Source organism: Stenotrophomonas sp. STEN240 (assembly GCF_056756175.1).
Window position 1 is genome coordinate 1 of the sequence record NZ_JBRRBO010000012.1, and the last position, 56,349, is coordinate 56,349.

Genomic DNA, 56,349 nt, shown 5'->3' on the forward strand with positions numbered 1-56,349 from the left:
TTTGAGCCCCTCTCCCGTTTGCGGGAGAGGGGTTGGGGTGAGGGCGGCTTTTGCGGCTGTACTGGTAAAGCCTTTGCCGAGCATGGCTCGGCACTACGGGCTCTACCGGGAAGGCCTCTGCCGAGCATGGCTCGGCACTACAGCCCCCCTGAGCTCAGGCCGACAGCTCCAGCAGCAGCTTGTTCAAGCGTCGTACGTAGCCGGCCGGGTCCTTCAGGCTGTCGCCGGCGGCCAGTGCGGCCTGGTCGAACAGCACATGGGCCAGGTCGTTGAAGCGGTCCATGTCGGGTTCCGCATCCAGCTTCTCGATCAGCGGATGGCTCGGGTTGAACTCGAATACCGGCTTGCTGTCCGGCACCTTCTGGCCGCTGGCTTCCAGGATCTGGCGCATCTGCAGGCCCAGGTCCTGTTCGCCGATGGCCAGGATCGCCGGGGAGTCGGTCAAACGGTGCGAAACACGCACTTCGGCCACTTCCTCGCCCAACGCAGTCTTCAGGCGCGTGGCCAGGCCTTCCTTGGTCTTGGCAACTTCTTCCTGCGCCTTCTTGTCTTCTTCGCTTTCCAGCTTGCCCAGGTCCAGATCGCCACGGGCGATGTCGGCGAAGGACTTGCCGTCGAACTCGGTGAGGTAGCTCATCAGCCACTCATCGATGCGATCGGTCATCAGCAGTACTTCAATGCCCTTCTTGCGGAACACCTCAAGATGCGGGCTGTCCTTGACCTGCTGGAAGCTCTCGCCGGTCAGGTAATAGATCTTGTCCTGGCCTTCGATCATGCGGCCGATATAGTCGGCCAAGGCAACGCTCTGCTCGCCGCTGCCGTCATGGGTGGAGGCGAAACGCAGCAGGCCGGCGACCTTTTCACGGTTGCCGTAGTCCTCGGCCGGGCCTTCCTTCAGCACCTGGCCGAAGTTCTTCCAGAAGCCTGCGTAGTCTTCCGGCTTGTCCTTGGCCAGCTTCTCCAGCATGTCCAGCGAACGCTTGGTCAGTGCCGACTTCATCGAGTCGATCACCGGGCCGGACTGCAGGATTTCACGCGACACGTTCAACGGCAGGTCGTTGGAATCGACCACGCCCTTGATGAAACGCAGGTACAGCGGCAGGAACTGCTCGGCCTGGTCCATGATGAAAACGCGCTGCACATAGAGCTTCAGGCCCTTGGGTGCGTCGCGGTGGTACAGGTCGAACGGCGCGCGGCCCGGCGTGTACAGCAGCGAGGTGTATTCCAGCTTGCCCTCGACCTTGTTGTGGGTCCAGGCCAGCGGGTCGGTCGGGTCATGCGCGATGTGCTTGTAGAACTCCTTGTACTCCTCGTCCTTGACCTCGGACTTGGGGCGGGTCCACAGCGCATTGGCGCGGTTGACGGTTTCCCACTCCGGGGTGGCCGGCTTGTCGGCTTCTTCGCCGTGATGTTCCTTCTGCAGCTCTATCGGCAGGCCGATATGGTCGGAATACTTTTTGATCAGGCTGCGCAGCTGCCAGCCATCGGTATAGCTGTCTTCGCCTTCCTTCAGGTGCAGCACGATGCGGGTGCCGCGCTCGGGCTTGTCGATGGTTTCAACTTCGAACTCGCCTTCGCCCTTCGATGACCAATGCACGCCTTCGCTGGCCGGCAGGCCGGCGCGGCGGCTGTAGACGTCGACCTGGTCGGCAACGATGAAGGCCGAGTAGAAGCCGACGCCGAACTGGCCGATCAGGTTGGAGTCCTTCTTCTGGTCACCGGACAGGTTCTTCAGGAACTCGGCGGTGCCGGATTTGGCGATGGTGCCCAGGTGCGCGATGGCCTCATCGCGGCTCAGGCCAATGCCGTTGTCGTCGATGGTCAGGGTGCGTGCGACCGGGTCGGCTTCGATGCGGATGCGCAGTGGTGCGCCGCCTTCAAGCAGCTCGGGCTGGGTCAGCGCTTCGAAACGCAGCTTGTCGGCGGCGTCGGCGGCATTGGACACCAGCTCGCGCAGGAAGATCTCCTTGTTCGAGTACAGCGAATGGATCATCAGGTGCAGCAGCTGCTTCACCTCGGTCTGGAAACCGCGGGTTTCCTTGTGATTCTGGTCAGTCATCGGTCGGGGTGCTCCGTTGCAGAGGGGCCGCGCAGCTGCGCGGCGGCTGCAACTGGGGTAAGGGTGAATGGGCCGATTTCAAGGTGGGAGCGGCCGGGGCGGGTGCTGGTCTATCATCTGCACACCCCAGAGTTGATCGATGTAGGCCGCCGATGTATTTGATTTGCCGCGTTTTGTCATTGGCTTTGCCGGTGTGGGCCGGATGAGCGCGCCGCACGGCAAGCTCGCCGCCGGCAGCGGCCAGGTGCGCATCGTGGGTGGGCGCTGGCGCAACACCCGCCTGCAGGTTCCTGAATTGCCGGGTTTGCGGCCGACCAGCGACCGCGTCCGCGAAACCCTGTTCAACTGGCTGATGCCCAAACTGCCGGGCGCGCGGGTGCTGGATCTGTTCGCCGGCAGCGGTGCGCTGGGGCTGGAGGCGGTGTCGCGCGGTGCCGCCCAGGCGCAGTTGGTGGAGCGCGATCCACGCCTGGTGGCCGCCCTGCGTGGGGTGGTGGAGCGGCTGGATGCAGCCGCCCAGGTCGAGGTGATTGCCGCCGATGCGGTGCAATGGCTGGACAGCGCGGCTGCCGCGCAGGCAGATGTGGTGTTTCTGGACCCTCCTTTTGCAGCCGGTTTGTGGGAACAGGTGATTGCGCGGCTGCCCCGGCATGTGGCTGCGGACGCATGGCTGTATGTGGAAGCGCCGGTGGGTGCGGCCCCGCTGTTGCCGGCGGAATGGCAGCTGCGACGCGAAGGCAGTACCCGCGAAGTGGGCTATGCCCTCTATCGACGAGCCGCTGCTACACTTCGCGGCGACATGAACGCGACCGAACCCGCATGACCTCAGCCAACCGCCGCATCGCTGTATACCCGGGCACTTTCGACCCGATCACCAACGGTCACATCGATCTGGTGAATCGCGCCGCGCCGCTGTTCGAGAAAGTAGTGGTGGGCGTGGCGCAGAGCCCAGCCAAGGGCCCGACGCTGTCGCTGGACCTGCGCGTAGCGCTGGCGGTGGAGGCCTTGCAGCACCACGACAATGTGGAAGTAGTGGGCTTCGATACCCTGCTGGCCCATTTCGTGCGCTCGGTGCATGGCGGGGTGCTGCTGCGCGGCCTGCGTGCGGTGTCCGATTTCGAATACGAATTCCAGATGGCCAGCATGAACCGCCATCTGATCCCGGAGGTGGAAACCCTGTTCCTCACCCCCTCCGAACAGCACAGCTTCATTTCCTCCTCACTGGTGCGCGAAATCGCCCGGTTGGGCGGGGATGTGTCCGGCTTCGTGCCGGCAACCGTGCTTGAAGCGTTGCGCAAGGCCCGCGAAGCTCGCGGGCAGTAAACCTCTTTCAGTAACACCACTTTCAACGGGAGAACGATCATGAAGAACACGATGCGCGTGCTGCTTGCCGCCTCGATGGTGCTGGCTGTAACCGCCTGCAAAAAAGAAGAAGCGCCGGTAGTTGAAGCGCAGCAGGCACTGGTCGCCCCGGCCAAGGACGACGATGCAGGCTGGAAGAAGTACCTGCAGGCCGTTGCCGTGCAGAACATGGGCAACATCACCGCCAGCCCGTTCCTGTACTACCTGCCGCCGGCTTCGGACCCGGAGTTCGCTGCCAAGTACGACCGTCAGGTCGAGAGCGCCACCACCGCCATTGGCCGTGGCATCCAGCCGGGCAACATGCTGGCCTTCGGTTCGTCGAACTCGGCCAAGATGGCTGACCTGATCGAAAGCGGCTTCAAGGACGTGCAGGCCGACTCGATGAAGGGTGTGCGCGTGGTGTTCATCGGCGACGCCGCTGACAACGCCCGCGTGCAGACCATCGTCAAGCCGACCGGCGCCGACTACATCTTCGTCGAAGCCAAGTAATTCAATGGCGGGGCTGCCTTGCGGCCCCGCTGTTGCCACGGCGTGACCCCCGCAGCGGTGGGGGTTGCTCCGCTTGCAGGTTGGCTCGGCCCCGGCCCGATGCGGCTGCGGCCAGGTTCAACAAGTCCTGCACATTGCCGATGCCGCCCAAGCCGGTCTCCACATCAGCGGAACGCTGCGGGACTGCGGCGCTGCCGCCAGCCCGGCCCCGGCAAAAGCAGGATCCGGTAAGCTTGCTGTCGGCGCTGCCCCTGGCAGGCCACGAACAGCAGGTCCGATGAACCGGCATGCGCCGGTTGCAAGCCCCGCTCTGACGGGAACACCGCAACAATGTCTCTGAAAATCAATGAGCTCTGCGTCAACTGCGACGTCTGCGAGCCGGCCTGTCCCAATCAGGCAATCGCCATGGGCGAGACGATCTATGTGATCGATCCAGCCCGTTGCACCGAATGTGTCGGTCATTTCGATGAACCGCAATGCGTGGTGGTGTGCCCGGTCGAATGCATCGACCCGGACCCGGATATCGTCGAGACCGAAGATCAGCTGCTGGCCAAACTGGCCGGCCTGCAACGCGACCACCCTGAGCTCTACCCATAGGAGAAACCAACGGCATGAAACACGTTGCTCGTTCGCTGCTGCTGTTCGCGCTGGTGCTGGCACCGGTTGCGTGGGCCGCTGATACCGCACCGGCCCGCGCCACGCACCCTGACGGCGCTGCGATTGCCAGCGGTCATTCGCTGGCAACCCAGGCCGGCATGGAAATCCTCGGCAAGGGCGGCAATGCGTTCGATGCTGCCGTTGCCGTGTCGTCCACCCTGGCGGTGGTTGAGCCGATCAGCTCGGGGCTGGGTGGCGGTGGGTTTTTCCTGCTGCATGATGCCAAGACCGGCAAGGACGTGATGCTGGACGCGCGCGAAACCTCGCCCGAATCCGCCACGCCGGACCGGTTCCTGGACAAGAACGGCGAGCTGGACCGCGACCGCTCGGTCAATGGCCCGTGGTCGGCTGGCATCCCAGGCCTGCCTGCGGCGCTGGTGAAGCTGGCCCGCGAGCACGGCAAGCTGCCGCTCAGCGATTCGCTGGCACCGGCGATCCGCGTGGCTACCGATGGTTTTCCGGTTTACGCACGCATGGCGCGTGGCTACGCCAGCCGCCGTGAGGTGATGGACCGTTATCCGGGTACCCGCGAGGTTTACCTGCGCAACGGCAAGCCGATCGCCGAGGGTGACATCTTCAAGCAGCCGGAGCTGGCACACACCCTGCAGCTGCTCGCCGCCAACGGATTTGACGGCTTCTACCGGGGTGAAACCGGGCGCAAGCTGCTGGCTGGCGTAAAGCAGGCCGGTGGCCGCTGGACCGCCGAGGAACTGGCCGGCTACACGGTCAAGACCCGCGAGCCTATCGTGTTCGATTACCGCGGCTGGAAGATCACCACTGCCTCGCCGCCGTCTTCCGGTGGCATTGCGCTGGCCTCGATGCTGCAGATCCTGGAACCCTGGGATCTGAACAAGATGGACCAGGCACACAGCACCCATCTGGTGGTGGAAGCGATGCGTCGCGCCTATCGTGACCGCACCTTCTTCCTCGGTGACCCGGACTTCGTCGACATCCCGCAGAAGGTGCTGACCAGCCGCGATTACGCACAGGGCCTGCGTGCCACCATCCATCCGGAAAAGGCCACGCCCAGCGACCTGCTGTCGGGCAACCCGACGCCGCTGGAAGACGACGAGACCACCCACTTCTCGATCATCGACAGCGAAGGCAACCGCGTTGGTGGCACCCAGACGGTGAACCTGTTGTACGGCTCGGGTTTGATCCCGGCCGGCACCGGCGTGCTGTTGAACAACGAGATGGACGATTTCGCGCTCAAGCCGGGCACGCCGAACGCGTTCGGGGTGATGGGCTACGCGGCCAATGCGCCGGCCAAGGGCAAGCGCATGCTCAGCTCGATGACGCCGACCTTCATGGAAAATGACGACAAGGTGGTGGTGATTGGCACGCCGGGTGGCAGCCGCATCATCACCATGGTGCTGCTCGGCATCCTCGGCTATGACGCAGGCCTGGATGCGCAGCAGGTCGCGGCCTTGCCGCGCTACCACCACCAGTGGTTGCCGGATGAGATTTCGGCCGAAACTGGTGCGTTCTCGCCGGAAGTAGCCCGGCAGCTGCAGGCGATGGGCCACAAGGTTGAACTGCCGGGTGACTCGGCAGCGGGTGGCCGTGGTTCCAGCCATGTGTGGGGCAACCTGCAGACGGTGGAGTGGGACCGGCGCAGCAATGTTCTCAGCGGCGGCAGTGATCCGCGCAACCCGGTGGGCAGTGCCGAGGTTCGCAAGTTCGGCAAGGCCGACTGAGTCAAACAGAAAACCCCGCTACGGCGGGGTTTTTCTTTGCCGGGTAACGCGCAGGTGCCGCGAGATCTGCTGGCACTGCATTGTCTGCGCCTTTTCGCTGTCGCAGGAATGAAAGCGAGGGCCGGAGGAGCACATGCGCAATGCCCAAGCCAGGCATCAATACCCCGACATAATCCGCAACACAGCCGTTGCCATCAACCCAGAAACAAGATGCAATGTTGCGCTGTTGATCTATAGCGGCCCGCGTCAATTATCCGTCAGCATTTACTTGCGAATATTTAACGCGCGGCGGGTAGAATTTTCATATGAAACTATGGTCGATTCGCGGTAACTCGCAAAAACTCGATGGCGGCGCAATGTTCGGCAACGCGCCCAAGGCCTTGTGGGAACGCTGGGCGCCAGCCGATGACGCCAACCGCATCGAACTGGCATGCCGGGCGTTGCTGGCCAGTCCTTTGGGCGGCAAGACAGTGCTGTTCGAAACCGGTATTGGTGCCTTCTTCGAGCCCAAGCTGCGTGAGCGCTACGGCGTGCAGGAGCCGCGACACGTGCTGATCGATTCGCTGCGTGAAGCGGGCTTTGAGCATGAAGACATTGACGTGGTGGTGCTGAGCCACCTGCATTTCGACCATGCCGGTGGCCTGCTGGCGCCGTGGTCGGAAGGTCGCGAGCCCGAGCTGCTGTTTCCCAATGCGACCTTCGTCATTGGTGCCGAACATTGGGAACGTGCCCGCCATCCGCACCCGCGTGATCGTGCCAGCTTCATTCCCGAATTGGCGGGTTTACTGGAAGCCAGCGGGCGCCTGGAGATCGTAAACGGTCCCCATTCGAAGGTGCTGGGCGAGTCGGTGCGTTTCAGCTTCAGCGATGGTCATACGCCGGGGCTGATGCTGGCCGAGATCATCGGGCCGGAGCAGGTCAATGGCCAGTCGCGCGGTGGCGTGGTGTTCTGTGCCGATCTTATTCCGGGGCGTTCGTGGGTACATGTGCCGATCACCATGGGCTACGACCGCAACGCCGAATTGTTGATCGACGAGAAGCGTGCGTTTCTGGAAGACAAGCTGGCGCGCAACGTGCATCTGTTTTTCACCCACGATCCGCAGTGCGCGATGGCGCAGGTGGTACGCGATGACAAGGGCCGCTTCGGCACCGCTCATGAAGTGAGCGAGTTGAAGGCACGTACGTTGGCGGCATGAGCTGACCAACGGCATGAAAGAAACTGACTTCCGGCACTGATTCCCGGCGCTGCCAAAGCCGACATTGCTCCCATCATTCTCAGATCGGGGCAATGTCTTGAAATTATCTTCTCTGTTGCGACGTGCCGGGCTGGCCATGCTGCTCTTGCTGGGACCGGTAACGCTCGCGCTGGCCGCGCCCACGCATGTGCTGCCGTTGCAGGTCAGTGCCGATCGCGCCACCACCATGGCGGTATGGGAGCCGGCGCAGGTGCGCGGCGTGGTGCTGTTCTCCTCGGGGCACGGTGCGTGGCCCGAGCGCTACGAGCGCTTGCTGCAATCCTGGGCAGATGCCGGCTTCGTGGTGCTGGCGCCGCTGCATGTGGATTCGATGAAGTATCCCCAGCGGGAGCAGTTTTCGTTGCAGCAGGGCTTGACCGAACGCTTCGCCGACATGCGCGCTGCCAGCGCCTACGCGGAAAAACACTGGCGTGGAATGCCGGTTGCGGCCACGGGCCACAGCTTGGGTACGCTGATCTCCGCAGCGCTTGGCGGCGCGTTTTCCGGGCTTGGCCCATTGCGTGACCCATCGGTGGTCGCGGTACTGGGCTTTTCTTCGCCTGGGCGGATTCCGGGCCTGGTGGATGCGCAGTCCTATGCTTCGTTGGCGGTGCCGCTGCTGCTGGTCACCGGCGATGAGGACAGGGTGCCGGGATTCGTGACGGACCCGGCCGATCACCTGTATGCGGTGGAAACCGCGCCTGCGGGCAACAACACCGGGGTGGTGCTTGCCGGCGGTGACCACAACCTTGTTGGCGGTGAGCCGGAAGCATTGTTCGAGCGGGCCCGCGAGCTGGGCACCGCGTTCCTGCGGTTGCAATTGCTCCAGGATGCGCATGCCGGAGAAGTACTGGCAGCTCCTGCGGCTGCAAACGAACGCTGGTTGCGGCGCTGACACACCGCGCTTGCTGCTGCAGCAAGCCCCGCCATGCCGATGCGCATGGCGGGGGTACCGTCAATGAATGGCGAAGCTGATGCCGTAAGCCGCTTGCTGGCCACGCCGGGCGGCCGCCCGCACCTGATATACCTGCACGGTATAGGTGCCTGAGTCCGGCAAAACGCCGTTCCACTCCTGTCCAACGCTGCCGTTGCCAAGCGCCGTGGCCACGCCGGGCACATCGCCTGGGGCATAGATGTTGAAGCCGACATTGCTGCTGCCGGTCAGGCTCACCCGCATGGATTGGCTGGCCTTGGCATTCAGTGTGTAGTTCACGCTGTCGTAGCCACGCAGGTTGTGGGTGGTACTGAAGCTGCTTGTCCCTTTGGCGAACTGGACGGGCACGGCGCTGACCTTGTCGGCGGCATCCGCAAGCGGGATGCCGAGGGCGAATGCCGCAGTCAGGATCAGGGTGATGGCAGGTTTCATCGTATTCACCATTTGATTGGGGTGAGGCTTGCGGCACCAACGCTGCAGGTTCCGGCCCTCAGGCGATGCGGGTGCCGAAGATGCGGTCGCCCGCATCACCCAGGCCCGGCATGATGTAACCCTTCTCATTGAGTCGCTCGTCGATGGCGGCGGTATAGATCTCCACGTCCGGGTGTACGGCTTCCAGTGCCTTCAGGCCCTCCGGTGCGGCGACCAGGAAGATGCCCTTGATGCGGCGTGCGCCGGCCCGCTTGAGCATGTCGATGGTGGCGATCAAGGTGCCGCCGGTAGCCAGCATCGGGTCCAGGATCAACGCATCGCGTTCTTCCAGGCGGCCGGTCAGGCGCTCGAAGTAAGGCACGGGCTGCAGGGTTTCCTCATCGCGCTGCAGGCCGACCACGCTGACACGTGCGGCCGGAATCAGCGACAACACACCGCTCAGCATGCCCAGGCCTGCACGCAGGATCGGCACCACGGTGATCTTGGCACCGGCAATGCGCTGCACCTGCACCGGCCCGGCCCAGCCGGCCTGGGTGTGGCTTTCCGTCTCCAGGTTGGCAGTGGCCTCATAGGCGAGCAGGGTGCCCAGCTCGTTGACCACCTCGCGGAAATCCTTGGTGCTCATGGACGCATCGCGCAGCAGGCCAATCTTGTGCTGGACCAGGGGGTGGCGGACTTCGACGATTTTCATGGGGAGGGGGCGCTGGAAGGGGAGGACGCCATTTTAGCGCTTCTGCGCGCCGGCCTCTGCCGTGGCAGCACGCCACGCGCAGCTGCCGGGCCGGGGCTTCGGGCGATGCGGCTCGGATAGCCGGCTATTGGCTGGACGCTGCCTGCCGCCTCGTCCAGGCAGGTTCAAGCAGGCAGCCGTGATCAATCCGGCCGGTGGCCCGGAACCGGGATTGCGGAGATGATGTCTGCAGCCGAGTGGGCGGCTCAGGGAGCTGATGAAATGCGGGTGAGTGCGGGTTTGTTGGTGTTGGCAGCGTGCACCGGTAGTGCCGGGTACGTATCAGCTCGGCCGCCGCTTGAGCGGGAAGTCGTGAATCCAAGTGAGGTGGTGTTTCGTTCCGGGGCGCCCTACATCGACCTGGGGCGGGGCCGGCTCGAGCCGCTGCAGCTGCGACGACACAACGGCGAGCCGGTCTACTACCGGCTGGTCCGCTACGACGCGGAATCTGGTTACGTGAACGAACCGGATACTGAGCCGGTGATACCTGCTCCTGCCGCCATGTCGGCTCGAAGGGCCGCGCCTGCGCCTGCGCCGACCGCAGTGCATGTCATCGAAAGCCGGATAGAGGGGCGTTTCGAAGGCTGGAGCGGTGCCAGCGTTTTCCATCTGGGGAACGGGCAGGTCTGGCAACAGGTTGATGGGCGCAGGCAGGCAGCGGACCGGCATTCTCCAAAGGTCACGCTGACCCGCTGGGACACAGGCTACGAGTATGAGATGCAGGTTGAAGGCGTGTCCGGCACGGTACGGGTGCGGCGTCGCTGACCCCGGCAGGGCAATCGAAGGCGCTGCGTGATCGATGGCGTGTTTCTGTGGCTGTACCCATGCCATGACAGACTGAAATATTCCCGCTTTGCCACTGTAACTGTCGCGTAACTGTACGGACATACCGTGCACACCCATCCTTTACACAGATTGGGGGCGGTAGTGCGCAAGAGCGTCTTGGTGGTAGCGGTGACGACCGCGGTGGCCTGCATGGCTGTCGCGCCTGCCTATGCACAACAGGCTACGGCCGATGCTGCATCCACTGTTGCCGGCGGTGCTGCGGCAGCCATCGACCTGGAACGCATCGAAGTGCGTGCCCAGCGCGAAGCACAGATCCGTGCGGTGGAACTCAAGCGCGACGCCAATGGCGTACAGGACGCGGTTGCTTCCGACTCGATGGGTGACTACCCGGACATGAACGTTGCCGAGTCGCTGCAGCGCCTGCCGGGCGTCAGCGTCACCCGTGATCAGGGCGAGGGTCGCTTTGTGGTGATCCGTGGCCTGGACGCGGCCTTGAACAGCGTCAGCATCGACGGCATCGCCATCGGTACGCCAGAGGATTCCTCACGCGCGGCACCGCTGGATGTGATTCCCTCCGAGTCCACCGAGCGGCTGCGGGTGATCAAGTCGGCAACCCCGGATATGCCCGGTGATGCCATCGGTGGCGCGGTGGTGGTTGAATCGGCCTCGGCCTTCGATCGCGATGGACGCTCCTTGAAGGGCAAGCTGGAAGCCAGCCACCAGGAGTTGTCCGGCGAGACCAGCCCGAAGGCGGCGTTCAATTACAGCGACGTATTCGGCGGCACCTTTGGCGTGGCGGTGGGCGTGAACTACCAGAAGCGCAAGTTCGAATCGGACAATACCGAAGTCGAGTACGACAACTTCGATGGTGGCGCCGACGATGATCTGGTCGCCGTCGATCTGCAGCACCGCAAGTACACCATCGAGCGCGAGCGCACCGGCGCCAACGTGAACCTGGACTGGCGCCCGGACGATGCCAACCGTTACTACCTGCGCACGCTGTACAGCCAGTTCGACGATGCCGAAACCCGCCAGCGCACCATCTTCGGCCTGGGCGATGGCGAAATCAGCGCGCTGGGTGGTGGTCGCTACCAGGTGGATGCGCTGCCGGCCGATGCCATCAGCAAGCGCATGCGCTACCGCACCAAGGAAGAGAATACCTTTGCGCTCAGCCTCGGCGGTGAGAACCGTTTGACCGACGCAGTGCTGGATTACCGCATCGGCTACACCAAGACCCGCGAGCGGGTGAACGATGAAATGGAGGCGCGTTTTGACTACGACGGCGATGACATGTCGGCCACGCTCAACCAGAACAGCGGCATCCCCGGCCTGAGTCTCAGCGACAGTGGCTGGATGGACAACGCCAACTACGCCTTCGACCGCGTGGTGATCTCGCCCAAGCAGATCGACGACAGCGAGCGCAGTGCTCAGGTCAACATCCGCTTCGACGGTGACAACGCCAGTTACAAGTTCGGCGTGCTCGGCCGTTGGCGCGAACGCGACGTCAATGTGGACGAAGCCGAGCTGCGCAGCGGTCCGGCGGTGGATCTGTCCAGCTGGAACGGCAAGACCCTGGATCACCGTGGTGGCAGCCTTGGCCAGGGCATGAGCTCGGCGGCGATGCGCGCCTGGTGGGCTGCCAACGGCAGCAAGTACAGCGCGAAGTCCGGCGATGTGGCTGGCAACCTGATGACCTCGCTGGAAGAGGACTATGTAGCCAACGAAGACATCCTTGCGGCCTATGCGATGGGCACCTGGGATATCGGCGCGCTGCGCGTGATTGGCGGCGTGCGTGTGGAGAACACGCAGTTCAATGCCACCGGCAACGACGTGGATGTTGCTGCCGATGGCAAGACCGTCAGCGTCACCCCGCGTACTGCCAACAGCAGCTATAGCAGCGTGCTGCCGGGCCTGCACCTGCGTTATGACACCAACAACAACTGGGTGCTGCGTGGTTCGGTCAACAAGACCGTGGCGCGCCCTGCGTTTGGTGATGTGTCGCCGCGCCTGGCGGTCAACCGCGACGATGAAGAAGCGCGTATCGGCAATCCGAACCTGGACCCGTACGAGTCCACCAACCTGGATTTCTCGTTCGAGCGTTATCTGGGCGACAGCGGCATCGTCTCGCTGGGGCTGTTCCACAAATCCATTGATGGCTATATCGTGCAGACGGTGACCGACAATGACCCGCAATATCCGGGCTTCGACGTCACCCGCTCGATCAATGGCGACAAGGCCAGGGTGTTTGGTGCCGAGTTCAACTGGCAGCAGCAGCTGAGCTTCCTGCCGGGTGCATGGGCGGGCTTGTTGCTCGGCGCCAGCGGCACCTGGCTGGATACCGATTTCGATCCGGGCATTGCTGGCCGCGAGCGTGATGACTTCAACCTGCCGCGTGCCTCCAAGAACATCTACAGCGCGCATATCGGTTATGAGTGGGGCGGCCTGAGCACGCGCCTGGCCGGTGTGTACCGCAGCGAATACCTGGATACCATCGGCGACAGCCGTGCCTTTGATATTTATGTCGCCCCGCACACCCAGCTTGATTTCAGCTTCGACTACAAGCTCAGCAAGAACGTGAGCCTGTACCTGGAGGCCTCCAACCTGCTGGATGAGCCGCTGGAGCTGTACCAGGGCGTGCGCTCGCGCACCCTGCAGAACGAGGAATACGGCCGCACCTACGCCGTCGGCGTGAAGGTGGCACTGTGAGGGCCGCGCTGCTCTGCACGGCAATGGCGCTGGTGCTCGGTGCCTGTCACCCGGCACCGCGGTCGGCGACGCCGCCGACCGCCGCCGATCTTGCCGAAGGCGCCACCGCCGCGCCGCCGAAGTTGGTGGCGGAAGCCTTCCTGACCCCGATGACGCCGGCCGACAACATCGATTCGCCGGCCAGCTGGCGCGGCGCCGACGGCCAGCTGTGGCTGATCGCCACCGCCAAGGCCACCGACAAGCTGGTGGTCTATGACGGCCAGACCGGCAAACACCTGCGTGACATCGGCAGCACCGGCACGGCATTGGGCCAGTTCGATCGCCCCAACGGCATCGCCGTGCAGGACGATCTGCTGTTCATCGTCGAGCGCGACAACCACCGCGTGCAGGTGCTGCAGTTGCCGGACTTCAAGCCGCTGGGTGTGTTCGCGGGCAACGATCTGCGCAAGCCTTATGGCCTGTGGGTGAACCCTGTGCAGGGCGGCTATGACCTGTATGTCACCGATTCCTACGACGATGGCGAGGATGCGGCCGGCAACGACATCCTGCCGGCGCTGGAGCGCTTGAACGAGCGCGTGCGCCGCTATCACGTCAGCATTGAGGGCGGCACGGTGCAGGCAAAGCTGGTGCGCAGCATCGGCGACAGCTCGCCCAAGGGCGCATTGCGCGTGGTTGAGTCGATCTGGGGCGATCCGGCCAACGACCGTCTGCTGATTGCCGAGGAAGATGAAACCTACGCCAGCGAGTTCAAGGTCTACAACCTGGCCGGTGATTTCAGCGGTCAGACCTTTGGCCGTGGCCTGTTCCAGGCGCAGGCCGAAGGCGTGATGTTGCGCACCTGCGGCGATGGCGGCTGGTGGATCACCACCGAGCAGGGGAAGCAGCGCAGCACCTTCCATCTGTTCGATCGAAAGACGTTGGCGCCGGTGGGCTCGTTCCATGGCAATACCGTGGCCAACACCGACGGTATCTGGAACAGCCAGCAGGTCTCGGCGCGCTTCCCGCAGGGCGCCTTGTACGCGGTGCATGACGATCAGGGCGTGGTGGCCTTCGATTGGCGTGACATCGCCACGGCGTTGTCGCTGCCGCAGGACTGCAGCAAGTGAGGGCCCAGCGTGTGAGCCAGCGGCTGTTATTGGCTGCCCTGATCGGCGCAGCTTTGAGCGGCGCGGCTGGAGCGGTGGGGGCAGCTCCAGCCGCCGAGCCCAATACGCAGGTGCCGGCGGGTAGCCAGCACTATGCGGCCAGTGGCTTCCCGGATCGCATCGTCGCCTCCCCGGCACAGGACGCAAGCAGCGGTTTTGCGGTGGCATGGCGTACCGCACCGCTGGCGCAGCCGCCGGTGCTGGAGCTGGCCGTGGCCGGTGATTCGCCGGACATGGGTCAAGTGCGGCAGCTGCGCGCAAGCAGCCAGGCCTTGCAGACCGAGAACGGCAACAGCCAGCATCATCGTGCCGTCATCGATGGTCTGCAGGCCGACACCCTGTATGCCTATCGCGTGCAGGGGCAGGGCACCTGGAGCGCGTGGCAGCACTTCCGCACGGCCGCTGCGGCGGGCGAGCCGCTGACCGTGCTGTACTTCGGCGATACCCAGAACAAGAACCTCAGTCATGTCAGCCGGGTCATTCGCCAAGGCTGGCAGACCGCGCCGGATGCGCGGCTGACCCTGTTTGCCGGCGATCTGGTCAGCGGTGGCGATGGCGAGGATGACAACGAGTGGGGCGAGTGGTTCGCCGCCGGCGGCTGGCTGTTGCCGGGTATGGCGATCGCCCCGGCGGCCGGCAACCACGAGTACTTCGAGGAATTCGAAGACACGCCGCAGGAGCGGCGGGTGCTCGGCAAGCACTGGCCGGTGACCTTCGCACTGCCGGCCAATGGCGCTGCCGCCACCGCCAGCACGACCTACTGGTTCGACTATCAGGGCCTGCGCGTGGTGGTGTTGGATGGCACCTCGGCGCTGGATCTGGGCACCGCCAAGGCGCAGGCAAGCTGGCTGCAGAAGGTATTGGAGGACAGCGCGCAGGTGTGGAATATCGTGGTCGTGCACCAGCCGCTGTATCCGCTGCGTGCAGAACGCGATACCTCGGTACTTGCCAGCGAGATCCGTCCGGTCCTGCAGCAGCACAAGGTGGATCTGGTGCTGCAGGGCCACGACCACACCTACGGCCGCCGCGCCGACGACGGAGCCGCCTTGCCGCAGTACATCTCATCGGTGGCCGGCCCCAAGCAGTACCGGCTGTCGCCGCAGGCGCGTGCGACGATGAAGCCCACTGCCGAGGACACGCAGTTGTTCCAGGTATTGCGGCTGGACGACAAGGGCCTACGCTACGAAGCGCGTACCGCTACCGGCCGCCTGTATGACGCGTTCCAGATCAGCCGTGACGCACAGGGCGGCAAGCACTTCAGCGAGATCACCGACGGGCGCATTCCACAACGCGATTGCCCGCGGCCGCTCTCGCCGAAGGGCCGCGATGACCGGTGTTGGGAATGAACCGATGAGCCGCGTGCTGATGCGTGTGGGTGCGATGTTGCTGGCCACGGTTTCGCCGCTGTTGGCCGGCGCGCAGGTGCTGCATCCGTTTGCATTGCCGCAAGCGGAGAACGCCCCGCAGGAAGTGCTGCTGGCGGTGGAAATCCCCGCCGGTGGCGCGATCAAGTATGAGTTCGGCGCGCATGGCGAACTGCAGGTGGACCGTTTCCTGTCGATGCCGGTGGCTTACCCGGCCAATTACGGGGCAATGCCACAGACCCTGGCCGGCGATGGAGATCCGCTGGATGCGCTGGTGCTGACCCGCTTTCCGGTCCAGGCCGGTGCGGTGCTGCGATTCCGGCCGGTGGCGGTGCTGCGGATGCGCGACAAGGGCCAGGCCGATGAGAAAATCCTCGGGGTGCCGGTAGATGCCGTTGATCCAACCTATGCCAAGGTCCACGACCTGGATGACCTGCCGGCGATGGAAGTCCAACGCATCGAGGCGTTCTTCCGCAGCTACAAGCAGTTGCCGGGTGGGGCGGACATCCAGCTCAACGGCTGGGGCGATGCGGCGCAGGCGCGGCAGGTGATCGATCAGGCGATGGCCGGCTATCGCGCCCAGGGCAGGCCCTGAGTATCGACCTGCTTCACGGCTGTGCCTTTGGCTTGCCCCTATAATGAACGCGGATTTGTCCCGATGTGTCATCGCGCGCGTGCCGCAGTTGCGGGCGTTGGGTGATGGCAACTGGAAGCAATGACGGCCCGGCCACGGGGTTGGCTGGGCGATCACGGCGGGCTGTCGTCAGAGGCAGGTGCCCAATCAAGGAGGGTGGTCATGCGCATTATGGGTAAGGCTTGGAGCAAGGTGGCCGTAGCGGCCATGTTGGTTGCATTGTCAGCGGGAGCCGCGGCGGCACCGCCGTTGGAGGAAGAATTCGTCAACCCCAGCGAAGTGCTGTTCGAGGGCGGCAAGGCTTACGCCGATGCTGGCGGTGGGCGCATGGAGCAGCTGCACAGCCGCAAGCAGGGTGGCGAGACGGTGTATTACCGTCTGGTTCGCTATGACAACGAAAACGGCTATGTGGACAACGACGGTACGCCGGCGTTGGCGCAGAACTTCCAGAGCGAATCCAGTATCGGCGCCACGCCATACCGCTATTTTGGCTCCGGCCATTTTTCGCGTCCGGATTTCTACAACAGCCCGTACAACCGCGACGCCCGCCAGCGTTATTCGGGCCCGGGTTACTTCGGCAGCTGCAGCCGCTATGACGGCTGCAAGGAAGTACAGATCGTACCGTTGTGGCCGTATTACCGCGGTTACTGAGTTTGCCGGCAGCGCATCGCCGGCAGGCGGCCTGATCGATGGATGTCACAACAGCAACGGCGCCTTCATTGGCGCCGTTGCTGTTTATTGGGGCGCAACTCAGGCGCTGAGCGCTTCGACGATGCGCAGCTTGGGGTGGGCCTTGGAACGCTGCTGGTATTCCTGCTCGATATCGGCCAGGCGCTTGGCGTTTGGGCATTGCAGCAGCATGTAGTTGGCGTCGAAGTTGAGCTTGGCGACCAGGAAGTCGATGAAAACACGCACCTTCGGCGACACCAGGCGGCCACCGGCAAAGACCGCGTTGAAGTCGTAGTTCGGGCCGGTCCAGCCCGGCAGCACGCGCCGCACCAGGCCGGCTTCGACAAAGGGCTTGGCCATCACGTCGCTGCTCAGCACCAGGCCTTCGCCGGCGACCATGGGTGCGTTCAGTGCTGAAGGGTCGTTGGCCAGCAGCAGGGGATTGACGGTGAACTCACGCATGTCACCGCCGTGCTCGGCCAAGGCCCAGGTGAAACGCTGGTTCTGGCCGTGTTGCGGCTTGCGCACTGCCAAGGTGCGGTGGAATTGCAGTTCATCCGGGTGCTGCGGTTCACCGTGCAGGTCGATGTAGGCCGGGCTGGCGAATACCTGGGTGCGCAGGCTGCCCAGCTTGCGCGCGATCAGGTTGGAGTCGGGCAGCGGGCCGACCCGTAGCGCCATATCCACTTCACCGCTGATCAGGTCCATGGCTTCGTTGCCCAGGTGCATGTCCACGCGGATGTCCGGGTAGGCACTCTGGAACTGGCCCAGCAGTGGCGCAATCCAGCTTGTGCCAATCGAATACGGAACGGTGAAACGCAACCATCCGCGCGGCCCCGACTGCAGCTGGCTGACGGCACTCTCGGCCTGGTCCAGCTCGCGGGCGATACGTTGGCAATGCTCGTAGTAGACGGTGCCGGCTTCGGTCAGGCCGAGGCGGCGCGTGGTCCGGTGCAGCAGGCGCGCACCCAGGCGGGTTTCCAACTCCTGCACCTTGCGGCTGACCGTGGTCTTGGGCTGGCCGAGCAGGCGCGCGGCAGCGGTGAAGCTGCCCTGTTCGACAACTTTGACGAAGATCAGGGTGTCGTTGAGATCATTGGCCATGGGAGAACCCTAGCGGCAGCGGAATTGTGCCGGCGACGGGATGATTATTCCCTTGAATTCGTACTAATCAAGTATGGATTTGAGGCCTACCTTGTACGCCTGTGTTCACGACGGACAAGTTGCCATGCGTATGCGCTCCCCATTGACCCTGCCTACGCCCCGCCGCGAACCCAGGTACAGCAATGTTCTGCGTGCAGGGATGACAGGCAATCGCTTGAATCCACTGCAGTTTGAAGCCCTGTCGGATGTCGCCACGGGGCTGCCTTCGGCGCACTCGAAAGGACCAGTAGCCGGCCTCCTGCGCACGCTGCTGCGCGCCGTTGTCCCATGGATGGTCCAAAAATTTCCGCGGGCGGGACAGTGATGCGCACTTTCCGCACAAGGTTTTCGCAACTTCCCGCAGTGCAGCGCAAACGCCCGCGCGATCCGGCGCCGGCGCTGCGATGTCGAAGCTGACGCTGTTGTCCTTCTGTCCCCTGATTACCTCCCCCCTTGGAGAATGAAATGAAAGGTATTTCGCAATCACCAGTGCTTCGACGTGCCGCGCTGGCCAGCATGTCGGCATTGACCCTGGCCGTGCTTGCCGCCTGCAGTGGCGGCCACGCAGAAAACGCCGCACCGCCGCCGCCCGAAGTCAGCGTCGCGCCGGTGCTGATCAAGCAGATCTCCCAGTGGGACGAATTCAGCGGCCGCGTGGAGGCGGTGCAGAGCGTGGAACTGCGCCCACGCGTCTCCGGCTATATCGACAAGGTCAACTATGTCGAAGGCGAGGAGGTGAAGAAGGGCGACGTGCTGTTCACCATCGACGCGCGCAGCTACCAGGCCGAATTCAACCGCGCCCAGGCCGAGTTGAACCGCGCACGCACCCAGGCCACGCTGGCCCGCAGTGAATCCGAACGCGCGCGTCGCCTGGCCGAACAGCAGGCCATCGCCACGGAAACCGCCGAGCAGCGCCGGGCCAGCGCCGATCAGGCCGGTGCGCAGGTGCAGGCGGCGCAGGCCGCTTTGGATGCCGCGCGGCTCAACTTGGAGTTCACCCAGGTGCGCGCGCCGATCAACGGCCGCGCCGGGCGCGCGATGGTCACCGCCGGTAACCTGGTCACCGCAGGCGACGCCGCCAGTGTGCTGACCACGCTGGTGTCGCTGGATACGGTGCACGTCTATTTCGACGCCGACGAATCCACCTACCTGCGTTACGCGCAGATGGCACGCGACGGCGAGCGCCCGAGCGAGCGCGACCAGGCCCTGCCGGTAAAGGTTGGCCTGAGCGGTGAGGACGGCTTCCCGCACGAAGGCAAGGTCGACTTCCTCGACAACCAGGTGACCCGCAGCACCGGCACCATCCGCGTGCGTGCGCTGCTGGAAAACAGCAACCGCGAGTTCACCCCCGGCCTGTTCGCACGCGTGCGGCTGCTGGGCAGCGGGCAGTTCCAGGCTGTGCTGGTGGACGACAAGGCAGTGCTGACCGACCAGGACCGCAAGTACGTCTACGTGCTGGACAAGGACGGCAAATCGGAACGGCGTGACGTGCAGCTTGGCCGCAACGCCGAAGGCCTGCGCATCGTCGAACACGGCCTTGCCGCTGGCGACAAGGTCATCGTCGACGGCGTGCAGAAGGTGTTCATGCCCGGCATGCCGGTGCAGGCCAAGCCGGTGCCCATGCAACGGGCCGCCGCCGCACCTCCGCAGGCCGTGAGCAGCATCAACTAAGCCGCCAACCACGTTTGCCGGCGCGGCTGCCGGCCGTCGCTGTCTGCGCCCTTGCGGGTGCGGGCAGGGCGACTGCAGCCCGGCGCCGGCTCTCCAAGGAATTCCCCATGGACTTTTCCAAGTTTTTCATCGACAGACCGATCTTCGCGGCGGTGTTGTCGATCATGATTTTCGCTGCCGGGCTGGTCAGCATTCCGTTCCTGCCCATCGGTGAATTTCCCGACGTGGTGCCGCCATCGGTGGTGGTGCGCACCGTCTACCCGGGTGCCAACCCGAAGGTGATTGCCGAGACCGTGGCCACGCCACTGGAAGAAGCCATCAACGGCGTCGAAGGCATGATGTACTTCAAGTCGGTGGCCGGCTCCGACGGCGTGCTGCAGATGACCATCACCTTCCGTCCCGGCACCGATCCGGACGAGGCTGCGGTGAAGGTGCAGAACCGCGTAGCGCAGGCGCTGGCGCGTCTGCCTGAGGATGTGCGGCGCCAGGGTGTGACCACCCAGAAGCAGTCGCCGACCTTCCTGATGGTCGTGCACCTGACCTCGCCAAAGGGTACCTACGACACCTTGTACCTGCGCAACTACGCACGCCTGCACGTCAAGGATGGGCTGGCCCGCATTCCCGGCGTCGGCGATGCACAGATCTTCGGTGGCGGTGACTACGCCATGCGTGCCTGGCTGGATCCGGAAAAGGTGGCCTCACGCGGCTTGACCGCCAGCGATGTGGTGCGGGCGATGCGCGAGCAGAACGTGCAGGTCTCGGCTGGCCAGCTCGGTGCCGAGCCGATGCCCAACAGCCAGTTCCTTACCCTGATCAATGCACAGGGGCGCCTGCGCAGCGAGCAGGAGTTCAGTGACATCGTGCTCAAGAGCGGTGCCGACGGCGAAGTGGTGCGGCTGTCGGATGTGGCACGCATCGAGCTGGGTGCGGGCGACTACACCATGCGTTCGCAGCTGGATGGCAAGAACGCCGTCGGCATCGGCATCTTCCAGTCGCCCGGTGCCAATGCGCTGGATATCCGCGACGCGGTGATCGGCCAGATGGACGAGCTGCAGAAGAGCTTCCCGGCCGACGTGAAGTACGAAGCGGTTTACGACACCACCATCTTCGTGCGTGATTCGGTCAAGGCTGTGATAAGCACGCTGCTGGAGGCAATCGCGCTGGTGGTGCTGGTGGTGATCCTGTTCCTGCAGACCTGGCGCGCATCGATCATTCCGCTGATCGCGGTGCCGGTGTCGGTGGTGGGCACGTTCGCGGCGTTGTACCTGCTGGGCTTCTCGATCAATACGCTGAGCCTGTTCGGGCTGGTGCTCGCCATCGGCATCGTGGTCGATGACGCGATCGTGGTGGTGGAAAACGTCGAACGCAACATCGAGGAAGGCCTGTCGCCAACCGCCGCCGCGCACCAGGCAATGAAGGAAGTTTCCGGTCCGATCGTGGCGATCGCGCTGGTGCTGTGTGCGGTGTTCGTGCCGATGGCCTTCCTGTCGGGCGTCACCGGCCAGTTCTACAAGCAGTTCGCGGTAACCATTGCCATCTCCACGGTGATCTCGGCGATCAACTCGCTGACCCTGTCGCCGGCGCTGGCAGCACGTCTGCTCAAGCCGCACGGTGCGGCCAAGGATGCACCGAGCCGGGTGATCGACAAGCTGTTCGGCTGGATATTCCGTCCGTTCAACCGCTTCTTCAAGACCAGCTCGGAGAAGTATGAGCGCAGCGTCGCGTCGATTCTTGGCCGTCGCGGTGCAGTGTTCGTGGTCTATGCGGTGTTGCTGGTGGGTACCGGGCTGATCTTCAAGCTGGTGCCGCCGGGCTTCATTCCCACCCAGGACAAGCTGTACCTGATCGCCGGTGTGAAGCTGCCGGAAGGTTCCTCGGTTGCGCGTACCGATGCAATGTTGCGCAAGGTGGCAAAGATCGCCCAGGAAACCGAGGGTGTCGCCCACACCATTTCCTTCCCCGGCTTGAATGCCCTGCAGTTCACCAATACGCCGAACACCGGTGTGGCCTTCATTCCGCTCAAGCCTTTCAGTGAACGCCACGGCCGTACCGCCGCGCAGATCAATGCCGAGATCAACCAGAAGATCGCCGGCCTCAAGGAGGGCTTCTCCTTCTCGATGATGCCGCCGCCGATCCTGGGCCTGGGCAACGGCAACGGCTACCAGATGTTCATCGAGGACCGTGGCAACCTGGGTTACGGCGCATTGCAGAATGCGTTGCAGGGCATGCAGGGTGCAGTGTCGCAGACCCCGGGCATGGCCTATCCGATCACCAGCTACCAGGCCAACGTGCCGCAGCTGGACGCGGAGGTTGACCGGGTCAAGGCCAAGGCGCAGGGCGTGCAGCTGACCGAGTTGTTCGACACGCTGCAGACCTACCTGGGTTCGGCGTACATCAACGACTTCAACCAGTTCGGGCGTACCTGGCAGGTGATCGCGCAGGCCGATGGCCAGTTCCGTGACAGCGTGGAAGACATCGGCAGGCTGCGTACCCGCAACGACCGCGGCGAGATGGTGCCGATTGGCTCGATGGTCACCATCAAGGAAACCTATGGCCCGGACCCGGTGCTGCGCTTCAATGGTTACCCGGCGGCCGATCTGGCCGGTGAAGCGGACCCGCGCATGCTGTCCTCGGCGCAGGCCATGACCAAGCTCACCGAAATCGCAGGGCAGGTGTTGCCGGCCGGCATGGTGACCGAATGGACCGACCTGAGCTACCAGCAGGCCACCCAGGGCAAGGCTGCCTTCATCGTGTTCCCGGTGTCGATCCTGCTGGCCTTCCTGGTATTGGCGGCGCTGTACGAGAGCTGGTCGTTGCCACTGGCGGTGATCCTGATCGTACCGATGACCTTGCTGTCGGCCTTGTTCGGCGTATGGATGACCGGCGGTGACAACAATGTGTTCGTGCAGGTGGGCTTGGTGGTGCTGATGGGTCTGGCATGTAAGAACGCCATCCTGATTGTCGAGTTCGCCCGCGAGCTGGAGATGGGCGGCAAGGGCATCGTCGAGGCCGCACTTGAAGCCTGTCGCCTGCGCTTGCGGCCGATCGTGATGACCTCCATCGCCTTCATCGCCGGCACCGTGCCGCTGGTGTTCTCGCATGGCGCAGGTGCCGAGGTGCGCTCGGTAACGGGTATCACGGTGTTCGCCGGCATGTTGGGCGTGACCTTGTTCGGCCTGTTCCTGACCCCGGTGTTCTATGTGGCATTGCGCAAGTTCATGTCGCGCCATGGCCATAGCAAGCTGGTCCAGCACGGTGAATCAACCCTGCATCACTGAGGCCGGATAAGCGGCAGCGGGAGGCGGTAGTTATCTGCCTCCCGCGCCATTCGGCCACGACTGGAATGCTGCTGCGGCATGACCCAGTTCCGCGCGGCATCAACTCATTCCCCAAGGGACAAGCAATGAACAACCCAAGCACAAAAATCGCACTGGTCACCGGCGCCACCCGAGGCATCGGGCTTGAGACCGTGCGCCAGCTGGCCAGCGCAGGCGTGCATACGCTGCTGGCCGGGCGCAACTATCAGGCTGCCGTTGCACGCACGCTGGAACTGCAGGCCGAAGGCCTGCCGGTGGAGGCAATACAGCTCGACGTAAATGATCCGGACAGCATCGCGGTGGCGTTTGAACATGTGCAGCAGCGGCATGGTCGCCTGGATATCCTGGTCAACAATGCCGGCGTGTTGATCGATGACCTGAAGCAAGGCGCCAGCGGGCAGTCGCAGGCGGTCTGGCGCAGTACCTTCGATACCAACCTGTTCGCCGTGGTTGAAGTAACCGTGTCCTTGCTGCCACTGCTGCGCCAGGCACCGGCCGGCCGCATCGTCAATGTGTCCAGCATCCTGGCTTCGCTGACCCTGCATGCGCAGCCGGGCTCAGCGATCTACGGTTTCCTGGCGCCGGCCTACAACGCTTCCAAGAGCGCGCTCAATGCTTGGACGTTGCAGTTGGCACATGAACTGCGCCACAGCCCGATCAAGGTCAACGCGGTGCACCCGGGTTACGTCAAGACCGACATGAACGCTGGTCAGGGTGAAATGGACGTGGCCGAGGGTGCACGTACCAGCGTAGCCATGGCGCTGATCGGCGCTGATGGCCCGACCGGAAGTTTCAGCTACCTGGGTGAGGTGCTGCCATGGTAACGCGCATTCTGGTAACCGCGATGGCGAGCGCTCTGCTGGCCGGCTGCATGACCGTTGGCCCGGATTACAAGGCACCGCCCATGCAGCCGGTAAGCCTGCACGGCGCAAGCGACGCTGCATTCTCTGTCGAAACGCCGGTGGCGAGCTGGTGGGCGCAGTTTGGTGACCCGGTATTGGAGCAGCTGGTGCACGACGCGCTAGGCGACAATCTGGACCTGCAGATTGGTTTGGCACGGGTACGTGCGGCGCGTTCAGTCTTCGTCGAGAAGCGTCTGGACCAGCTGCCGCACGTCACCGCAGGCGGCAGTCAGGATCGACGCATGCAGCCCGATCCATTGGTCGGCGGCGAGCGCGTCTTTACCGAAACCTACCAGCTCGGCTTCGATGCAGGCTGGGAACTGGATCTGTTCGGCAGGCAGCGGCGTGCGGCCGAAGCGGCACGCGCCGATCTGGGCGCCGAGCGTGACAGTCTGGCCGATGCGCAGGTGATGGTGGCTGCCGAGGTGGCGCGCAATTACTTCGAGCTGCGTGGCTCGCAGAAGCGGATTGCGGTCGCCCGCGACACCCTGGTCAATCTGCACGAGACCCAGCGCTTGACCGAAACCCGGCTCGAGCTCGGCGCAGGCAGCGAACTGGATGTGCAGAGCAGCCGCGCGCGCTTGAAGGCGATCGAAGCAAATATTCCACTGCTTGAAGTTGCCGAAGTGCAGTCGCGTCACCGTCTGGCAGTGTTGCTGGGGCAGCGTCCGGGCACGTTGGATGCACTGCTGCAGCCGCGCGAGATACCCGCGTTCGCCAAGGCCTTGCCCTTGGGTGATACCAGTGACCTGCTGCGCCAGCGTGCCGATGTACGGATGGCCGAGCGCCGCCTGGCTGCCGCAACCGCGCGGGTGGGCGTGGCCACCGCGGATCTGTTTCCCCGCATCAGCCTGAGTGGCTTCGTCGGCTTTCTCGGTGGCAATGCCAATGGTCTGGTCAACGGCAACAACAAGGCGTGGTCGTTGACGCCATCGATCAGCTGGGCAGCGTTCGATTTCGGCACGGTACGTGCGCGCCTGCGCGCCAGCAAGGCGCAGGCCGATGGTGCCGCTGCCGAGTATGAGAAGGCGGTGCTGCTGGCGCTGGAGGATACCGAGAATGCGTTGACGCGCTACGCCAAGGAGCAGGCGCGCCTGCGCATCGTGGTGGACCAGGCCGAAGCTGCCGGCCGCGCGGCAGCACTGGCCGAGTTGCAATACCGCGAGGGCTCGGAGGATTTCCTGGCCTTGCTGGATGCACAGCGCAACAAGCTGCAGGCCGACGACGCACTGGCGCAGGCGCAGGCCTCGGTCAATGTTGGCGTGGTCGGGATTTACAAGGCGCTGGGCGGCGACAGCCGGCCCTCGTCTGCAGTGGCAACCGCCAGCGTGGGCGCGACCAAGGGCTAGTGCTCGCGCTCGGCGGTGATGGGCGGCTGCCTGCGGCACCATGGGGCAGGCAGCCGCAGGCGCGCTAGGCGTGCGCGCTTGCTTGTGGTTGATGCTTTGAGAGTTCTGGCGCTTGCCGGTAGTTAAGAGGCGCTATTCGCCAAACCGGCGCCGATTGGCAACACCATCATTGTTCCGCGCCGCTGAGCGAAGGCGCGCCGGCGCTGTGTTGCTTGAGAAACAAAAAGGCGGCCGTGGCCGCCTTTTTGCTTTTACTCTTGCTTTGCTTTTGCTCGTGCGCAGATCAGGCAGCGTTGGCCTGTTCGCGGCGCGGGCCTTCGCGTAGTGCGCGGCCGACCATGTCGACCAGCACGTCCAGCTCTTCTTCATCCATGCCGAAATGCGGGGTGAAGCGCAGCGAGTTCTCGCCGCCGTGGATGACATTGACGCCGTGCATGCGCAGCCACTCTTCGGTGGAGCCGGCGCCGTAGCACTTGAACTGCGGTGCCAGTTCGCAGGAGAACAGCAGGCCGGTGCCTTGCACCTTGGTGATCAGGCCGCCGAGCTTGTCCTTGAGTGCTTCCAGTTTCTGCACGGCCTGCTCGCCGCGCAGGCGGATGTTCTGGCGCACTTCCGGCGACAACCGGGCGAGGGTGGCGCAGGCCACGTCCAGCGCACGCGGGTTGGTGGTCATGGTGTTGCCGTACACGCCCTTGCGGTAGAGCTTGGCGGCGTGTTCGGTCACGGCCAATACCGACAGCGGGAACTGCGCGCCGTTCAAGGCCTTGGAATAGGTCTCCATGTCCGGCGGGTCCAGCGTTTTGTAGCCCGGGTAGTCGACGAAGGACAACGTGCCGTGCGCGCGCAGTGCGGCCTGGATGGAGTCGATCAGCAACAGACTGCCGTGCTCGCGGGTCAGCTCGCGGACCAGCTTGTAGAAGCTGGCCGGCACCGCGCGGCCCGGGTCGCCTTCGCCCATGACCGGCTCCAGGAATACCGCCTCGATGAACCAGTTGTTGCTCTTGGCATCGGCGAACACCTTGCGCATCGCCGCTTCGTCGTACGGTGCAACGGTGATGACGCTGTTTTCGCCGCGGTAGCTGGCCAGGTGCTGGTCATAGGCCTTGCGGCTGGAATCGGAGTACAGCGCCGGCCGATCGGTGCGGCCATGGAAGCTGCCCTTGATCACCACGCGCTTGATGGTTGCGCCGGCATGTGGAGCACCCGGGTCGGTCTGCAGCTTGGCATTGATATCGGCAATACGTGCAGCCAGGCCGACGGCCTCGGAACCGGAGTTCAAACACATGAAGTGCGAGAACGGGCAGCCGCCACGGCTGTGCCCGATTTCCTTGCGCATGGCCTGCACGAAGCGGCGCTGGGCAAGGCTGGGCGTCATGATGTTGGCCATCACCTGCGGCTTGGCCGCTGCGGCCATCACATCGGCCGGGGTGTGGCCGAAGCCGAGCATGCCGTAGCCGCCGGCGTCGTACAGCACCGCGCCCTTGAGCGAGATCACCCACGGGCCGCTGGCGGCCAGGGCGATGTAGGGGACGATGGCGTCGTCGGCATAGAAATTGACGAAGCCGGCCTGCATGGCGTCGATCTGGTCTTTCTCGTCCAGATCCAGCAGATCGGCGGCTTCGGCCTTGATCCGGGTGTATTCGCTGGCAGCGGCCTGGATGGCGGCTGCCAGGTCGGGATGAGCAGCGGCCAGGCGTTCAACGCTGGCGTCGTCCAGGCCTGTGGTCAGGCGGCTGCCGGCGTGCGCGCGAAGCGGGGCGAGGGGGCCGAGTACGGTCATGCTCATCTCCAGAAGTTTCTTGTATATACCCATTATGTGGAGATTCTGGTCATATGGCAGCTATGATCTCGACATATTTTCGGGTAATTTCGTCGAATCGACGAAGTTGGTGAGCAATGTGAATATTTCCCCCGCCGACGAGCGCCTGTTATCCGTATTGCGCGAGGACGCCCGCGCCTCCACCGCGCAGATCGCCCGCCGGCTGGGGCTGTCGCGCACAACGGTACAGAGCCGCATCGACAGGCTGGAACAGCTGGGGGTGATTGCCGGTTACACGGTGCGTACCCATGAGGACTACGAACAAGGCCAGGTGCGCTCACACGTATTGATCACGGTGCTGCCGAAGAAGATGCCGGCCGTGGTCAAGGCGCTGCGGGACATCGCCGAGGTGCGTTCGCTGCATTCGGTCAGCGGCAACCACGATCTGATCGCGATGGTGGTGGTGGGCGGAGTCAGTGAGATGGATGTGGTGACTGACGCCATCGGTGCGATTGACGGGGTGGAGCGGACCAACAGCGCGATCATTCTTTCGACCAAGTTTGAGCGCTGAACGGACGCGGCATGGGCGGCGGTTGTTGGTGGCAATGAACACACCACCGTCCAAATACCGGGCTGCTGGCCGCCGGGAGCTACAATAGCCGGCTCCCCGTACGAAGTTCCGGCCTTGAAGAAGTCCGATTTCACCTATGACCTGCCTGAGGAATTGATCGCCCAGGCACCATTGGCCGAGCGTTCGGCCAGCCGTCTGTTGCTGGTGCCGCCAGCACCAGGCGCTTTCGACGACCGCCATATCAGTGATCTGCCGGATCTGCTGCAGCCCGGTGACCTGCTGGTGTTCAACGACACCCGTGTCATCCCGGCGCGCCTGTTCGGGCAGAAGGCCAGTGGCGGCCGCGTCGAAATCCTGATCGAGCGCCTGTTGGGCGGCCAGCAGGCGCGTGCGCAGATTGGCGCCAGCAAATCGCCCAAGCCCGGCAGCCTCATCCAGCTGGATGCCGGCGGCGAAGCCGAAGTGCTGGGCCGCGATGGCGAGTTCTACGTGCTGCGTTTCGACATCCCCGAGGCGCTGGAGTCCTGGCTGGTGCATGAAGGCCGGCTACCGCTGCCGCCCTATATCCACCGCGAACCCGGCGCCGATGATCGCGAGCGTTACCAGACCGTGTTCGCCAGGCAGGTAGGTGCGGTGGCCGCGCCCACTGCCGGTCTGCATTTCGACGAACCGCTGCTGGCGCGCCTGCGCGAGGGCGGCGTGCAGTTCGGCCATATCACCCTGCACGTGGGTGCCGGCACGTTCCAGCCGGTGCGGGTGGATGACCTGTCCCAGCATGTGATGCACCGCGAATGGCTCAATGTTGGCGCCGAATTGGTCGAGCAGGTGCGCCGTACCCGTGCTGCCGGTGGCCGCGTGATCGGCGTCGGTACCACCGTGGTGAGGGCGCTGGAGAGCGCCATGCGCGAGGGCGAGCTGCATCCTTATGCCGGCGAAACCCAGATCTTCATCACGCCGGGTTACCGCATCCGCAGCGTCGATGCGATGGTCACCAACTTCCATCTGCCGGAGAGCACCTTGCTGATGATGATCAGTGCGTTTGCCGGCAAGGCGCGGGTGTTCGAAGCCTATGCGCATGCAATCGTGCACAGGTACCGCTTCTTCAGTTATGGCGATGCGATGCTGCTGTTCCCGGCGGGCGAGGGTGCGGCGGATTGACGCAGTGCAGGGAGGGATCAAATGAGATAGATTCTCATTTGATCCGTTTCCGGCCATGGTGGTCGGTTCCGACGACCACTTCCGGAGTAATCCATGCGTCATCCGAAGCGTGCCGCCGGCCATCTGGCTGCCCTGTGTTCCCTCGTCCTGCTTGGCGCCTGCGCCAAGACCGGTGACAACCCTGCCTCTGCCGCCGCGCCGCAGAAAGCTACCGCCGCTGGTGAGGTCAACCTCTACACCACGCGCGAACCCGCCCTGGTCCAGCCGCTGCTGGATGCCTTCACCGCCGATACCGGCATCAAGGTCAACACGGTATTGCTGAAAGACGGTTTGACCGAGCGCCTCGCTGCCGAAGGCGAACGTTCACCCGCCGACGTGCTGATGACGGTGGACACCGGCCGGCTGCTCGACGTGGTCGAAGCCGGCCACACCCAGGCGATCAAGTCAGCGGTGCTGGAGGCTGCAATCCCGACGCATCTGCGCTCGCCGGATGGGCAGTGGTTTGCATTGTCGCTGCGTGACCGGGTGGTCTACGCCGACAAGGATCTGGACCTGAGCGGCTTCACTTATGAGAACCTGGCCGACCCCAAGTGGAAGGGACGGGTCTGCATCCGTTCCGGCCAGCACCCGTACAACACCAGCCTGTTCGCGGCGATGATCGCGCACGATGGCGCGGAAAAGACCGAAGCATGGTTGCGTGGCGTCAAGGCCAACCTGGCGCGCAAGGCTGCGGGCGGTGACCGCGACGTGGCCCGCGACATTCTTGCCGGTATCTGCGATATCGGCGTTGCCAATGCGTATTACGTCGGCCGCATGAAGAATGCCGAGGAAGGCTCCGAACAGCGCAGCTGGGGCGATGCCATCCAGGTAGTGCGGCCGGTGTTTGCCAGCGCTGCCGATACCGGCACGCACGTCAACATCTCCGGCGCCGCCGTCGCCCGCCATGCCCCCAATCACGACAACGCGGTCAAGCTGCTGGAGTATCTGGTCAGCGACAGCTCGCAGAGCCTGTACGCCCGTGCCAACTACGAATATCCGGTGAAGCCGGGCGTGGCGCTGGATCCTGTGGTGGCAAGCTTCGGCCCGATGAAGGTGGACCCGTTGCCGCTGGCCGAGGTGGTAGCCAACCGCAAGCTGGCCAGCGAGCTGGTGGACAAGGTCGGCTTCGATAACTGACCCTGCGGGTTCCCGACAGGCCGGCGCCGCCACAACGGGGCCGGCCTGTTGCTTTGTGATGGATAGTGCTTGATGACGTGGCGATGGAATCCGTGGCTGCTGGGCGCGGTAGCGGTGGCAGCACTGATGCTGGCACCGGTACTGGGGTTGGCGTGGGCCGCCAGCGATGGCAGTGCCGGGCTGTGGGCACACCTGTGGGCCAATGTGCTGCCGACGGCCTTGTTCAATACCGGCCTGTTGCTGCTGGGGGTGGGCGTGCTGGTCTGTGTGCTGGGCACCGGCAGTGCCTGGCTGGTGACCGCCTTTACATTCCCCGGGCGCAGGCTGTTGAGTTGGGCCTTGCTGCTGCCGCTGGCCGTGCCGACCTATATCGCTGCCTTCGCCTATCTGGATGTCCTGCACCCGTTGGGCCCGGTGCAGGGGCTTGTCCGTGACCTGCTCGGTTACGACAGTCCGCGCCAGTTCCGGTTGCCGGACATCCGCCATCTCGGCGGCTGCATCGTGCTGCTGGGTTTCGTGCTCTATCCGTATGTGTACCTGACCACCCGCGCCCTGTTCATGACCCAGGCCGCCGGCTTGCTGGAAGCGGCGCGCAGCCTCGGTGCCACGCCCCTGCAGGTGTTCTGGCGGGTGGCCTTGCCATTGGCGCGGCCGGCGATTGCGGTAGGTGTGGCCTTGGCCTTGCTGGAAACCCTCAACGATATCGGCGCCTCCGAATTCCTCGGCGTGCAGACGCTTACCGTGTCCATCTACACCACCTGGGTCAGCCGTGGTGATCTGGCTGGAGCGGCGCAGATCGCCTTGGCGATGCTGCTGGTGGTGGCCTTGTTGCTGGCCTTGGAACGGCATGGGCGGCGCCGGCAGCGCTATGCGAGCGTGGTGCGGCCGCGCCCGTTGCAGCCGCAGCAGCTGCGCGGCGGCCGCGCGTTGTTGGCGCTGCTGCTGGTGGCCTTGCCGGTGTTGCTGGGCTTTGTGGTGCCGGCGGCCTATCTGCTGTGGGAAGCGGTGGCGCGGCTGCAGGTAGCTGGCATTTCGCCGCAGTTGCTGGTCGCGCTGTGGAATACCGTGCGGGTGGCATTGCTGGCAACGTTCGCCGCTATGGTGCTCGGCCTGCTGGTTGCCTGGACGCTGCGCCTTGCGCAGGCGCGGCGAGGGCAGCGCGTGGCGGCGGCCAGTAGTCGCATCGCTGCGCTTGGTTACGCCATCCCCGGTACGGTCTTGGCCATCGGGCTGCTGTTGCCGCTGGGCGGATTGGATGCCATCGCGAGCCGACTGCTGGTGGTGTTCGGCGGCCAGCCGCAGATGCTGCTGATGGGCTCGGTGAGCATGCTGGTGCTGGCCTATACGCTGCGTTTCCTGGCGGTGTCGGTGGGCGGTATCGAGTCGGGTCTGGCCCGCATTCCGCTCTCGCTCGATCAGGCTGCTGCCAATCTGGGCGAGCGGCCGGCAGGCATGCTGCGGCGGGTGCATCTGCCATTGCTGCGTCCGGCCCTGGCCGCTGCCGCGTTGCTGGTGTTCGTTGACACCATGAAGGAGTTGTCGGCCACCCTGGTGCTGCGGCCGATGAATTTTGAAACCCTGGCGACCTGGTTGTATGCCGAAGCCGCGCGTGGCACCTACGAGGAAGGCGCGGTGGCGGCTTTGTTGATCGTCGTCAGTGGCCTGTTGCCGGTGATTCTGCTGGCGCGCGCGGGCGCGGCGTATGGAGTGGAAAATGCACGTTGAGACGCAACTGGTATTGGACGGTCTGCAGGTCGGTTATCCCACTGCGGGCGGCTTCAAACAGGTGGTGCAGGGCTTGTCGTTGCAATTGCAGCGCGGCCAGATCGGTTGCCTGCTGGGTGCTTCCGGCTGCGGCAAGACCACGGTGCTGCGCGCCATCGCCGGCTTCGAACCGCTGCAGCGCGGTCGCATCGAACTTGTCGGTCGCTGCCTGGCAACGGCGCAGCAAGGGCTGCCGGCCGAGCAGCGCCGGGTGGGCATGATGTTCCAGGACTACGCACTGTTCCCGCACATGGATGTGGCCGCCAATATTGGTTTTGGCCTGCGCGGGTTGCCGCGTGCACAGCGCCAGGCGCGGGTGCAGGCCTTGTTGCAGCACGTTGCATTGCAGGGGCTGGATAAGCGCTACCCGCACGAGCTGTCCGGCGGTCAGCAGCAGCGCGTGGCGCTGGCCCGTGCCTTGGCCCCGGCGCCGGACCTGCTGCTGCTGGACGAGCCGTTCTCGAACCTGGACGTGGACACCCGCCAGCGCCTTGCCGGCGAGTTGCGCGACATGCTCAAGGCGGCCGGCACCACCGTATTGATGGTGACCCATGACCAGGCCGAAGCGTTCGCGATGGCGGACCGCGTCGGTGTCATGCACGAAGGCCGCCTGCTGCAGTGGGACACGGCGCAGGCGCTGTATGCCGCACCGCTGGACCCCTTCGTGGCCGGTTTCATCGGCCGTGGCACGGTGATCGATGCCGCGCAACTGGGCGCGGGGCAGGGCGGGCGTGTGCTGGTGCGGCCGCAGAGTCTGCAGCTGGACCCGGCAGCGGCCTTGCGCGCGCGGGTCGAGGCGGTGGTGTTCCGGGGGCCCGGCAGCAGTGGCTGGGTGCGGCTGGCGCAAGGGGAGCGGTTGGAGCTGGATTTCGGCCCCGGTCCACTGCCGGAGATCGGCGCCGAGGTGGGCCTGGCCTGGCACGATCCTGCGCCGGTACGTTTCGCGGATTGACCGGTTTCGGCTGAAAGTTCGCCCTGCCGGTCCATATCCGCGACAATTGGCGCAACTGACGCCTCAATGCTTCCATGTCCAGATTGCAGTTCAAGCTCCAGAACACCGATGGCCGCGCCCGCCGTGGCCAGCTGTCCTTCCCGCGCGGCACCGTGCAGACCCCGGCCTTCATGCCGGTGGGCACCTATGGCTCGGTCAAGGGCGTGCTGCCCGAGCAGGTGCGCGCGCTCGGTGCCGAGATCATCCTCGGCAATACCTTCCATCTGTACCTGCGGCCCGGGCTGGATGTGATCGCCGACCATGGCGGCCTGCATGGTTTCTGCCAGTGGAACGGTCCGATCCTGACCGATTCGGGTGGTTTTCAGGTGTTTTCGCTGGCGCATCGCCGCAAGATCACCGAAGAAGGCGTCACGTTCGCCTCGCCGACCGACGGTGCCCGGGTTTTTCTGGGGCCGGAAGAGAGCATGAAGATCCAGAAGGTGCTGGATTCGGACATCGTCATGATCTTCGACGAATGCACCCCGTACCCGGCCACCGAGCCGGTGGCGCGCAAATCGATGGAGCTGAGCCTGCGCTGGGCCCAGCGCAGCCGCAACGCGCATGACGCCATGGGCAATGATGCGGCGCTGTTCGGCATCGTGCAGGGCGGGGTACACACCGAACTGCGCAGCCGCTCGGCCGAGGGCCTGCAGCAGATCGGCTTCGATGGCTATGCCATCGGCGGGCTGGCGGTGGGTGAGCCCGAGCACGAGCGCAACGCCATGCTCGACCACATGCACCCCATCCTGCCGGCCGATCGCCCGCGCTACCTGATGGGCGTCGGCCGCCCGGAAGACCTGGTCGAAGGCGTGGCCCGTGGCGTGGACATGTTCGATTGCGTCATGCCTACCCGCAATGCCCGCAACGGCCACTATTTCACCTCGTTTGGCACCGTTCGCATCCGCAACGCCCGCTATGAACGCGATATGGACGTGATCGAGCCCGGCTGTGGCTGCCATGCCTGCACCGGCGGTTACACGCGCTCCTACCTGCGCCACCTGGACCGTTGCAACGAGATGCTGGCGCCGATGCTGGGCACCCTGCACAACCTGTTCTATTACGAAAAACTGATGGCTGACATGCGCGCGGCCATCGAGGCGGGAACCTTCCAGGCCTTCCGCGAGTCCTTCTATGCAGCCCGGGGCCTGAGCGTTCCGGCGTTGTCGGGGGAGTAGCGGCGCTTCACACGGCTCGGGACTAGCTCCCGGGCGCGTGGCATACTTCACGGCTGACCCACGTTTCGCGGTAACTGCTGCAGGCCATCCGGCCCGGGTGGGTGCCGCCCAACATCAAGGACTACAAAATGACTCTCATGGCTATCCTGCTCCCCGTCGCCCAGGCCGCTCCGGCCGCACCGGGCATGGGCACCTTCCTGCTGCCCATCGCGCTGATCGCAGTGATGTACTTCCTGATGATCCGCCCGCAGATGAAGCGTCAGAAAGAGCACAAGGCAATGCTGGAGAAGATCTCCAAGGGTGACGAAGTGCTGACCTCCGGCGGCATCGCTGGCGTGGTCACCGACATCGGCGACAACTTCATCACCGTGGAAATTGCCGACAACGTCCGCATCCGCGTACAGAAGGGTTCGGTCGGCAACGTCCTGCCCAAGGGCACGCTGAAGTCCGCTGCCTGAGACTGATCCCTTTCCGTCACGTCGTGACGCCGCACAGGCGTCACGCAGGATCCTGCAATGCTTGAATTTCCGCGCTGGAAGTACTTCCTGATTCTGATCGTTCTGGCGGTCAGCGCGCTGTACGCGCTGCCCAACATCTACCAGAAGGATCCGTCCGTTCAGATCACCGCCAACCGTGGCGGGCAGATTGATGATGCGCTGAAAGAGCGTGTCAGCAAGGCGCTGAGCGAGGCCGGTGTTGCCACCAAGTCGGTGGAGCAGGAGGGCGACAACAACCTGATCGTTCGCCTGACGTCGCTGGATGCGCAGTCGCGCGCCAACGAGGTGGTGCGTGAAACGGCCGGTGAAAACTACACCGTGGCCCTGAACCTGGCCTCGACCGTTCCCGATTGGCTGGCCAACCTCGGCGGCAAGCCGATGGTGCTGGGCCTGGATCTGGTCGGCGGCGTGCACTTTGCCCTGCAGGTGGACCAGAAGGCTGCGGTGGACAAGCGTTTTGAAGCCTTCACCGAAGACGTGCGCACCACGCTGCGCGACAACCGCGTGTCCTACCGCTCGGTCGAGCGCCGTGGCGAGAGCGACATCGTGGTTTCGCTGGCCAATGCCGCTGACGCCGACAAGGCGCGTGCCGCGCTGGCCAAGGCACAGCCGACCTTCACCTATTCGGTGAATGGCGAGCGCATCACCGCGACCGTGCCGCAGGCGGAAATGCAGCAGATCGCCTCCGGCGCCATCGAGCAGAACCTGACCACCCTGCGTAACCGCGTCAACGAACTGGGCGTGGCCGAGCCGATCATCCAGCGCCAGGGCGAAGACCGCATCGTGGTCGAGCTGCCGGGCGTGCAGGACACCGCCGAAGCCAAGCGCATGATCGGTGCCACCGCCACGCTGGAATACCGCGCCGTGGTTGATGGCAATGCCGAAGATGCAGCCAGCACCGGCCGCATTCCGCCGGAAGCCAAGTTGTACCGCGACCGTCGCGGCATGCCGGTGCTGTTGAACAAGCGCACCATCGTCACCGGCGACCAGATGGTCAAGGCCAGCACCTCCACCGACCAGAACGGTCTGCCGGCGGTCAGCGTGACGCTGAACAGCGTTGGCGGCCAGCGCATGTTTGATTTCACCAGCGCCAATGTCGGCAAGCCGATGGCAGTGGTCTACACCGAGCGGATTCCGCAGGTGACCATGGTCAACGGTGTCGAGCAGCGCAGCTTCCGGGTCAAGGAAGAAGTGATCTCGGTGGCCAACATCAATGGTGTGTTCGGCAAGGAGTTCCAGACCACCGGCCTGGAGAAGACCGAGGCCGATGGCCTGGCCAAGCTGCTGCGCGCAGGTTCGCTGGCCGCGCCGATGGACTTCGTCGAGGAATACGTGATCGGCCCGAGCCTGGGTAAAGAGAACGTGGACCGTGGCGTCAAGGCGGTGGTGTTCTCGTTCGTGTTCACCCTGGTGTTCTTTGCCATCTACTACCGCATGTTCGGCGTGATCACCTCGGTGGCCCTGCTGTTCAACCTGCTGATCGTGGTGGCGGTGATGTCGATGTTCGGCGCGACCATGACCTTGCCGGGCTTTGCCGGTCTGGCCTTGTCGGTCGGTCTGTCGGTCGATGCCAACGTGCTGATCAACGAACGTATCCGTGAAGAGTTGCGATTGGGCATGCCGGCCAAGAAGGCCATCGCGGAAGGTTACGAGCGCGCCTCGGGCACCATTCTCGATGCCAACCTCACTGGCCTGATCGTCGGTGTGGCGCTGTACGCGTTCGGTACCGGCCCGCTGAAGGGCTTCGCGCTGACCATGATCATCGGTATTTTCGCCTCGATGTTCACTGCGATCACCGTGTCGCGTGCTCTGGCGACGCTGATCTACGCCAAGCGCAAGAAGCTGACCTCCGTGGCCATCTGACGCGAATCTCTTCGCAGAAACCCGCACCTCACCGGTGCGGGTTTTCCAAGGAACTCCTTGCATGAAACTGTTTCCACTTCACATCGTTCCGAACGACACCAACATCGACTTCATGAGTCACCGCAAGCCGGTGCTCGCGATCATGGTGGTGTTGCTGCTGGCCTCGTTCGCCATCATCGGCTTCAAGGGCTTCAACTACGCGCTGGAGTTCACCGGCGGTACGGTTGTGCGCACCCACTTTGAAAAGAGTGTCAACGCCGACACGGTGCGCGAGCGTCTGGAAAAGGCTGGCTTCGACAATGCCCAGGTGCAGAGCGTCGGCGGTGGCAATGACCTGATGATCCGCCTGCCGCCAGATGGCGAGCACAACAATGCTGCCGATGCCGCACAGAAGGTTGCCGAGAACGTCCGCATCGCGGTGACCTCGGCGGACAATGTCGCCACCGTGCAGCCGGGTGAGTTCGTTGGCCCGCAGGTCGGCAAGGACCTGGCGATGAACGGCATCTACGCCACGCTGTTCATGGTGATCGGCTTCCTGATCTACATCGCCGCCCGCTTCGAATGGAAGTTCGCCATCGTCGCCAGCGTCACCGCGTTCTTCGACCTGATCCTGACCATCGCCTACATGTCGCTGGTTGGCCGTGAGTTCGACCTGACCGTGTTGGCCGGTATGTTGTCGGTGATGGGTTTTGCCATCAACGACATCATCGTGGTGTTCGACCGTGTGCGCGAAAACTTCCGCAGCCTGCGCGTGGAGCCGCTGGAAGTGCTGAACCGTTCGATCAACCAGACGCTGTCGCGTACGGTTATCACCGCGGTGCTGTTCTTCCTGTCCGCGCTTGCGTTGTACCTGTTCGGCGGTGAATCGATGGAAGGCCTGGCCGAAACCCACATGGTGGGTGCGGTGATCGTGGTCATCTCCTCGATCATCGTGGCGGTGCCGTTGCTGAGCATCGGCCCGTTCAAGGTCACCAAGCAGGATCTGCTGCCCAAGGCCAAGGACGAGGAAGAGCTGGCCCGTCGTCCCTGACGGATCCGCACTGCCTCGCTGAAAAGCCGCGCCCTGCGCGGCTTTTCTTTTGCCCGTGATAGGTGCGAGGGCAGGGTGGTCCATGCGGTGGCGTCGGTTGTTTTCGATGCGGCAGCGCACTACGATCCTCCCGGTTCAGCGCGCAATCTGTTTGTGCTGCTGTCTTCTGTTTAGCCAACCGAGGTTTTCATGGTCATCAAACCGCGTGTGCGCGGCTTCATCTGCGTCACCACCCATCCGACTGGTTGCGATGCGGCGGTCAAGGAACAGATCGACTACATCAAGGCCCAGCCCAAGCTGGCCAACGGCCCGAAGAAGGTTCTGGTGCTGGGCGCCTCCACCGGTTACGGCCTGGCTGCCCGCATCAAGGCTGCCTTTGGCAGTGATGCTGCCACCTTGGGCGTCTTCTTCGAGCGCCCGGGTACGGAGACCAAGCCGGGTACGGCTGGCTGGTACAACACCGCTGCATTCGAAAAGTATGCGCACCAGGCTGGCCTGTATGCGCGCAGCGTCAACGGTGATGCGTTCTCCGATGAGGTGAAGCAGAAGGTCATCGAGATCATCAAGGCCGATCTGGGCCAGGTCGATCAGGTGGTCTACAGCCTGGCCGCGCCGCGTCGCAAGCATCCCAAGACCGGCGAGATCATCAGCTCCACGCTCAAGCCGATTGGCGCGCCGATCACCCTGCGTGGCCTGGATACCGACAAGGAAGTGCTGACCGAAACCACCCTGCAGCCGGCAACGGCCGAGGAAATCGCCGGCACCGTGCAGGTGATGGGTGGCGAGGACTGGCAGATGTGGATCGACGCATTGCTGGAAGCCGGCGTGCTGGCGCCGGGTGCGACCACCACCGCGTTCACCTACGTGGGCGAAGAGATCACCCAGGCCATTTACTGGAATGGTTCGATCGGCGCGGCCAAGAAGGACCTGGACACCAAGGTGCTGGCCATCCGCGACAAGCTGCAGAGCCTGGGTGGCGATGCGCGCGTGTCGGTGCTGAAGGCCGTTGTGACCCAGGCCAGCTCGGCGATCCCGACCATGCCGCTGTATCTGTCGTTGCTGTTCAAGGTGATGAAAGAGCAGGGTACCCACGAAGGCTGCATCGAGCAGCTCGATACCTTGTACGACATCCTCTACAACGGCCCGCAGAGCGGCGCCAATGCGGCAGAGCATATCCGCCAGCAGCTGCAGGACGCGCAGGGCCGTGAGATCGCGCTGGTGGACGGCGAAGGCCGTCTGCGTGCCGACTACAAGGAAATGGCGCCGGAAGTGCAGAGCAAGGTGTTGGAGCTGTGGCCGCAGGTGACCAATGAGAACCTGTACGAGATCAGCGACCTGGCTGGCTACAAGGCTGATTTCCTGCGCCTGTTCGGGTTTGGCATCGACGGCGTGGATTACGACGCCGATGTGAATCCGGATGTGGCTATTCCGGGGATTGTCGAGGTTTGAGTTTGTTGTTTTTGTAGTTGTGAGAAGGCCGCGCTTTGCGCGGCCTTTTTTTGGGGGCTTTTTAGCCAGAAGTGTCCCGGGATTTTGAGCTAGAAGCTCCCCTCACCCCAACCCCTCTCCCGCGTGCGGGAGAGGGGCTAGCAATGCTTGCGCTCGTAGTGCACTAAGCCCCTCTCCCGCCTGCGGGAGAGGGGTTGGGGTGAGGGCAGCTTTCAGCTTCATATGTGCCAGAACGCAACAACCCATCAACCAAACTCAAAATCCATCTCAGCCGTCGGTGGGCCGACAAAATCGCCTTCCACATAGTCAACGCCGGCGCTGAACAACAAGCTCATCGTCGATGCATCGGCCACAAACTCGGCGATGGTCAGGATGCCTGCCGACTGTGCCTTGGTGGTGATTTCCTGGGTCTTCTCCAACTGCTCCTTGGCCAAGGTCGGGTCAGCGGTGAACGCGCTGTCCAGCTTGAGGAAGCCGGGCTGGAAGTGGGCCAGCAGCTGGAAGGAATCCAGGCCCGAGCCAAACTGTTCCAGGCCAACCTTGCAGCCGATAGCGGTGATGTCGCTGAGGAACTGCTGGGCGTTGCGCAGGTTGGTGAATACCTTGGCCTCGGGAATCTGCAGCCACAACTGTGCGCCTTCCACACCTTCGGCCTGCAAGCCGTTGCGGATGACGGCCAGCAGCTCGGGGTCGGAGAACGATTCGGGGGTGACGCGCACCATCAGGTGGGTACGGTGACCGGCGCGGCGGCGCTCGCCCAGCGCGCGGATGGCATTGGCCACCACCCAGCGGTTGATCGGCGCCAGCAGCTCGTGCTCCTGGGCAATCGGCAGGAAGGTGGCGGGGCCGACCATCTCGCCGTTGTTTTCCATCTGCAGCGAGGTGTCGTACAGCTGGATCGGCTCGCCCATCAGGTTCAGCACCGGGCGGAAGCGCAGCTGGAAGCCATCGCCTGCCACGGCTTCGCGCAGGCGCTGCACCCAGCTCTGGATGCGCTCTTCCTCGACGCGGTCGGCAGCGCCAGGGTCGAATACCTTGACCGTGTTGCCGCCCAGCTCGATCGCGGCACGTGCGCAGTCATTGGCGCGGTTCAGGACCTGGCCGACGCTGGCGATCTTTTCGCCGACCTGCACGCCGCCGATGCTGACGGTGACGGTGGCCGAGCGCTCGCCAATGCTGAACACCGAGGCGGCAAACGCATCGCGTACGCGCTCGGCCATGGCGGCGGTGTGTGCATAGTCGCCGTGGGTCAGCAGGGCGAAGTTGTGCTCGCCGAAACGGGCCAGCTGCGCATCATCGCCGATGGCTTCGGCCAGTTTCCGACCCAGTGCGGCAATCAGTGCATCGGCCGAATCCAGGCCGATATCGGGCAGCAGCCGTGCGTAATGATCCGGCTCGACCAACAGGAAACCGTACTGGCCTTCGGCGCGGCCGACCTGGGCCACGGCGTTCTCCAGCTGCACCATGAAGGTGGGGCGGTTGAGCAGGCCGGTGACCTGGTCGCGCTGGCGCAGGGCTTCCACTTCGCGGGCCAGCTCCGGGTCGAACTCCTCGCGGCGGCGGAACACGATCTGGAAGCAGCTCTCGCCTTCATACGTCGCCGCGGTGAATTCCATCGTCGCCGGGAAGGTGTCGCCGTCCTGGTTGCGCGCGTCCACCGCGTACTGCGGCGGCGGTGCCTCGCCCTTGCTCAGCGATTTGAGCAGCTGCTTGAAGTTCTCGACATGCTGCGGTGCAACCATGTCCAGCAGCGAGATGCCTTCCACGTCGTCGAAGGATTCAAACCCGAACATGTCCAGATAGGCTTCGTTGGCGCGGATGTGCATGCCTTCGTGGATGTAGGCGATGGGGTCGCGCGAGGACGAGATCAGCGCATCGCAGCGGCGCTCGGTCTCGCGCATCTGCGCCTCGATCCGGCGCAGGCCGCGGCGTGCCTGCAGGTCGGTCCATTCGTTCTGCACCACCGACAGCAGGTGGTCTGGTTGCTGGCGCAGGGCGATGGCACGGATGCCATTGGCGGCCGAGTCCAGCAGCATCTGCGCATCGATGCTGTCGCTGAGCAGGATCATCGGAATGTCCTTGCCACTGGCGGCAACCTGCTGGGTCAGCAGCAGCTGCGGGATAGCGTAAGAGTTGGCTGCCAGCACCAGATCGATGGGCTGGCTCAAGGCCTGGCTCAGCTCGTCGGGGCTTTGCGGCCGGGAAGGGCGCACCGCGATACCGCTGTTGCGCAAGGTGCTGACGATGGCCTCGGCGCTTTCGGCACTGTCGTCAACGATCAGCAAGCGCAAGGTGATGTCTTTGGCGTTCTGCATTCAGGACTCCCGGGGGACGGGGTTTAATACACGATGCACGGCGGTGGCGTCTATGCGCAGGTCGTTTGCCTGTGACGCATTCCCTTGCGTGCGTTGCCTTGGCTGCTGCAAATGTTGGGTCAGGCATGCGCCTGCAGGTTGCCGGTCAGTATGCGGGCGATGGCTGTTGCCGCGCGTCATGGCTGGATGAATCCGCTTACGCGGCCATGCCGGCCGCGCGCCCGGACGCCCAGGCCCACTGGAAGTTGTAGCCGCCCAGCCAGCCGGTCACGTCCAACACCTCGCCGACGAAGTGCAGGCCCGGCACCAGCTGCGACTCCATCGTGGCCGAGGACACCTTGCGCGTATCCACGCCGCCCAGAGTGACTTCGGCGGTGCGGTAGCCCTCGGTGCCGCTGGCCACCAGCGGAAAATCGGACAGCAGGCTGGCGGCGGCCTTGAGTTCGGGTTCGTCGAGCTGGCGCATTGGCTTGTCCTTCAGCCATTGCTCGCACAGCCGCAACGCCAGCCGTCGCGGCATCACCTCGGACAACACCGTGCGCAGCTCGGAGGCGCCGCGCTCGCTTTTCATCTGCCGCAGCCATTGCGCCGCGTCGTGATCGGGCAGCAGGTCCAGGCGCAGGTCGTTGCCGGGTTGCCAGTACGAGGAGATCTGCAGGATTGCCGGCCCGCTGATGCCGCGGTGGGTGATGAGCATGAAGTTGCGGAAGCTCTGGCCGTTGCAGCGTGCTTCCACCGGCAGGGCAACGCCACTGAGCTCGGCGAAACGCTCCTGGTGCTTGCCGCTCAGGGTCAGCGGTACCAGCCCCGCACGGGTAGGCAGCAATTCATGGCCGAAGCTGCGCGCCACCTCGTAGCCGAAGCCAGTGGCGCCCATGCTGGGAATCGACAGCCCGCCGGTGGCGATGACCAGCGAAGCACTGTGGAACAGCCCCTGTGCGGTGCGCACACGGAAACCATCGGCACCGCGCTCGATCTGCTGCACGCCGCAATCGGTGCGGATCTGCACGCCGGCTGCACTGCACTCGTCCAACAGCATTCTTACGATCTGCTTGGAGGAGATGTCGCAGAACAGCTGGCCCAGTTCCTTCTCGTGGTAGGCGATGCCGTGGCGCTCGACCATCTCGATGAAATCGGAAGGCGTGTAGCGGGCCAGCGCCGATTTGCAGAAGTGCGGGTTCGCCGAAATGAAATTGGCTGCGGTGGTGCCGGTATTGGTGAAATTGCAGCGGCCGCCACCGGACATCAGGATCTTCTTGCCAACCTTGTTGGCGTGGTCGATCACCTGCACGATGCGGCCGCGCTGGCCGGCGGTGAGCGCACACATCAGGCCAGCGGCGCCGGCGCCGATCACCAGTACGTCGCAGCGGGTCACATTGTCTGCCACGACTGCTTACTCCGCCGGGCGCTTGCGCCAGACCGGGATCACGTCCAGCTGGATGTGATCATTGAGGATCTGCACCTCGCCATCCTGGATCAGCACGCTCCAGCGCATCGCACGCTGCACCTGCTCACCCCAGCGTTCGACAAACGCGGTGGGCAGGTCGACCACCGACAGGTTGTTGAAGCGGGTCAGGTGCTTGCCTTGCTTCTGCCACCAGATATCGGAGGCATTGCCGCCGTAATTGACGATCTGCACACGACGGCTGCGGTTGCAGGCCTTGCGCACGCGCGATTCATCCGGATGGCCCAGATCGATCCACTGCTCGATATCGCCGGTGTAGTCCAGCTGCCACAGGTCCGGCTCGTCCTCGCTGCTCAGGCCCTTGCCGAACTCCAGGCGGTCCTCGGCGTTGAGGGCGAAGGCGAGCAGGCGCACCATCAGGCGTTCGTCGGTTTCGGAGGGGTGCTGGGCCAGGGTCAGGTTGTGGGTCGCGTAGTAACCGCGGTCCATGTCGCTGATCTGCAGCTCGGCCTTGCGGATGGTGGCGGTGAGGGCCATGGGAATACCGGGTACAAAGACCGCCCATCATAATGCCTGGCCCTGCATCGGACCCCACTCGACATGCCTGCCCCTGATCTGCCCAGCCGCCTGCAGCTCGCCCCAGGCCCGTGGACCAGCCTGCTGGACGGCCTGTGCGCGCGGTTTCCGGCGGTTGCCCGGGCGCAGTGGCTGGACCGGTTTGCGCGCGGCAGGGTGCTGGACAGTGACGGCCAGCCGCTGGCGCCGGCGCAGCCTTGGCGGGCCGGGCAGGAGATCCAGTACTTCCGCGAGGTTGCCGACGAGCCCGTGGTGCCCTTCGTCGAACGCATCCTCTACCAGGACGACCACCTGCTGGTGGCCGACAAACCGCATTTCCTGCCGGTCACCCCGGCCGGCCGGTTCGTGCAGCAGACCCTGCTTGCGCGGCTGGTGGCCGTTACCGGCAATCGCGACCTCGCGCCGTTGCATCGGATTGATCGCGGCACCGCAGGGCTGGTGTTGTTCTCCAGCAACCCGGCCACGCGCGGGGCCTACCAGCGGCTGTTTGCCGAGCGCCGCATCGACAAAGGCTATGAGGCGCTGGCTCCGGCCTTGCCGGAACTTGCCTTTCCCTTGCAGCGCAGCAGCTGCATTGGCCGCGGCGAGCCGTTCTTCCGCATGGCCGAACATGCTGGTGAGGACAATGCACTGAGCCGCATCGATGTGATCGCCCGTGGCGACGCGGCCTGGCGCTACGCGCTGGAGCCGGTGAGTGGGCGCAAGCACCAGTTGCGCGTGCATATGGCGGCGTTGGGCGCGCCCATCCTTGGCGATGACTATTACCCGCAGGTGATCGAACGCGCGCCGGATGACTATCGTCAGCCCCTGCAGCTGCTGGCGCGCCGCTTGGCGTTCATCGACCCGCTCAGCGGTGAGTCGCGTGCGTTCCGCAGCGAACGCGAGCTGGGCTGAGCCTCAGCGTCGCTGCGCCAGCCAGCGGTCCAGCTGGGCGGCAAAGGCCTGGCGATCGCGCGCATGCAAGGTGGCCGGGCCGCCAGTCTGAACGCCGGCACCACGCAGTTCTTCCATGAAGTTGCGCACCGACAACCGTTCGGCAATGGTGTTGGCGGTATACAGCTCGCCGCGTGGATTGAGCGCCACGGCGTTCTTTTCCAGCACCCGTGCTGCTAATGGGATGTCCTGGGTCACCACCAGATCGCCCGGGTTGACCCGCTCAGCGATGGCGTCATCGGCAACATCCGGCCCGCCGGCGACCTGCATGGCGCGGATGAAGCGCGAGGGCGGGGTGCGCAGCCATTGATTGGCGACCAGGACGGTTTCGATCCTTGCCCGCTCGGCGGCACGGAACAGGATCTCCTTGATCACCACCGGGCAGGCATCGGCATCGACCCAGATTCGGGTGGCGGAAACGGCGTGTTCGGGGCTCATGCCGCGCAGTCTATTGGATTTGCCGAGTTTGCCGTAACCCGGCTATCGTCAGAAAATTGACTGATTTCAGCCACTTAATGGCCGAACTGAATCAAATTGAATTTCTGAATACGGTAAATATCGCTTTTTGGAACAAAGCCGCGTATCGTCCATCCCACTGTGCTTGCAAGGGTCACCGTGAATCGTGGCCTGATGCAGTTGATCTTCTTGATCGGCTCATCGATCCGCTTTACCAACGCCTGCAACTCAGTCTCGGCCCCGATATCCGGTGGCTGCGATTATTTCAACTTATGTTTCAGGAGTTAGTACATGTCTGATCGTCAGACCGGCACTGTCAAGTGGTTCAACGATGCCAAGGGCTTCGGCTTCATCACCCCGGAAAGCGGCCCGGACCTGTTCGTGCATTTCCGCGCGATCCAGGGCAACGGCTTCAAGTCGCTGCAGGAAGGCCAGAAGGTGACTTTCGTCGCCGTGCAGGGCCAGAAGGGTATGCAGGCTGACCAGGTGCAGGCGGTCTAATCGACCCCTTGCTACCGTAAGGTTGCTTGAAACGCCGGAAGCGAAAGCTTCCGGCGTTTTTGTTTGTGCGTGTTTTGAGGCGCAGGCTGCGACGGATCTTCATCTGGACTTCGCGCGGGACTGACGCTGCGTGTTGCCGGTGTTGGGTAGGATGCGGTTTCGATTGCTTGGAGCCGACGATGATCACGGTGCACCACCTGGAACAATCGCGTTCGCAGCGCGTGCTGTGGATGCTGGAAGAACTGGGCCTGGCCTACGAGCTGGTCAGCTACAAACGCGATCCCAAGACCTGGTTGGCGCCGGTAGAGCTGCGCAAGGTGCATCCACTGGGCAAGTCGCCGGTGCTGCAGGACGACACGCTGGTATTGGCCGAATCCGGCGCGATCCTCGAATACCTGACCGACCGCTATGACCTGCAGCGCAGCCTGTCACCGCAACCCTTGCCGGTGCAGGCGCCGGAGTGCCTGCAGTATCACTACTGGATGCACTATGCCGAAGGCTCGGCGATGCCGCCGCTGCTGATGAGCCTGGTGTTCGCCAAGGTGCGCAAGGCGCCGATGCCGTTCTTCGCCAAGCCGGTGGCGCACAGCATTGTCGACAAGGTGATGAAGACCTTCATCAGTCCGCAGCTGCGGCTGCACCTGGGCTGGATGGAGCAGACCTTGGGCCAACAGGCGTGGTTCGCTGGCGAACGCTTCACTGCTGCCGATATCCAGATGAGTTTTCCGATCCAGGCTGCCGCCGCGCGTGCCGGTTCGATGACGGACTATCCGCGGCTGCAGGCGTTCCTGGCGCGTATCGCCCTGCGGCCGGCGTTTCAGCGCGCGCTACAGCGCGGTGGGGCGTTGGATCTGGTGGGTGGTACGCGCTAGCTGCGTGCGCTTGCGGCCGCGCCTGTCCGGCCCCACTTTCTGATGATGAACGACATCTCCCCGCAGTTTGACAACCGCTTCCGCCGCGAGCTGCCCGGCGACCCCGAAACCGGGGTGCGCCGCCGCGAGGTGGTGGCTGCCGCATGGTCGGCGGTGATGCCTACGCCGGTGGCCACGCCACAGCTGCTGGCGCATTCGCCCGAGGTTGCCGCGCTGCTGGGCTTCGATCCAGCAACCGTCGCCAGTCAGGAGTTTGCCGACGTGTTTGGCGGCAACGCCCTGTACGCCGGCATGCAGCCTTGGGCGGCCAACTATGGCGGCCATCAGTTCGGCCACTGGGCCGGGCAGCTTGGCGATGGTCGCGCGATTTCGCTGGGCGAGTTGCTGGCCAATGGCCAGCGTTGGGAGCTTCAACTCAAAGGTGCGGGCCCAACGCCTTATTCGCGAGGTGCCGATGGCCGCGCGGTGCTGCGCTCATCGTTGCGCGAGTTCCTGTGCTCCGAGGCAATGCATCATCTGGGCGTGCCGACCACTCGCGCGCTCAGCCTGGTAGGCACCGGCGATACGGTGGTGCGCGACATGTTCTACGACGGTCATCCGCAGGCCGAGCTTGGCGCGGTGGTCTGCCGGGTGGCGCCATCGTTCATTCGCTTTGGAACCTTCGAACTGCCCTCGGCGCGTGGCGATGTGGGCCTGCTGCGGCAACTGGTTGAGTTCTGCATTGCCCGTGATTTCCCCGAACTGCAGGGCAGCGGGGAGGCGTTGTATGCGCAGTGGTTTGCTCAGGTATGCACGCGTACCGCGGTGATGGTGGCGCATTGGATGCGGGTGGGCTTCGTGCACGGGGTGATGAACACCGACAACCTGTCCATCGTCGGCTTGACCCTGGACTACGGCCCCTACGGCTGGGTCGAGGACTACGATCCGGACTGGACACCGAACACCACCGACGCGCAGGGCCGGCGTTACCGCTTTGGCACGCAGATGCAGGTGGCGTACTGGAACCTGGTGCGGCTGGCGCAGGCCTTGTCGCCCTTGTTTGCCGAGGTGACGCCGTTGCAGGCGGGTCTGGATGCCTTCCGCGACCGCTATGCGGCACAGGAACGCGCGGATCTGGTCGCCAAGCTCGGCCTGGGCGAGTTCCGCGAGGGCGATGCCGAGCTGATGGCGCAGTTCCAGCAACTGCTGCAGGACGGCGAGATGGACATGACGCTGGCATTCCGTGCCTTGGCGGCGGTCAACAGCAGCGCCCCGGACGTTGCGGTGCTGGAGGAGGCGTTCTACTCGGCGCCCGCCCGCGAACGCGTACTGCCGGCACTGAGCGACTGGTTGCTGCGGCATGCGGCGCGGGTACAAGCCAGCGCACAGGCACCACAGGCGCGTCATGCCGCCATGCAGGCCGCCAATCCCCGCTATGTGCTGCGCAACTGGCTGGCGCAGCAGGCCATCGACCGTGCCGAACAAGGCGATCTGGCCGGGATTGCTGAATTGCTCGAGGTGATGCGGCATCCTTACGACGAACAGCCCGGTCGCGAGGCATTTGCTGGCAAACGCCCGGAATGGGCACGCGACCGTGCCGGCTGCTCGATGCTCTCGTGCAGCTCCTGAGTACCCCTTCTTCGAATGACTGATATGACCACCTCCGCCCAACCCGAATGGTCGCGCCCGATCCGCGACGTCGCCGACTTTCCCAAGCCCGGCATCCTGTTCAAGGACATCACCCCGCTATTGGGTGATGGCGCCTGCTTCCGCGCTGCGGTCAAGGCCATGGCCGAGCCCTGGCGCGATGCTGGATTGCAGGCGGTTCTGGGCGTAGAGGCGCGCGGCTTCATCCTTGGCACTGCGCTGGCACTGGAACTGGGCGTGGGCTTCGTACCGGTACGCAAGCCGGGCAAGTTGCCGGGGCCTACCTTGAAGCAGGAATACGCACTGGAATACGGCAGCGATCGCATCGAGGTCAGCGTGGGCGCAACCGCGCCCGGCGCACGCGTGCTGCTGGTGGATGATGTGCTGGCGACTGGCGGCACCTTGCTTGCGGCCTTGCAACTTGCCGCCCAGCTTGAGGCACACGTCCTTGGTGGCGCGGTGCTGGTCGAGCTTGATGGCCTGGGTGGCCGTGAGCGTTGGCCGGATGGCCTGCCGCTGACCGCTACACTGGTTTACTGATCCACTCCCCCCAATCTGCGGAGTTCCGAATGCCGACGTTGAGTGAGCTGCTGTCTTCCTTCGATGTTGAACAAGGGCTGCTGCTTCCTGACAGTTGGCGCCAAGGGCGTACTGCCTATGGCGGTGTGCTCAGTGCGCTGGGCGTGGCAAGCGCGATGCAAAGCCATGCAGTAGCGCTACCGCCGCTGCGATCGATGCAGGTGACCTTCATCGGGCCTGCAGCCGGTCTGCTGCGTTTCGTGCCGGCGGTGTTGCGCGAGGGCAAGTCGGTGGTGAACGTCGGGGTGGATGTGTACTCCGACGATGCATTGGCGGCACGTTTGTCGCTGGTGTTCGGTCGCGCCCGCGACAGCGCGATTGCACATGATTTCGGTGGTGAGCTGCCGGCCAAGGGGCCTGCGGCATATCGCGACTTCGATATGGCGGCGATGCCGTTTGCGCCTGCCTTCACCCGGAACTTCCAGATGCGTCCTGCCGGTGGTGCGATGCCGGTGTCTGCTGCGGGATTCCCGGAGTTGCTGACCTGGATCCGCCATCGCGATGCCACTCAGGTTGATCCGGCGGTGGCCTTGATCGCGATGGGCGATGCGATGCCACCGGCAGCATTCACCAGCTTCAACGCTCCTGCACCGATCAGCTCGATCACCTGGAACGTTGAACTGCTTGAGCCTGCGCCGCAGGGCGAGTGGTTCCTGCTGCGTTCCTTCAGCCAGCATGCGCGCGACGGCTACTCGTCGCAGGATATGCAGGTCTGGGATGAGCAGGGCCGGGTGGTGATGCGTGGCCGGCAGAGCGTGGCGGTGTTTGCCTGATGCGCGCCTTGCGGGTGCTGGGTGGACTGGCGTTGCTGCTGGCGATGATTGGTTGGACTGCGTGGTTCGTCATCTGCAATGTGTATGAATTCTCGCCGGCCTTGGACCCGGTGGCATTTGCCTGTGGCTGGCTACTGAGTGCGGTGCTGCTCTGGCGCGTGTTCGGCGGCGTTGCCCGTCGTGTTGCTTGGCCGCTGTTCGCCATGGCGGCCTGCATCGGCGTGTACCTGCTGCTGATCCATCGCGGCATGGGCCAGATCACTGCGCTGGCGTTGTTTGTTGCGGCCAGCGTGGCGGTTGTCGCTGCGGGTTTCCGGGTGACGCAGCGCGCTGCCGCTGCGTGAAGCAGGTTCAGCGGGTCAGCTGGATTTCGCCTTCGGCCAATGCGGTGCGCAGGAAGCCGAGCACGGTCGGGCCGCTTTCACGATCGGCGCGGGCATAGCCTTCAGCGGTGCCGCCAACCGGGATGTAGGGGCCGGTGTCGCTGCGGAACGTCGTTGGCTGGTAGAACGGCGTGATCAGATGGCCGGCGTCGGAGTAATAGAGCAGTACGTCCGGTTGCGGCACGCTGCGCCGTTGCAGACGTTGCATTGCCAGCGCAGCCATTTCACCGGAGGCGCCAAGCTGGTCATCGCCGCCGGCAACCAGCAACAGCGGGCCGTTGATGCGTTCGATCGGCAACATCGCCTTCTGCAGCGCTGCGGCATGGTCGCCGGGTTGGTTCCAGTTGAGCTGTTCCACATAGGGCAGGAAGGGCAGGTCGCGGCCGCCGATGCTCAGCGCGGGTTCGTCGACGGCGCGGAAATCAGCCGGCGGCACATCGCGGCGGATACCACGGAACGGCGCCGGGCTGCCTACCCAGGACACCGCCGCCTGCAGGCGCGGGTCATGCGCAGCGGCGGCCATCGCCACGATGCCGCCCCAGGAACCGCCCATCACCCCAACCCTGCCGGCAAAGGGCTGCGTTTGCAGCCAGTCCAGCGTGTCGCTGATCGGGTCGATGGGCACGCGGACAAGATCCTTGGGCAGCCCGGGCATTCGGTAATAGGCAAGCGCGACCGCCACAAAGCCGTTGGAGGCCAACCATGCCGCATACATGTTGGCAGTAGTGATGCCGCCTTCGGCGCCACCAAGGGTGATAACCACCGGATATCGGCGGCCATCGGCCAGTGCGCCAGCGGGGTGATACAGGTTGCCGACCACACCCTGCAGCTGCAGGGGTATGGCGGCGACATCGGCGTTGTTGATCCGTCGCAGCAGGGTTTGTTGGCCGATGCGTTCGCCATCGACGAAGGCTTCCAGCTGCATCGTCACCGGTGAGAACCGCAGGCCGTCGGCCTCGTTGCGCAGCGGCAACGGCGTAGCCCGGCCTTTGCCGGATTCCGGCTGCATCGACCAGAACAGCCCCATCGCATCGATGCCGGCATAACTGCCGGCTTCGGCGCCGGCCGATGCGGTATCGGCAGTGCCGTGCTGGTCGGCGCGATAGGTGGCTTGCGCAAGCCAACGGCTGCCGTTGCTGTCGTGCATGGACAGCTGCAGCTTGACCGGCTGGGTCGGCAGCAGGCCGCTGACGCTGATCCGCACAGCCTGGTCGGCGGCACCCTCCAAAGGATGAACGTTGAGTTCGGCAGCCAGGACCAGAGAGTTGCAGCTGAGCAGCAGCGGAAGCAGCAGGTGCTTGAGCATGGTTGGCAGGGGCGGTGAATGGCCCGCGATGTTGCAGTGGCCAGAACTGCTGCGGAAGTGCTGCCGTCAGCCAATGGCACAGGCCGTGCGATGGCTGGCGTGGGTCGTGCGCGATCAGCCGCCGCGCTGGCGCATGCAGGCTTCAAACGCCTCGCGGTGCGATCTGCTCAATGGCAGCTGCGTGCCATCCAGCAGCTCAAGCGTTGCGTCGCCGTTGCGTCGCGGCAGCAGGCTGCGCACGCGGCTGCAGTTGACGATCACCGCGCGCTGCACCTGGACGAAGCCGGCCGGCGCCAATTGCTCGGCGAGCCGGCCGATGCTCTCGCGCAGCAGGTGAACCTGGCGGCCGACATGCACGCAGGCGTAATGACCTGCACTGTCTATGTAGTCGATGTCGGCGGCCGATATGTAGTCGCTGCGGCCGCCATTGCGGATGCGCAACGCTGCCAGCGGCGCGACGGTTTGGCGTGGTGACAGGTGTCGACGTGCACGTTCCAGTGCGACCGCAAGGCGGCGGGCATCCAGCGGCTTGGGCAGATAGTCGATTGCCCCCAGTTCGTAGGAGGCGAGTGCGTGCTGGCTGTGGGCGGTGGTGAAGATGATGGCCGGCGCCGGCGCCGGCGCCGGTGCCGGCAGGCTGCGCGCCAGCTGCAGGCCATCTTCATCGGGCAACTGGATATCCAGCAACAGCAGATCTACCGGTTCTGCAGCCAGCAGCAAGCGGGCCCCGGCGATGCTGCACGCCTCGCCAACGATCTGGATATCCGCGTGCACGCCCAGCAGATGCCGCAGCTTGTCACGTGCCAGCGCTACGTCGTCGACCAGCAGGGTGCGGATCATGCGGCCCGCTCGCCGGTGACCAGTGGTAGCTGGATGCATACCTGGTAGTGCGCGCCGTCGCGCTGCGCCCGGATTGTGGCTTGCTCACCATAGATGGCGTGCAGGCGTTCGCGGCTGGCTTGCAGGCCAATGCCCATGCCAGGGGCGGCGTCGCCAAACGGGTTGCGGATCTGCAGGCAAAGCTGGTCATCCAGCGACTCGAACTGCAGGTTGATCGTTGCCTCGTCTGCACCTGCAGCACTGGCGAAGCGGACCGCGTTCTCGATCAGCGGCTGCAGCACCAGGCTGGGTACGCGCGCATCCCAGGCGCCAGTGCTGACCTGCAGTTGTACCTGTACGGGGTGTTGCTGCAACAGTTGCTGCAATTCGACGAAGGCCATGGCGTGCGCCACTTCCTCGCGCAGGGCGACGAAGGGTTCGCTCTGCAGCAGGTTGCGCAGCAACTCGCCAAGCTGCGCCAACGCCGCATCGGCGCGCTCGGCATCGCGGTAACCCAGTGCGCCGATGGCATTGAGTGCGTTGAACAGGAAATGGTGGTTCAGGCGTGCCCGCAAGGCTTGTTCGCGCGCCTGTGCCAGCAGTTCGCCACGGCGGCGATAGCGACGGATATAGGCCAGCGCCTGGCCGATGCCGATGACGGCGATATAGGTAGGCAGTGCGAAAAGACTGGTGGCGGTCACCGCATGCAGCCAGTTGTCGGGCAGGGTGCGTGGAATTGCCAGTTGCGACAGGCAGTAGCCGAGCAGCCAGCCCGTCAGGGACAGCAGTGGAATGATGCAGGCGCCGGCGGCCAATAGCTTGGCTGTCGCCACGGCATCGTTTCCGGTGCCCAGCGGCCAGCGCGTGCACAGCCGCAGCAGCCACGGAGTTGCCAGCAACCAGCTGCTGTGGATGCCGAGCAGGAACAGCAGCGAGCGCAGCAGTTCGGCGGGCGCCAGGCTGCCGGCTGCGGGCCCGGTCAGCTGCACTGCTGGCAAGGTGACCAGGGTCAGCAGCAGCCAGCCGGCACCCACCGCAAGCCACGGGACGTCCGTGGCTTGCGTGTCACCAGCAGGGCTGGAAGTGTTGGCGTCGGGCTGCGAAGACATGTACGCGTTCAAGCGCCGGGCTGTGCCGGCGCCTGCTTACATCTTGCGGACGCGGAAACGCTTGCCCTTGATCTTGCCCGCTTCCAGCCGCGCCAGTGCCTTGCCCACCTGCTCACGGGCAATGGCGACATAGGAGCGGGTGGGGAAGATGTCGATCTTGCCGATCGCCTTGGCCGACAGCCCGGCGTCGCCGGTCAGTGCGCCGAGGATATCGCCGGCACGCAGTTTGTCGGTCTTGCCGCCATCGATGCGCAGGGTGGTCATTGCCGCCTGCGGCAGTTCTGCCGGGCGTGCGGTTGCCAGCGGGGTCTTCTGCCAGTTGAGCGGCTTGCCCTGCTGTGCTTCCAGCGCATCGGCACGGTTGCGTTCGCGGCCGGCGACCAGGCTCAGCGACAGGCCATTGCGACCGGCACGGCCAGTACGGCCAACGCGGTGCTGGTAGGTGTCGATATCGGTGGGCAGTTCGTAGTTGACGACGGCGGCCAGATCTTCCACGTCCAGACCGCGTGCGGCCACGTCACTGGCAACCAGCACGTTGCAGCTGCGGTTGGAGAACTGCATCAGCACTTCATCGCGGTCGCGTTGTTCCATGTCGCCGTGCAGGGCCAGCGCGGAGAAGCCGAACTGGCGCAGCGAGTTGGCTACTTCATCGACGTCCTTGCGGGTATTGCAGAACACCACCGCCGATTCCGGCGTGTATTTCAGCAACAGTCCGCCCAATGCCTTCTGGCGGTTGGCCGGCTCGGTTTCGAAGAACAGCTGCTGGATTGCCGGTGCTTCGGCTTGGCCATCGATGGTCACTTCGACCGGCTCATTGAGCAGGGCGCGGGCCAGTTCGCGGATCGCTTCGGGGAAGGTCGCCGAGAACAGCAGGCTCTGGCGTTCCTTGTGGGTGCGGCCGGCGATCTCGCGGATGGGCTCTTCGAAGCCCATATCGAGCATGCGGTCGGCTTCGTCCAATACGAAGGTGCGGACCTGGCCCAGGTTCAATGCGCGCTTGCGTGCCAGTTCCTGCACGCGGCCGGGGGTGCCGACCACGACCTGCGGGTCATGCGCTTCCAGCGAGGCCAGCTGAGGGCCCAGCGGCATGCCGCCGGTGAGGATCAGCAGCTTCAGGTTGGGGATGCCGGTGGCCAGCTTGCGCAGCTGCTTGCCGACCTGGTCGGCCAGTTCGCGGGTTGGGCATAGCACCAGCGCCTGGGTGCGGCTGATGGACAGGTCGAGCCGGTTGAGCAGGCCCAGGCCGAAGGCGGCGGTCTTGCCGCTGCCGGTGGGGGCCTGCGCGATCACGTCGCGGCCTTCCAGGATCGGCGGCAGGGCAAGCGCCTGTACCGGCGTCATCGAGGTATAGCCCAGCGCGTCGATGCCAGGAGCGAGTGCCGGCGACAGCGGCAGGGTAGAGAAGTCAGTCATGGCGTATTTTCGCAGAAGCCGGGCGGCGGCGCTTGCCATCCTGAATGGGTAGGCACCGCGCGCTTCATCTGCCGGCTCGCAGAGCGGGTTCAGCCCTTGCGGTTGCTGGTGGCAGGCTTGCCTTTGGGCGCGAGGGTCTTGCCGCCGGAAGGGCGCTGGTGAACGAACGGGTAAGGCACCGCTGGTGTCTCCGGCAGGCCCGCGCGCCACTGCTCCAGCACCGCAGCTACCGTCTTGCCGTTCTGGAACTGCGGTTCGGAGGGAAGCTCGCCTTGCTCCTTCTCGCGCCGCCGTACGTTGCCGGCGGCCAGCGTGTAGGCCCGGGCAAAGTCGTTGGTGGCGTTCAAGGCCTCGACCAGGAATGCGCGACCAAACCAGGTGGCGCTATCGGTATTGCCGCAGCCAAAGGACGGGCGGTCCTTGCGCGCGGCGGTGATAACCATGCGCTGCGGAGATCGCAACGCCGGCACGAACGCACCTGAAAAACAGGCCGAAACCACGATCACCGCATTGCCGATCTGCGCCTCGTCCAGCATCCGTGCAAGCTGCTCCGGCGCCAGATAGTCTTCCTGGTCGCGGCCGGTGTGCAGGTAAAAACTGTTGTCGTGCAGGCCGTGGCTGGTGAGGTAGAGGAACAGCACGTCCTCGTTGGGGTCCAGCTTCTGTCCCAACCCACGCAGTGCATGGCCGATGCTGTCGTAGGTGGCTTGAACCGGGGTTGCGCCGCCGTAGCCCAATGCAGGCCGGTTGACCAGGCTGATCATGCGGCCTTCGGCGCCCCAGCGCTTGGCTGACAGCTCCCGCAGGTAGGCCACCTCATTGGGAAATACATCTTCGTCGGCATCGCCGGCCACGCCGAGCACGTAGATATCGGTCACGCCTGGGCGCTGGGCGGGCAGGGCCGCCAATGCGCCGTCCAGCATCGTGAGCTGGCTGCCTTCAAGTTTGGGCGTGGTGGCCTGGTGTTCGGGCTCGTCCGCCGCATAGGCGAATGCAGGCCAGGCCGCGCAGACGGCAAGCAGGATGCTCGCGATGGTTGTGATCAGCAGGGGTGGGGAGTGCAGGGAACCGCGTTGGGCTGCCATTGCCGTAATCCATGACGGTGGGTATGGCGGCAAGGCCGGCTGACCCTGCTGCATCCAGTGGGTGCCCGCAGGCCGCCCTGGTAGCTATGGTGCCGGAGTCGGGGCTTGGATGCGTGGTTTGCGTCCGCTGGATGTGGGGCGCGCGCTGTGAGCGGCACGGCCACCGTCACGACTATTTCGTGATGGCCGGGTTGGAGTTCAGTGTTGGACCTCAGTCTGCCTGCAGCGACCAGCCATAGACCAGGGCAGACTTCTTCCTGAGGTTCTCAAGCTGTTCGGCGGCATTGATGGCGCTGTTCGCGCGATAGACAAGATTTTCCAGCCTGCACAGGATGCTGGCCTGCTCGTCATGGTCCGGCACCACCTCTACGATCCTGTCGACAAGCTGGTGCATCTCCAGCAGCTTCTGCTTGCGCTCATGCTCGCCGAGAGAGGTGGCGTCGTGCACCACCTGCTGTGCCAGAACGTCGAAGTGGTCCCGCAACTTCTCGTAGTCCATACAGCACCCGGTGCGATGGCGGACAGCCAAGAGTCTGCAATGGTGCTGTCGGGGATGGCCCTACATCAATGAGGGATACACCTTATTGAGACTAGGATTTATCTGACAAGGCCCTTGTCGTTATGGAGCGGCAGCTCAGAGATGGATGGCTCAATTGGAACGAGCGCGAGCCGACGCTGGGCATCGAGACTCAAGTACCAAGCAGGCGACGGGGAAAGGATGGAGTGCATACATTGCATGCTGGGTACGCGAATTTGTTGAACATCGCGCAAAGAAAAACCCCCGATTTCTCAGGGGTTTTTCGTGTTGCCGATACCTTTCGGTACCTTTATATGGTGGAGGTGGGCTCTACGGTAAACAGGCGGTAAGGCATTGGTCTGGAAGGTAAAAAGGTGCAGGCCAGCTACCTCATACCCCCAACGGTACCCCCAGCTTCAGGCGGCCTCGTTTCGCAACTGAACCCTGGCGGTGATCCATGCATCCACTTCGGACTCCACCCAGGTTGACGATGCACCAACGCGGACCGGTGGGGGAAATCCGCCCTCCCGGATCAGCTTGTACAGGGTCGACTTACCAATGCCGACCTTCTTCATGACTTCGCCGCGGCGCAGCAGCTGCAGTTCGCTCATTGCATTTCTCCTTCCAGCGCCGCGCGGGCGCTCTTGTTGTGTCGCTCAAACACGACTCACCTCCTGATACCGCTTGGCGCTACGATCCGCGCCATGGCGAAGAATCCCTATATCAACCAGACCCGCTCCGAGCTCTTTGACTCGGCGCAGAACCGCGCCGGCAAGTTGCAGGACGGCCCGCACTCCGACACCGGGCATCTGCTCCTGGCCATGGCCATGCAGCTCCACAACGCCGACATGGCCACGCGAGGGCCGGGCGGACAGCTGAAGGGCTCCGGTAGCTTGTCGGACGCCTATGCCCAGCGGCTGGAGCTGCTGCAGCGGAACGCTCGCTATGAGGTCCTGCGCGATGCTGC

Annotated in this window: 51 protein-coding genes (1 of these 51 only partly in view); 35 read left to right on the forward strand and 16 right to left on the reverse strand. The window is 64.3% G+C overall.

Annotation, left to right across the window (positions count from 1 at the left end):
* Positions 1-154: 154 nt before the first annotated feature.
* Positions 155-2,059 carry a molecular chaperone HtpG gene (gene htpG / locus ACVOKO_RS07435; protein ID WP_346498302.1) on the reverse strand — a complete coding sequence of 635 codons (1,905 nt, stop codon included), beginning with the start codon at positions 2,057-2,059 and terminating at the stop codon, positions 155-157.
* Positions 2,060-2,261: 202 nt separating this feature from the next.
* On the opposite strand from htpG, the gene rsmD reads away from it, so the two are divergent.
* The 7 genes from rsmD to ACVOKO_RS07470 all read left to right on the forward strand — a co-directional run bounded on the left by rsmD (position 2,262) and on the right by ACVOKO_RS07470 (position 8,394).
* A complete protein-coding gene (rsmD, locus tag ACVOKO_RS07440; protein WP_346498303.1) occupies positions 2,262-2,882 on the forward strand; it encodes a 16S rRNA (guanine(966)-N(2))-methyltransferase RsmD in 621 nt (206 codons plus the stop codon).
* Positions 2,879-3,382 (forward strand): pantetheine-phosphate adenylyltransferase, encoded by a 504-nt coding sequence (coaD, locus tag ACVOKO_RS07445; RefSeq protein WP_062166234.1) that lies wholly within the window; start codon positions 2,879-2,881, stop codon positions 3,380-3,382. Before rsmD ends, coaD begins: the two co-directional genes overlap by 4 nt.
* A gap of 39 nt (positions 3,383-3,421) precedes the next feature.
* On the forward strand, positions 3,422-3,910 hold the full coding sequence (locus tag ACVOKO_RS07450) for a hypothetical protein (RefSeq protein ID WP_346498304.1): 489 nt from the start codon (positions 3,422-3,424) through the stop codon (positions 3,908-3,910).
* Positions 3,911-4,240: 330 nt separating this feature from the next.
* Entirely contained in the window at positions 4,241-4,507 is a 267-nt protein-coding gene (locus tag ACVOKO_RS07455) for a YfhL family 4Fe-4S dicluster ferredoxin (protein WP_057629977.1), read from the forward strand.
* Positions 4,508-4,521: 14 nt separating this feature from the next.
* Positions 4,522-6,264: a gamma-glutamyltransferase gene (gene ggt / locus ACVOKO_RS07460; protein WP_346498305.1), complete on the forward strand. Its 1,743-nt coding sequence runs from the start codon at positions 4,522-4,524 to the stop codon at positions 6,262-6,264.
* A 305-nt stretch (positions 6,265-6,569) separates the two neighbouring features.
* Positions 6,570-7,460, forward strand: a complete 891-nt coding sequence (locus tag ACVOKO_RS07465; RefSeq protein ID WP_346498306.1) for an MBL fold metallo-hydrolase — start codon at positions 6,570-6,572, stop codon at positions 7,458-7,460.
* Positions 7,461-7,557: 97 nt separating this feature from the next.
* Positions 7,558-8,394 (forward strand): alpha/beta hydrolase, encoded by an 837-nt coding sequence (locus tag ACVOKO_RS07470; RefSeq protein ID WP_346498307.1) that lies wholly within the window; start codon positions 7,558-7,560, stop codon positions 8,392-8,394.
* Between the two features lie 60 nt (positions 8,395-8,454).
* Here the strand turns inward: ACVOKO_RS07470 and ACVOKO_RS07475 are convergent, their stop codons facing one another.
* Positions 8,455-8,865 carry a g-type lysozyme inhibitor gene (locus ACVOKO_RS07475; RefSeq protein WP_346498308.1) on the reverse strand — a complete coding sequence of 137 codons (411 nt, stop codon included), beginning with the start codon at positions 8,863-8,865 and terminating at the stop codon, positions 8,455-8,457.
* A gap of 58 nt (positions 8,866-8,923) precedes the next feature.
* Positions 8,924-9,556 (reverse strand): uracil phosphoribosyltransferase, encoded by a 633-nt coding sequence (gene upp, locus ACVOKO_RS07480; protein ID WP_346498309.1) that lies wholly within the window; start codon positions 9,554-9,556, stop codon positions 8,924-8,926.
* 219 nt (positions 9,557-9,775) lie between these two features.
* On the opposite strand from upp, the gene ACVOKO_RS07485 reads away from it, so the two are divergent.
* From ACVOKO_RS07485 to ACVOKO_RS07510, 6 genes are all read left to right on the forward strand, one after another.
* A complete protein-coding gene (locus ACVOKO_RS07485) occupies positions 9,776-10,360 on the forward strand; it encodes a hypothetical protein (protein WP_346498310.1) in 585 nt (194 codons plus the stop codon).
* 210 nt (positions 10,361-10,570) lie between these two features.
* Positions 10,571-13,087 carry a TonB-dependent receptor gene (locus tag ACVOKO_RS07490; RefSeq protein ID WP_346498311.1) on the forward strand — a complete coding sequence of 839 codons (2,517 nt, stop codon included), beginning with the start codon at positions 10,571-10,573 and terminating at the stop codon, positions 13,085-13,087.
* Between the two features lie 23 nt (positions 13,088-13,110).
* Positions 13,111-14,193 carry an NHL repeat-containing protein gene (locus ACVOKO_RS07495; RefSeq protein WP_346498416.1) on the forward strand — a complete coding sequence of 361 codons (1,083 nt, stop codon included), beginning with the start codon at positions 13,111-13,113 and terminating at the stop codon, positions 14,191-14,193.
* Entirely contained in the window at positions 14,190-15,578 is a 1,389-nt protein-coding gene (locus tag ACVOKO_RS07500; protein ID WP_430980728.1) for a purple acid phosphatase family protein, read from the forward strand. The genes ACVOKO_RS07495 and ACVOKO_RS07500 overlap by 4 nt, the downstream gene beginning before the upstream one ends.
* A 4-nt stretch (positions 15,579-15,582) precedes the next feature.
* Positions 15,583-16,191: an inorganic diphosphatase gene (locus tag ACVOKO_RS07505; protein WP_430980729.1), complete on the forward strand. Its 609-nt coding sequence runs from the start codon at positions 15,583-15,585 to the stop codon at positions 16,189-16,191.
* Positions 16,192-16,401: 210 nt separating this feature from the next.
* Entirely contained in the window at positions 16,402-16,881 is a 480-nt protein-coding gene (locus tag ACVOKO_RS07510) for a hypothetical protein (RefSeq protein WP_430980732.1), read from the forward strand.
* A 99-nt stretch (positions 16,882-16,980) separates the two neighbouring features.
* Here the strand turns inward: ACVOKO_RS07510 and ACVOKO_RS07515 are convergent, their stop codons facing one another.
* Positions 16,981-18,003: a LysR family transcriptional regulator gene (locus ACVOKO_RS07515; RefSeq protein ID WP_346498313.1), complete on the reverse strand. Its 1,023-nt coding sequence runs from the start codon at positions 18,001-18,003 to the stop codon at positions 16,981-16,983.
* A gap of 555 nt (positions 18,004-18,558) precedes the next feature.
* Between ACVOKO_RS07515 and ACVOKO_RS07520 the strand changes: the two genes are divergently transcribed.
* The 4 genes from ACVOKO_RS07520 to ACVOKO_RS07535 all read left to right on the forward strand — a co-directional run bounded on the left by ACVOKO_RS07520 (position 18,559) and on the right by ACVOKO_RS07535 (position 25,281).
* On the forward strand, positions 18,559-19,713 hold the full coding sequence (locus tag ACVOKO_RS07520; RefSeq protein ID WP_346498419.1) for an efflux RND transporter periplasmic adaptor subunit: 1,155 nt from the start codon (positions 18,559-18,561) through the stop codon (positions 19,711-19,713).
* A 107-nt stretch (positions 19,714-19,820) separates the two neighbouring features.
* Positions 19,821-22,991, forward strand: coding sequence for an efflux RND transporter permease subunit (locus ACVOKO_RS07525; protein ID WP_346498314.1), 3,171 nt, complete (start codon positions 19,821-19,823; stop codon positions 22,989-22,991).
* Positions 22,992-23,116: 125 nt separating this feature from the next.
* Positions 23,117-23,854 (forward strand): SDR family oxidoreductase, encoded by a 738-nt coding sequence (locus ACVOKO_RS07530; protein WP_346498315.1) that lies wholly within the window; start codon positions 23,117-23,119, stop codon positions 23,852-23,854.
* Positions 23,848-25,281 carry an efflux transporter outer membrane subunit gene (locus ACVOKO_RS07535; RefSeq protein WP_346498316.1) on the forward strand — a complete coding sequence of 478 codons (1,434 nt, stop codon included), beginning with the start codon at positions 23,848-23,850 and terminating at the stop codon, positions 25,279-25,281. The genes ACVOKO_RS07530 and ACVOKO_RS07535 overlap by 7 nt, the downstream gene beginning before the upstream one ends.
* 283 nt (positions 25,282-25,564) lie before the next feature.
* Here the strand turns inward: ACVOKO_RS07535 and ACVOKO_RS07540 are convergent, their stop codons facing one another.
* Positions 25,565-27,061 (reverse strand): aminotransferase class III-fold pyridoxal phosphate-dependent enzyme, encoded by a 1,497-nt coding sequence (locus tag ACVOKO_RS07540; protein WP_346498317.1) that lies wholly within the window; start codon positions 27,059-27,061, stop codon positions 25,565-25,567.
* A 118-nt stretch (positions 27,062-27,179) separates the two neighbouring features.
* Between ACVOKO_RS07540 and ACVOKO_RS07545 the strand changes: the two genes are divergently transcribed.
* The 10 genes from ACVOKO_RS07545 (at position 27,180) to fabV (ending at position 38,714) form a co-directional block, all read left to right on the forward strand.
* Complete coding sequence (locus ACVOKO_RS07545; RefSeq protein WP_057630013.1) at positions 27,180-27,611, forward strand: Lrp/AsnC family transcriptional regulator; 432 nt, start codon at positions 27,180-27,182, stop codon at positions 27,609-27,611.
* A 114-nt stretch (positions 27,612-27,725) separates the two neighbouring features.
* Positions 27,726-28,769 carry a tRNA preQ1(34) S-adenosylmethionine ribosyltransferase-isomerase QueA gene (gene queA, locus ACVOKO_RS07550; RefSeq protein WP_346498318.1) on the forward strand — a complete coding sequence of 348 codons (1,044 nt, stop codon included), beginning with the start codon at positions 27,726-27,728 and terminating at the stop codon, positions 28,767-28,769.
* Between the two features lie 93 nt (positions 28,770-28,862).
* Positions 28,863-29,945 carry a Fe(3+) ABC transporter substrate-binding protein gene (locus tag ACVOKO_RS07555; protein WP_346498319.1) on the forward strand — a complete coding sequence of 361 codons (1,083 nt, stop codon included), beginning with the start codon at positions 28,863-28,865 and terminating at the stop codon, positions 29,943-29,945.
* A gap of 72 nt (positions 29,946-30,017) precedes the next feature.
* The gene (locus ACVOKO_RS07560; RefSeq protein ID WP_346498320.1) at positions 30,018-31,670 is read left to right on the forward strand and encodes an ABC transporter permease; all 1,653 of its coding nucleotides are present in this window, start codon (positions 30,018-30,020) and stop codon (positions 31,668-31,670) included.
* The gene (locus ACVOKO_RS07565; RefSeq protein WP_346498321.1) at positions 31,660-32,661 is read left to right on the forward strand and encodes an ABC transporter ATP-binding protein; all 1,002 of its coding nucleotides are present in this window, start codon (positions 31,660-31,662) and stop codon (positions 32,659-32,661) included. Before ACVOKO_RS07560 ends, ACVOKO_RS07565 begins: the two co-directional genes overlap by 11 nt.
* 74 nt (positions 32,662-32,735) lie before the next feature.
* The gene (gene tgt / locus ACVOKO_RS07570; RefSeq protein ID WP_346498322.1) at positions 32,736-33,875 is read left to right on the forward strand and encodes a tRNA guanosine(34) transglycosylase Tgt; all 1,140 of its coding nucleotides are present in this window, start codon (positions 32,736-32,738) and stop codon (positions 33,873-33,875) included.
* Positions 33,876-34,003: 128 nt separating this feature from the next.
* Positions 34,004-34,333: a preprotein translocase subunit YajC gene (gene yajC, locus ACVOKO_RS07575; protein ID WP_346498323.1), complete on the forward strand. Its 330-nt coding sequence runs from the start codon at positions 34,004-34,006 to the stop codon at positions 34,331-34,333.
* Between the two features lie 57 nt (positions 34,334-34,390).
* The gene (secD, locus tag ACVOKO_RS07580) at positions 34,391-36,235 is read left to right on the forward strand and encodes a protein translocase subunit SecD (RefSeq protein WP_346498324.1); all 1,845 of its coding nucleotides are present in this window, start codon (positions 34,391-34,393) and stop codon (positions 36,233-36,235) included.
* A 61-nt stretch (positions 36,236-36,296) separates the two neighbouring features.
* Entirely contained in the window at positions 36,297-37,265 is a 969-nt protein-coding gene (secF, locus tag ACVOKO_RS07585; RefSeq protein ID WP_346498325.1) for a protein translocase subunit SecF, read from the forward strand.
* Positions 37,266-37,454: 189 nt separating this feature from the next.
* A complete protein-coding gene (gene fabV, locus ACVOKO_RS07590) occupies positions 37,455-38,714 on the forward strand; it encodes an enoyl-ACP reductase FabV (protein WP_346498326.1) in 1,260 nt (419 codons plus the stop codon).
* Between the two features lie 245 nt (positions 38,715-38,959).
* Here the strand turns inward: fabV and ACVOKO_RS07595 are convergent, their stop codons facing one another.
* The 3 genes from ACVOKO_RS07595 to ACVOKO_RS07605 all read right to left on the reverse strand — a co-directional run bounded on the left by ACVOKO_RS07595 (position 38,960) and on the right by ACVOKO_RS07605 (position 42,971).
* Positions 38,960-41,029, reverse strand: coding sequence for an EAL domain-containing response regulator (locus ACVOKO_RS07595; RefSeq protein WP_346498327.1), 2,070 nt, complete (start codon positions 41,027-41,029; stop codon positions 38,960-38,962).
* Positions 41,030-41,225: 196 nt separating this feature from the next.
* Positions 41,226-42,416 carry a BaiN/RdsA family NAD(P)/FAD-dependent oxidoreductase gene (locus ACVOKO_RS07600; protein ID WP_346498328.1) on the reverse strand — a complete coding sequence of 397 codons (1,191 nt, stop codon included), beginning with the start codon at positions 42,414-42,416 and terminating at the stop codon, positions 41,226-41,228.
* 6 nt (positions 42,417-42,422) lie between these two features.
* The gene (locus ACVOKO_RS07605; RefSeq protein ID WP_057629788.1) at positions 42,423-42,971 is read right to left on the reverse strand and encodes a YaeQ family protein; all 549 of its coding nucleotides are present in this window, start codon (positions 42,969-42,971) and stop codon (positions 42,423-42,425) included.
* A gap of 63 nt (positions 42,972-43,034) precedes the next feature.
* On the opposite strand from ACVOKO_RS07605, the gene ACVOKO_RS07610 reads away from it, so the two are divergent.
* Entirely contained in the window at positions 43,035-43,904 is an 870-nt protein-coding gene (locus ACVOKO_RS07610) for a pseudouridine synthase (RefSeq protein WP_346498329.1), read from the forward strand.
* A 3-nt stretch (positions 43,905-43,907) separates the two neighbouring features.
* Here ACVOKO_RS07610 and ACVOKO_RS07615 read toward each other — a convergent pair whose 3' ends face one another.
* Positions 43,908-44,381, reverse strand: coding sequence for a YaiI/YqxD family protein (locus ACVOKO_RS07615; protein ID WP_346498330.1), 474 nt, complete (start codon positions 44,379-44,381; stop codon positions 43,908-43,910).
* A gap of 309 nt (positions 44,382-44,690) precedes the next feature.
* Between ACVOKO_RS07615 and ACVOKO_RS07620 the strand changes: the two genes are divergently transcribed.
* From ACVOKO_RS07620 to ACVOKO_RS07645, 6 genes are all read left to right on the forward strand, one after another.
* Positions 44,691-44,900 (forward strand): cold-shock protein, encoded by a 210-nt coding sequence (locus ACVOKO_RS07620; RefSeq protein WP_054659637.1) that lies wholly within the window; start codon positions 44,691-44,693, stop codon positions 44,898-44,900.
* Positions 44,901-45,079: 179 nt separating this feature from the next.
* A complete protein-coding gene (locus tag ACVOKO_RS07625; protein WP_346498331.1) occupies positions 45,080-45,772 on the forward strand; it encodes a glutathione S-transferase family protein in 693 nt (230 codons plus the stop codon).
* Positions 45,773-45,817: 45 nt separating this feature from the next.
* The gene (locus ACVOKO_RS07630; protein ID WP_346498332.1) at positions 45,818-47,380 is read left to right on the forward strand and encodes a protein adenylyltransferase SelO; all 1,563 of its coding nucleotides are present in this window, start codon (positions 45,818-45,820) and stop codon (positions 47,378-47,380) included.
* A 15-nt stretch (positions 47,381-47,395) separates the two neighbouring features.
* Positions 47,396-47,938, forward strand: a complete 543-nt coding sequence (locus tag ACVOKO_RS07635) for an adenine phosphoribosyltransferase (RefSeq protein ID WP_346498333.1) — start codon at positions 47,396-47,398, stop codon at positions 47,936-47,938.
* Positions 47,939-47,967: 29 nt separating this feature from the next.
* Complete coding sequence (locus tag ACVOKO_RS07640; protein ID WP_346498334.1) at positions 47,968-48,750, forward strand: thioesterase family protein; 783 nt, start codon at positions 47,968-47,970, stop codon at positions 48,748-48,750.
* The gene (locus ACVOKO_RS07645; protein WP_346498335.1) at positions 48,750-49,094 is read left to right on the forward strand and encodes a hypothetical protein; all 345 of its coding nucleotides are present in this window, start codon (positions 48,750-48,752) and stop codon (positions 49,092-49,094) included. Before ACVOKO_RS07640 ends, ACVOKO_RS07645 begins: the two co-directional genes overlap by 1 nt.
* A gap of 7 nt (positions 49,095-49,101) precedes the next feature.
* Here ACVOKO_RS07645 and ACVOKO_RS07650 read toward each other — a convergent pair whose 3' ends face one another.
* The 7 genes from ACVOKO_RS07650 to ACVOKO_RS07680 all read right to left on the reverse strand — a co-directional run bounded on the left by ACVOKO_RS07650 (position 49,102) and on the right by ACVOKO_RS07680 (position 55,993).
* A complete protein-coding gene (locus tag ACVOKO_RS07650) occupies positions 49,102-50,439 on the reverse strand; it encodes an acyl-CoA thioesterase/bile acid-CoA:amino acid N-acyltransferase family protein (protein ID WP_346498336.1) in 1,338 nt (445 codons plus the stop codon).
* Between the two features lie 114 nt (positions 50,440-50,553).
* Positions 50,554-51,279, reverse strand: a complete 726-nt coding sequence (locus tag ACVOKO_RS07655; RefSeq protein ID WP_346498337.1) for a LytR/AlgR family response regulator transcription factor — start codon at positions 51,277-51,279, stop codon at positions 50,554-50,556.
* A complete protein-coding gene (locus ACVOKO_RS07660; protein ID WP_346498338.1) occupies positions 51,276-52,367 on the reverse strand; it encodes a sensor histidine kinase in 1,092 nt (363 codons plus the stop codon). Before ACVOKO_RS07660 ends, ACVOKO_RS07655 begins: the two co-directional genes overlap by 4 nt.
* Before the next feature lie 36 nt (positions 52,368-52,403).
* Entirely contained in the window at positions 52,404-53,780 is a 1,377-nt protein-coding gene (gene dbpA / locus ACVOKO_RS07665; RefSeq protein ID WP_346498339.1) for an ATP-dependent RNA helicase DbpA, read from the reverse strand.
* Between the two features lie 89 nt (positions 53,781-53,869).
* Positions 53,870-54,865 carry a C13 family peptidase gene (locus ACVOKO_RS07670; protein WP_346498340.1) on the reverse strand — a complete coding sequence of 332 codons (996 nt, stop codon included), beginning with the start codon at positions 54,863-54,865 and terminating at the stop codon, positions 53,870-53,872.
* A 211-nt stretch (positions 54,866-55,076) separates the two neighbouring features.
* Positions 55,077-55,364, reverse strand: coding sequence for a hypothetical protein (locus ACVOKO_RS07675; RefSeq protein ID WP_346498341.1), 288 nt, complete (start codon positions 55,362-55,364; stop codon positions 55,077-55,079).
* A 434-nt stretch (positions 55,365-55,798) separates the two neighbouring features.
* On the reverse strand, positions 55,799-55,993 hold the full coding sequence (locus ACVOKO_RS07680; protein WP_346498342.1) for a helix-turn-helix transcriptional regulator: 195 nt from the start codon (positions 55,991-55,993) through the stop codon (positions 55,799-55,801).
* Positions 55,994-56,086: 93 nt separating this feature from the next.
* Here ACVOKO_RS07680 and ACVOKO_RS07685 point away from each other — a divergent pair, with 93 nt between their 5' ends.
* Positions 56,087-56,349, forward strand: the 5' portion of a protein-coding gene (locus tag ACVOKO_RS07685; RefSeq protein WP_346498343.1) for a hypothetical protein. 139 nt of this gene lie beyond the right edge of the window; the window shows 263 of its 402 coding nt (coding positions 1-263); its start codon is at positions 56,087-56,089; its stop codon lies beyond the right edge, outside the window.

Coding starts and splice junctions, on each gene's coding strand:
- htpG (WP_346498302.1), bottom strand. CDS start 2,059: ATGACTGACCAGAATCACAAGGAAACCCGCGGTTTCCAGACCGAGGTG.
- rsmD (WP_346498303.1), top strand. CDS start 2,262: ATGAGCGCGCCGCACGGCAAGCTCGCCGCCGGCAGCGGCCAGGTGCGC.
- coaD (WP_062166234.1), top strand. CDS start 2,879: ATGACCTCAGCCAACCGCCGCATCGCTGTATACCCGGGCACTTTCGAC.
- ACVOKO_RS07450 (WP_346498304.1), top strand. CDS start 3,422: ATGAAGAACACGATGCGCGTGCTGCTTGCCGCCTCGATGGTGCTGGCT.
- ACVOKO_RS07455 (WP_057629977.1), top strand. CDS start 4,241: ATGTCTCTGAAAATCAATGAGCTCTGCGTCAACTGCGACGTCTGCGAG.
- ggt (WP_346498305.1), top strand. CDS start 4,522: ATGAAACACGTTGCTCGTTCGCTGCTGCTGTTCGCGCTGGTGCTGGCA.
- ACVOKO_RS07465 (WP_346498306.1), top strand. CDS start 6,570: ATGAAACTATGGTCGATTCGCGGTAACTCGCAAAAACTCGATGGCGGC.
- ACVOKO_RS07475 (WP_346498308.1), bottom strand. CDS start 8,865: ATGAAACCTGCCATCACCCTGATCCTGACTGCGGCATTCGCCCTCGGC.
- upp (WP_346498309.1), bottom strand. CDS start 9,556: ATGAAAATCGTCGAAGTCCGCCACCCCCTGGTCCAGCACAAGATTGGC.
- ACVOKO_RS07485 (WP_346498310.1), top strand. CDS start 9,776: ATGATGTCTGCAGCCGAGTGGGCGGCTCAGGGAGCTGATGAAATGCGG.
- ACVOKO_RS07490 (WP_346498311.1), top strand. CDS start 10,571: ATGGCTGTCGCGCCTGCCTATGCACAACAGGCTACGGCCGATGCTGCA.
- ACVOKO_RS07495 (WP_346498416.1), top strand. CDS start 13,111: ATGGCGCTGGTGCTCGGTGCCTGTCACCCGGCACCGCGGTCGGCGACG.
- ACVOKO_RS07505 (WP_430980729.1), top strand. CDS start 15,583: ATGAGCCGCGTGCTGATGCGTGTGGGTGCGATGTTGCTGGCCACGGTT.
- ACVOKO_RS07510 (WP_430980732.1), top strand. CDS start 16,402: ATGGGTAAGGCTTGGAGCAAGGTGGCCGTAGCGGCCATGTTGGTTGCA.
- ACVOKO_RS07515 (WP_346498313.1), bottom strand. CDS start 18,003: ATGGCCAATGATCTCAACGACACCCTGATCTTCGTCAAAGTTGTCGAA.
- ACVOKO_RS07520 (WP_346498419.1), top strand. CDS start 18,559: ATGTCGGCATTGACCCTGGCCGTGCTTGCCGCCTGCAGTGGCGGCCAC.
- ACVOKO_RS07525 (WP_346498314.1), top strand. CDS start 19,821: ATGGACTTTTCCAAGTTTTTCATCGACAGACCGATCTTCGCGGCGGTG.
- ACVOKO_RS07530 (WP_346498315.1), top strand. CDS start 23,117: ATGAACAACCCAAGCACAAAAATCGCACTGGTCACCGGCGCCACCCGA.
- ACVOKO_RS07535 (WP_346498316.1), top strand. CDS start 23,848: ATGGTAACGCGCATTCTGGTAACCGCGATGGCGAGCGCTCTGCTGGCC.
- ACVOKO_RS07540 (WP_346498317.1), bottom strand. CDS start 27,061: ATGACCGTACTCGGCCCCCTCGCCCCGCTTCGCGCGCACGCCGGCAGC.
- ACVOKO_RS07555 (WP_346498319.1), top strand. CDS start 28,863: ATGCGTCATCCGAAGCGTGCCGCCGGCCATCTGGCTGCCCTGTGTTCC.
- ACVOKO_RS07560 (WP_346498320.1), top strand. CDS start 30,018: ATGACGTGGCGATGGAATCCGTGGCTGCTGGGCGCGGTAGCGGTGGCA.
- ACVOKO_RS07565 (WP_346498321.1), top strand. CDS start 31,660: ATGCACGTTGAGACGCAACTGGTATTGGACGGTCTGCAGGTCGGTTAT.
- tgt (WP_346498322.1), top strand. CDS start 32,736: ATGTCCAGATTGCAGTTCAAGCTCCAGAACACCGATGGCCGCGCCCGC.
- yajC (WP_346498323.1), top strand. CDS start 34,004: ATGACTCTCATGGCTATCCTGCTCCCCGTCGCCCAGGCCGCTCCGGCC.
- secD (WP_346498324.1), top strand. CDS start 34,391: ATGCTTGAATTTCCGCGCTGGAAGTACTTCCTGATTCTGATCGTTCTG.
- secF (WP_346498325.1), top strand. CDS start 36,297: ATGAAACTGTTTCCACTTCACATCGTTCCGAACGACACCAACATCGAC.
- fabV (WP_346498326.1), top strand. CDS start 37,455: ATGGTCATCAAACCGCGTGTGCGCGGCTTCATCTGCGTCACCACCCAT.
- ACVOKO_RS07595 (WP_346498327.1), bottom strand. CDS start 41,029: ATGCAGAACGCCAAAGACATCACCTTGCGCTTGCTGATCGTTGACGAC.
- ACVOKO_RS07605 (WP_057629788.1), bottom strand. CDS start 42,971: ATGGCCCTCACCGCCACCATCCGCAAGGCCGAGCTGCAGATCAGCGAC.
- ACVOKO_RS07610 (WP_346498329.1), top strand. CDS start 43,035: ATGCCTGCCCCTGATCTGCCCAGCCGCCTGCAGCTCGCCCCAGGCCCG.
- ACVOKO_RS07615 (WP_346498330.1), bottom strand. CDS start 44,381: ATGAGCCCCGAACACGCCGTTTCCGCCACCCGAATCTGGGTCGATGCC.
- ACVOKO_RS07620 (WP_054659637.1), top strand. CDS start 44,691: ATGTCTGATCGTCAGACCGGCACTGTCAAGTGGTTCAACGATGCCAAG.
- ACVOKO_RS07625 (WP_346498331.1), top strand. CDS start 45,080: ATGATCACGGTGCACCACCTGGAACAATCGCGTTCGCAGCGCGTGCTG.
- ACVOKO_RS07630 (WP_346498332.1), top strand. CDS start 45,818: ATGAACGACATCTCCCCGCAGTTTGACAACCGCTTCCGCCGCGAGCTG.
- ACVOKO_RS07635 (WP_346498333.1), top strand. CDS start 47,396: ATGACTGATATGACCACCTCCGCCCAACCCGAATGGTCGCGCCCGATC.
- ACVOKO_RS07640 (WP_346498334.1), top strand. CDS start 47,968: ATGCCGACGTTGAGTGAGCTGCTGTCTTCCTTCGATGTTGAACAAGGG.
- ACVOKO_RS07645 (WP_346498335.1), top strand. CDS start 48,750: ATGCGCGCCTTGCGGGTGCTGGGTGGACTGGCGTTGCTGCTGGCGATG.
- ACVOKO_RS07650 (WP_346498336.1), bottom strand. CDS start 50,439: ATGCTCAAGCACCTGCTGCTTCCGCTGCTGCTCAGCTGCAACTCTCTG.
- ACVOKO_RS07655 (WP_346498337.1), bottom strand. CDS start 51,279: ATGATCCGCACCCTGCTGGTCGACGACGTAGCGCTGGCACGTGACAAG.
- ACVOKO_RS07660 (WP_346498338.1), bottom strand. CDS start 52,367: ATGTCTTCGCAGCCCGACGCCAACACTTCCAGCCCTGCTGGTGACACG.
- dbpA (WP_346498339.1), bottom strand. CDS start 53,780: ATGACTGACTTCTCTACCCTGCCGCTGTCGCCGGCACTCGCTCCTGGC.
- ACVOKO_RS07670 (WP_346498340.1), bottom strand. CDS start 54,865: ATGGCAGCCCAACGCGGTTCCCTGCACTCCCCACCCCTGCTGATCACA.
- ACVOKO_RS07675 (WP_346498341.1), bottom strand. CDS start 55,364: ATGGACTACGAGAAGTTGCGGGACCACTTCGACGTTCTGGCACAGCAG.
- ACVOKO_RS07680 (WP_346498342.1), bottom strand. CDS start 55,993: ATGAGCGAACTGCAGCTGCTGCGCCGCGGCGAAGTCATGAAGAAGGTC.